Origin of the sequence: Pseudomonas sp. KBW05, from assembly GCF_003852405.1 — a bacterium.
Classification (GTDB): Bacteria; Pseudomonadota; Gammaproteobacteria; order Pseudomonadales; family Pseudomonadaceae; genus Aquipseudomonas.
The window spans coordinates 1-55,046 of the sequence record NZ_QAJM01000009.1; the positions used below are offsets into that span (position 1 = coordinate 1).

At 59.8% G+C, this 55,046-nt stretch carries 58 protein-coding genes, 2 tRNA genes and 1 pseudogene (1 of these 61 running past the window's edge); 32 read left to right on the top strand and 29 right to left on the bottom strand.

From position 1 onward, the window contains the following. Positions 1–44: 44 nt before the first annotated feature. Entirely contained in the window at positions 45–917 is an 873-nt protein-coding gene (locus DBR46_RS08590) for a LysR substrate-binding domain-containing protein (RefSeq protein WP_124525821.1), read from the bottom strand. A 111-nt stretch (positions 918–1,028) separates the two neighbouring features. Between DBR46_RS08590 and DBR46_RS08595 the strand changes: the two genes are divergently transcribed. The 4 genes from DBR46_RS08595 to DBR46_RS08610 all read left to right on the top strand — a co-directional run bounded on the left by DBR46_RS08595 (position 1,029) and on the right by DBR46_RS08610 (position 6,596). Beyond that, positions 1,029–2,654: a 5-guanidino-2-oxopentanoate decarboxylase gene (locus tag DBR46_RS08595; protein ID WP_124525822.1), complete on the top strand. Its 1,626-nt coding sequence runs from the start codon at positions 1,029–1,031 to the stop codon at positions 2,652–2,654. Continuing rightward, positions 2,651–4,081 carry an aldehyde dehydrogenase family protein gene (locus DBR46_RS08600; RefSeq protein WP_124525823.1) on the top strand — a complete coding sequence of 477 codons (1,431 nt, stop codon included), beginning with the start codon at positions 2,651–2,653 and terminating at the stop codon, positions 4,079–4,081. Before DBR46_RS08595 ends, DBR46_RS08600 begins: the two co-directional genes overlap by 4 nt. Positions 4,082–4,335: 254 nt before the next feature. After that, the gene (locus DBR46_RS08605) at positions 4,336–5,523 is read left to right on the top strand and encodes a cyanate transporter (protein WP_124525824.1); all 1,188 of its coding nucleotides are present in this window, start codon (positions 4,336–4,338) and stop codon (positions 5,521–5,523) included. 137 nt (positions 5,524–5,660) lie between these two features. Next, complete coding sequence (locus DBR46_RS08610) at positions 5,661–6,596, top strand: LysR family transcriptional regulator (protein WP_032864824.1); 936 nt, start codon at positions 5,661–5,663, stop codon at positions 6,594–6,596. 117 nt (positions 6,597–6,713) lie between these two features. Here DBR46_RS08610 and DBR46_RS08615 read toward each other — a convergent pair whose 3' ends face one another. Continuing rightward, complete coding sequence (locus DBR46_RS08615; RefSeq protein ID WP_124525825.1) at positions 6,714–7,076, bottom strand: 5-carboxymethyl-2-hydroxymuconate Delta-isomerase; 363 nt, start codon at positions 7,074–7,076, stop codon at positions 6,714–6,716. Between the two features lie 55 nt (positions 7,077–7,131). Further along, positions 7,132–8,055, bottom strand: a complete 924-nt coding sequence (locus tag DBR46_RS08620; RefSeq protein ID WP_124525826.1) for a LysR substrate-binding domain-containing protein — start codon at positions 8,053–8,055, stop codon at positions 7,132–7,134. A gap of 128 nt (positions 8,056–8,183) precedes the next feature. Here DBR46_RS08620 and DBR46_RS08625 point away from each other — a divergent pair, with 128 nt between their 5' ends. Both DBR46_RS08625 and DBR46_RS08630 read left to right on the top strand, forming a co-directional pair. Then, positions 8,184–8,363 carry a hypothetical protein gene (locus DBR46_RS08625; RefSeq protein ID WP_124525827.1) on the top strand — a complete coding sequence of 60 codons (180 nt, stop codon included), beginning with the start codon at positions 8,184–8,186 and terminating at the stop codon, positions 8,361–8,363. Positions 8,364–8,403: 40 nt separating this feature from the next. Continuing rightward, positions 8,404–8,796: a VOC family protein gene (locus tag DBR46_RS08630; RefSeq protein ID WP_124525828.1), complete on the top strand. Its 393-nt coding sequence runs from the start codon at positions 8,404–8,406 to the stop codon at positions 8,794–8,796. 140 nt (positions 8,797–8,936) lie between these two features. On the opposite strand, the gene DBR46_RS30290 is transcribed toward DBR46_RS08630, so the two are convergent. Further along, positions 8,937–9,080, bottom strand: a complete 144-nt coding sequence (locus DBR46_RS30290; RefSeq protein WP_177414022.1) for a hypothetical protein — start codon at positions 9,078–9,080, stop codon at positions 8,937–8,939. 198 nt (positions 9,081–9,278) lie between these two features. Here DBR46_RS30290 and DBR46_RS08635 point away from each other — a divergent pair, with 198 nt between their 5' ends. Continuing rightward, complete coding sequence (locus tag DBR46_RS08635; RefSeq protein ID WP_124525829.1) at positions 9,279–10,583, top strand: MFS transporter; 1,305 nt, start codon at positions 9,279–9,281, stop codon at positions 10,581–10,583. Then, positions 10,583–11,341 (top strand): substrate-binding domain-containing protein, encoded by a 759-nt coding sequence (locus DBR46_RS08640; protein WP_124525830.1) that lies wholly within the window; start codon positions 10,583–10,585, stop codon positions 11,339–11,341. Before DBR46_RS08635 ends, DBR46_RS08640 begins: the two co-directional genes overlap by 1 nt. Here DBR46_RS08640 and DBR46_RS08645 read toward each other — a convergent pair. Next, entirely contained in the window at positions 11,333–12,235 is a 903-nt protein-coding gene (locus tag DBR46_RS08645; protein ID WP_017736319.1) for a LysR family transcriptional regulator, read from the bottom strand. The genes DBR46_RS08640 and DBR46_RS08645 overlap by 9 nt on opposite strands. A gap of 129 nt (positions 12,236–12,364) precedes the next feature. Between DBR46_RS08645 and DBR46_RS08650 the strand changes: the two genes are divergently transcribed. From DBR46_RS08650 to DBR46_RS08675, 4 genes are all read left to right on the top strand, one after another. Further along, complete coding sequence (locus DBR46_RS08650; RefSeq protein WP_256659257.1) at positions 12,365–13,234, top strand: hypothetical protein; 870 nt, start codon at positions 12,365–12,367, stop codon at positions 13,232–13,234. 589 nt (positions 13,235–13,823) lie between these two features. Further along, positions 13,824–15,050 carry an MFS transporter gene (locus tag DBR46_RS08660; protein WP_124525832.1) on the top strand — a complete coding sequence of 409 codons (1,227 nt, stop codon included), beginning with the start codon at positions 13,824–13,826 and terminating at the stop codon, positions 15,048–15,050. Between the two features lie 433 nt (positions 15,051–15,483). Further along, complete coding sequence (locus tag DBR46_RS08670) at positions 15,484–15,723, top strand: type II toxin-antitoxin system RelB/DinJ family antitoxin (RefSeq protein WP_124525834.1); 240 nt, start codon at positions 15,484–15,486, stop codon at positions 15,721–15,723. Further along, complete coding sequence (locus DBR46_RS08675) at positions 15,713–16,000, top strand: type II toxin-antitoxin system RelE/ParE family toxin (protein WP_124525835.1); 288 nt, start codon at positions 15,713–15,715, stop codon at positions 15,998–16,000. The genes DBR46_RS08670 and DBR46_RS08675 overlap by 11 nt, the downstream gene beginning before the upstream one ends. 84 nt (positions 16,001–16,084) lie before the next feature. Here DBR46_RS08675 and DBR46_RS08680 read toward each other — a convergent pair. The 5 genes from DBR46_RS08680 to dapA form a co-directional block, all read right to left on the bottom strand. Next, positions 16,085–16,174 (bottom strand) — tRNA-Ser (locus DBR46_RS08680). A gap of 84 nt (positions 16,175–16,258) precedes the next feature. Next, positions 16,259–16,972: a phosphoribosylaminoimidazolesuccinocarboxamide synthase gene (purC, locus tag DBR46_RS08685; RefSeq protein WP_017736329.1), complete on the bottom strand. Its 714-nt coding sequence runs from the start codon at positions 16,970–16,972 to the stop codon at positions 16,259–16,261. 27 nt (positions 16,973–16,999) lie between these two features. Continuing rightward, on the bottom strand, positions 17,000–17,758 hold the full coding sequence (locus DBR46_RS08690) for an MBL fold metallo-hydrolase (RefSeq protein WP_124525836.1): 759 nt from the start codon (positions 17,756–17,758) through the stop codon (positions 17,000–17,002). 4 nt (positions 17,759–17,762) lie between these two features. Continuing rightward, positions 17,763–18,878, bottom strand: coding sequence for an outer membrane protein assembly factor BamC (gene bamC / locus DBR46_RS08695; RefSeq protein ID WP_124525837.1), 1,116 nt, complete (start codon positions 18,876–18,878; stop codon positions 17,763–17,765). A 17-nt stretch (positions 18,879–18,895) separates the two neighbouring features. Continuing rightward, positions 18,896–19,774 carry a 4-hydroxy-tetrahydrodipicolinate synthase gene (gene dapA, locus DBR46_RS08700; protein WP_124525838.1) on the bottom strand — a complete coding sequence of 293 codons (879 nt, stop codon included), beginning with the start codon at positions 19,772–19,774 and terminating at the stop codon, positions 18,896–18,898. A 273-nt stretch (positions 19,775–20,047) separates the two neighbouring features. On the opposite strand from dapA, the gene DBR46_RS08705 reads away from it, so the two are divergent. Continuing rightward, entirely contained in the window at positions 20,048–20,608 is a 561-nt protein-coding gene (locus DBR46_RS08705) for a glycine cleavage system protein R (protein WP_017137336.1), read from the top strand. Positions 20,609–20,618: 10 nt separating this feature from the next. Further along, a complete protein-coding gene (locus DBR46_RS08710; RefSeq protein WP_124525839.1) occupies positions 20,619–21,092 on the top strand; it encodes a peroxiredoxin in 474 nt (157 codons plus the stop codon). 45 nt (positions 21,093–21,137) lie between these two features. Here the strand turns inward: DBR46_RS08710 and DBR46_RS08715 are convergent, their stop codons facing one another. Then, a complete protein-coding gene (locus DBR46_RS08715) occupies positions 21,138–22,208 on the bottom strand; it encodes an AI-2E family transporter (RefSeq protein ID WP_124525840.1) in 1,071 nt (356 codons plus the stop codon). A 31-nt stretch (positions 22,209–22,239) separates the two neighbouring features. After that, complete coding sequence (locus tag DBR46_RS08720; protein ID WP_064451315.1) at positions 22,240–22,479, bottom strand: sulfurtransferase TusA family protein; 240 nt, start codon at positions 22,477–22,479, stop codon at positions 22,240–22,242. 95 nt (positions 22,480–22,574) lie between these two features. On the opposite strand from DBR46_RS08720, the gene DBR46_RS08725 reads away from it, so the two are divergent. Further along, positions 22,575–24,008 (top strand): M48 family metalloprotease, encoded by a 1,434-nt coding sequence (locus tag DBR46_RS08725; RefSeq protein WP_017736335.1) that lies wholly within the window; start codon positions 22,575–22,577, stop codon positions 24,006–24,008. Positions 24,009–24,075: 67 nt separating this feature from the next. Here DBR46_RS08725 and DBR46_RS08730 read toward each other — a convergent pair whose 3' ends face one another. The 4 genes from DBR46_RS08730 to rpoE all read right to left on the bottom strand — a co-directional run bounded on the left by DBR46_RS08730 (position 24,076) and on the right by rpoE (position 27,927). Continuing rightward, the gene (locus DBR46_RS08730; protein WP_124525841.1) at positions 24,076–25,512 is read right to left on the bottom strand and encodes a DegQ family serine endoprotease; all 1,437 of its coding nucleotides are present in this window, start codon (positions 25,510–25,512) and stop codon (positions 24,076–24,078) included. A 235-nt stretch (positions 25,513–25,747) separates the two neighbouring features. Then, complete coding sequence (locus tag DBR46_RS08735) at positions 25,748–26,710, bottom strand: MucB/RseB C-terminal domain-containing protein (RefSeq protein ID WP_124525842.1); 963 nt, start codon at positions 26,708–26,710, stop codon at positions 25,748–25,750. Between the two features lie 15 nt (positions 26,711–26,725). Then, positions 26,726–27,313 carry a sigma-E factor negative regulatory protein gene (locus DBR46_RS08740; RefSeq protein WP_016975168.1) on the bottom strand — a complete coding sequence of 196 codons (588 nt, stop codon included), beginning with the start codon at positions 27,311–27,313 and terminating at the stop codon, positions 26,726–26,728. Positions 27,314–27,345: 32 nt separating this feature from the next. Next, a complete protein-coding gene (gene rpoE / locus DBR46_RS08745; RefSeq protein WP_003172477.1) occupies positions 27,346–27,927 on the bottom strand; it encodes an RNA polymerase sigma factor RpoE in 582 nt (193 codons plus the stop codon). A 462-nt stretch (positions 27,928–28,389) separates the two neighbouring features. Here rpoE and nadB point away from each other — a divergent pair, with 462 nt between their 5' ends. Further along, a complete protein-coding gene (gene nadB / locus DBR46_RS08750) occupies positions 28,390–29,997 on the top strand; it encodes an L-aspartate oxidase (protein ID WP_124525843.1) in 1,608 nt (535 codons plus the stop codon). 542 nt (positions 29,998–30,539) lie between these two features. Here the strand turns inward: nadB and DBR46_RS08755 are convergent. The 4 genes from DBR46_RS08755 to DBR46_RS08770 all read right to left on the bottom strand — a co-directional run bounded on the left by DBR46_RS08755 (position 30,540) and on the right by DBR46_RS08770 (position 33,163). Next, entirely contained in the window at positions 30,540–31,553 is a 1,014-nt protein-coding gene (locus tag DBR46_RS08755; protein WP_124525844.1) for a hypothetical protein, read from the bottom strand. A 56-nt stretch (positions 31,554–31,609) separates the two neighbouring features. Beyond that, positions 31,610–32,002, bottom strand: coding sequence for a hypothetical protein (locus tag DBR46_RS08760; protein WP_047281081.1), 393 nt, complete (start codon positions 32,000–32,002; stop codon positions 31,610–31,612). A 313-nt stretch (positions 32,003–32,315) separates the two neighbouring features. After that, positions 32,316–32,633 (bottom strand): hypothetical protein, encoded by a 318-nt coding sequence (locus DBR46_RS08765; protein WP_122752626.1) that lies wholly within the window; start codon positions 32,631–32,633, stop codon positions 32,316–32,318. Next, on the bottom strand, positions 32,630–33,163 hold the full coding sequence (locus DBR46_RS08770; RefSeq protein WP_092234267.1) for a KilA-N domain-containing protein: 534 nt from the start codon (positions 33,161–33,163) through the stop codon (positions 32,630–32,632). Before DBR46_RS08770 ends, DBR46_RS08765 begins: the two co-directional genes overlap by 4 nt. Before the next feature lie 1,254 nt (positions 33,164–34,417). On the opposite strand from DBR46_RS08770, the gene DBR46_RS30205 reads away from it, so the two are divergent. Next, positions 34,418–34,561, top strand: coding sequence for a hypothetical protein (locus DBR46_RS30205; RefSeq protein ID WP_158619150.1), 144 nt, complete (start codon positions 34,418–34,420; stop codon positions 34,559–34,561). Here DBR46_RS30205 and DBR46_RS08775 read toward each other — a convergent pair. Both DBR46_RS08775 and DBR46_RS08780 read right to left on the bottom strand, forming a co-directional pair. Beyond that, positions 34,545–34,838 carry a hypothetical protein gene (locus DBR46_RS08775; protein ID WP_124525845.1) on the bottom strand — a complete coding sequence of 98 codons (294 nt, stop codon included), beginning with the start codon at positions 34,836–34,838 and terminating at the stop codon, positions 34,545–34,547. The two genes, DBR46_RS30205 and DBR46_RS08775, sit on opposite strands and share 17 nt — an antisense overlap. 11 nt (positions 34,839–34,849) lie before the next feature. Continuing rightward, positions 34,850–36,298, bottom strand: a complete 1,449-nt coding sequence (locus DBR46_RS08780; RefSeq protein WP_124525846.1) for a tyrosine-type recombinase/integrase — start codon at positions 36,296–36,298, stop codon at positions 34,850–34,852. 43 nt (positions 36,299–36,341) lie between these two features. Here DBR46_RS08780 and DBR46_RS08785 point away from each other — a divergent pair. Next, positions 36,342–36,533: pseudogene (locus DBR46_RS08785) on the top strand (L-aspartate oxidase); the annotation flags it as partial. On the opposite strand, the gene DBR46_RS08790 reads toward DBR46_RS08785, so the two are convergent. Together DBR46_RS08790 and DBR46_RS08795 are read right to left on the bottom strand one after the other, a co-directional pair. After that, positions 36,502–36,948 (bottom strand): protein YgfX, encoded by a 447-nt coding sequence (locus DBR46_RS08790; protein WP_124525847.1) that lies wholly within the window; start codon positions 36,946–36,948, stop codon positions 36,502–36,504. The pseudogene DBR46_RS08785 and the gene DBR46_RS08790 sit on opposite strands and share 32 nt — an antisense overlap. Next, entirely contained in the window at positions 36,932–37,186 is a 255-nt protein-coding gene (locus DBR46_RS08795) for a succinate dehydrogenase assembly factor 2 (RefSeq protein ID WP_017736358.1), read from the bottom strand. Before DBR46_RS08795 ends, DBR46_RS08790 begins: the two co-directional genes overlap by 17 nt. Positions 37,187–37,326: 140 nt before the next feature. On the opposite strand from DBR46_RS08795, the gene DBR46_RS08800 reads away from it, so the two are divergent. Both DBR46_RS08800 and DBR46_RS08805 read left to right on the top strand, forming a co-directional pair. Next, the gene (locus tag DBR46_RS08800; RefSeq protein WP_124525848.1) at positions 37,327–38,268 is read left to right on the top strand and encodes a folate-binding protein YgfZ; all 942 of its coding nucleotides are present in this window, start codon (positions 37,327–37,329) and stop codon (positions 38,266–38,268) included. 36 nt (positions 38,269–38,304) lie between these two features. Continuing rightward, on the top strand, positions 38,305–39,126 hold the full coding sequence (locus DBR46_RS08805) for an HDOD domain-containing protein (RefSeq protein WP_124525849.1): 822 nt from the start codon (positions 38,305–38,307) through the stop codon (positions 39,124–39,126). Here DBR46_RS08805 and DBR46_RS08810 read toward each other — a convergent pair whose 3' ends face one another. Together DBR46_RS08810 and DBR46_RS08815 are read right to left on the bottom strand one after the other, a co-directional pair. Then, a complete protein-coding gene (locus DBR46_RS08810) occupies positions 39,127–40,512 on the bottom strand; it encodes a sensor histidine kinase (protein WP_124525850.1) in 1,386 nt (461 codons plus the stop codon). It lies immediately after the preceding gene. Next, a complete protein-coding gene (locus tag DBR46_RS08815; protein ID WP_017736361.1) occupies positions 40,505–41,176 on the bottom strand; it encodes a response regulator in 672 nt (223 codons plus the stop codon). The genes DBR46_RS08810 and DBR46_RS08815 overlap by 8 nt, the downstream gene beginning before the upstream one ends. A gap of 234 nt (positions 41,177–41,410) precedes the next feature. On the opposite strand from DBR46_RS08815, the gene DBR46_RS08820 reads away from it, so the two are divergent. The 5 genes from DBR46_RS08820 (at position 41,411) to DBR46_RS08840 (ending at position 46,790) form a co-directional block, all read left to right on the top strand. Beyond that, complete coding sequence (locus DBR46_RS08820) at positions 41,411–42,703, top strand: OprD family porin (RefSeq protein WP_124525851.1); 1,293 nt, start codon at positions 41,411–41,413, stop codon at positions 42,701–42,703. 35 nt (positions 42,704–42,738) lie between these two features. Then, positions 42,739–43,722 (top strand): tripartite tricarboxylate transporter substrate binding protein, encoded by a 984-nt coding sequence (locus DBR46_RS08825; RefSeq protein ID WP_124525852.1) that lies wholly within the window; start codon positions 42,739–42,741, stop codon positions 43,720–43,722. A 63-nt stretch (positions 43,723–43,785) separates the two neighbouring features. Then, positions 43,786–44,244 carry a tripartite tricarboxylate transporter TctB family protein gene (locus tag DBR46_RS08830; RefSeq protein WP_124525853.1) on the top strand — a complete coding sequence of 153 codons (459 nt, stop codon included), beginning with the start codon at positions 43,786–43,788 and terminating at the stop codon, positions 44,242–44,244. Position 44,245: 1 nt separating this feature from the next. Continuing rightward, complete coding sequence (locus tag DBR46_RS08835) at positions 44,246–45,760, top strand: tripartite tricarboxylate transporter permease (protein WP_124525854.1); 1,515 nt, start codon at positions 44,246–44,248, stop codon at positions 45,758–45,760. Then, complete coding sequence (locus DBR46_RS08840; protein WP_124525855.1) at positions 45,753–46,790, top strand: AbrB family transcriptional regulator; 1,038 nt, start codon at positions 45,753–45,755, stop codon at positions 46,788–46,790. The genes DBR46_RS08835 and DBR46_RS08840 overlap by 8 nt, the downstream gene beginning before the upstream one ends. A 127-nt stretch (positions 46,791–46,917) precedes the next feature. On the opposite strand, the gene ung is transcribed toward DBR46_RS08840, so the two are convergent. Beyond that, the gene (gene ung / locus DBR46_RS08845) at positions 46,918–47,610 is read right to left on the bottom strand and encodes a uracil-DNA glycosylase (RefSeq protein ID WP_124525856.1); all 693 of its coding nucleotides are present in this window, start codon (positions 47,608–47,610) and stop codon (positions 46,918–46,920) included. A gap of 136 nt (positions 47,611–47,746) precedes the next feature. Here ung and DBR46_RS08850 point away from each other — a divergent pair, with 136 nt between their 5' ends. Then, positions 47,747–48,859: an enoyl-CoA hydratase/isomerase family protein gene (locus DBR46_RS08850; RefSeq protein WP_124525857.1), complete on the top strand. Its 1,113-nt coding sequence runs from the start codon at positions 47,747–47,749 to the stop codon at positions 48,857–48,859. Here the strand turns inward: DBR46_RS08850 and DBR46_RS08855 are convergent. Next, positions 48,856–49,221 (bottom strand): hypothetical protein, encoded by a 366-nt coding sequence (locus DBR46_RS08855; RefSeq protein WP_124525858.1) that lies wholly within the window; start codon positions 49,219–49,221, stop codon positions 48,856–48,858. The genes DBR46_RS08850 and DBR46_RS08855 overlap by 4 nt on opposite strands. Positions 49,222–49,452: 231 nt before the next feature. On the opposite strand from DBR46_RS08855, the gene DBR46_RS08860 reads away from it, so the two are divergent. From DBR46_RS08860 to DBR46_RS08885, 6 genes are all read left to right on the top strand, one after another. Beyond that, positions 49,453–49,665 carry a cysteine-rich CWC family protein gene (locus DBR46_RS08860; RefSeq protein WP_124525859.1) on the top strand — a complete coding sequence of 71 codons (213 nt, stop codon included), beginning with the start codon at positions 49,453–49,455 and terminating at the stop codon, positions 49,663–49,665. Continuing rightward, complete coding sequence (locus DBR46_RS08865) at positions 49,665–50,357, top strand: 16S rRNA pseudouridine(516) synthase (protein WP_124525860.1); 693 nt, start codon at positions 49,665–49,667, stop codon at positions 50,355–50,357. Before DBR46_RS08860 ends, DBR46_RS08865 begins: the two co-directional genes overlap by 1 nt. Positions 50,358–50,663: 306 nt before the next feature. Continuing rightward, a complete protein-coding gene (locus DBR46_RS08870) occupies positions 50,664–51,548 on the top strand; it encodes an alpha/beta fold hydrolase (protein WP_124525861.1) in 885 nt (294 codons plus the stop codon). Between the two features lie 108 nt (positions 51,549–51,656). Continuing rightward, positions 51,657–51,730 (top strand) — tRNA-Gly (locus DBR46_RS08875). 182 nt (positions 51,731–51,912) lie between these two features. Beyond that, positions 51,913–53,172, top strand: coding sequence for an integrase arm-type DNA-binding domain-containing protein (locus tag DBR46_RS08880; protein ID WP_124525862.1), 1,260 nt, complete (start codon positions 51,913–51,915; stop codon positions 53,170–53,172). Between the two features lie 105 nt (positions 53,173–53,277). Continuing rightward, positions 53,278–53,487 (top strand): hypothetical protein, encoded by a 210-nt coding sequence (locus DBR46_RS08885; RefSeq protein ID WP_124525863.1) that lies wholly within the window; start codon positions 53,278–53,280, stop codon positions 53,485–53,487. A 15-nt stretch (positions 53,488–53,502) separates the two neighbouring features. On the opposite strand, the gene DBR46_RS08890 is transcribed toward DBR46_RS08885, so the two are convergent. Further along, positions 53,503–55,046, bottom strand: the 3' portion of a protein-coding gene (locus DBR46_RS08890) for a hypothetical protein (protein ID WP_124525864.1). The gene runs 508 nt beyond the window's last position; the window shows 1,544 of its 2,052 coding nt (coding positions 509–2,052); the start codon falls outside the window, past its right edge; its stop codon occupies positions 53,503–53,505.

The following is a 55,046-nucleotide window of genomic DNA, read 5'->3' on the forward strand; positions in this document are numbered from 1 at the left end:
GCCCGCTCCCACATAAGCCCACTCCCACATTGGGATCTGCGGTGTCAGGACGATTGTGCCTCACTGACCAACCAATCCATTAAAGCCTCAAGCCCCACCGAAGGTTCGATCCCCGGCGGATACACCAGGAAATACCCCATCCCCGTCGGCACCCTCAACTCAAACGGCATCACCAACCGCCCCGCCTTCACATCCTCGCCAATCAGCGCACTGTCGCCTATCGCCACGCCAGAGCCTTGGGACGCCACCGTCATTGCCAAATCCAGGGTTTCAAAATGATGCCCCTGGGCCAGGTTGCTCAGCTGCGTGTTCGCGGCTTTCAGCCACAGCGCCCAATCCCGCTCGTCTCGCGTAGGGTGCAACAGCACCTGTTGCTGCAAAGCCAGCGGGCGCTGCAAGTCGCCCAGCAGCGTGGGCGCGCAGACCGGTGTGAGTTGCTCATCGAATAAATGCCGCGCGTCGGGTGGTTGCTCGGCGATGGGCGCGTAGATCAGCGCCGCATCGAATTGTTCGCGGCGAAAGTCCACGCTGTAAGCCACGGTGGTGGTGAGTTCCACCGGCACGTCCGGGCGTTCTTTTTGCCATTGCATCAGGCGCGGCAGCAGCCAGCGCATCACGCAGGTGGACGCCTTGAGTTGCAGGGTCTGGCGACGGCGGCCGATCTGCTCCACGGCGTCACCGATCAGGCCGAATACCTGCTGCGCGCGCAGCGACCATTCGCGGCCTTCGTCGGTGAGGCTCAAGCCGCGCGCCTGGCGTTGGAACAGCGCGTAACCCAAATGGCTTTCCAGCCCGGCGATCTGCCGGCTCACCGCGCCTTGGGTGATATGCAGTTGCTCGGCGGCGCGGGTGAAGTTGCAGCACTGGGCGGTGACCCAGAATGTGTGCAGCGCGGGCAGCGGTGGCAGGCGTTTCATCGCGGTTCAGCCATGACGTGAGGACATGGCTAGTATGACTTTTTATCGATTGTTGCCGCTACCGGCCAGCCGCTCCAATACCGCCTCGAATCCATAACAAGAGCGACCTCAATGGCGACCTGCGGCGAAGTATTGGTCAACCTCCTCGAAGGCTACGGCGTGGACCAGGTGTTTGGCATCCCCGGCGTGCACACCGTGGAGTTGTATCGCGGCCTGGCCCGCTCGGGCATCCGTCACGTCACCCCGCGCCACGAACAGGGCGCCGGTTTTATGGCCGACGGCTACGCGCGCACCAGCGGCAAGCCCGGTGTGTGTTTCATCATCACCGGCCCAGGTATGACCAATATCACCACGGCCATGGGCCAGGCCTATGCCGACTCGATCCCGATGCTGGTGATTTCCAGCGTGCAATCGCGCAGCCAATTGGGCGGCGGGCGTGGCAAGTTGCATGAGCTGCCGAACCAGGGCGCGATGATGGCCGGTGTCGCCGCGTTCTCCCATACCTTGATGTCAGCAGCGGAGCTGCCCGACGTGTTGGCGCGGGCATTCGCATTGTTCCAGGCCGGGCGGCCACGGCCGGTGCATATCGAGATTCCGCTGGATGTGCTGGTGGAAAACGCCGACGCCCTGCTGGGCAGCGAGCCGGTCAGCGTGGCGCGCGCAGGGGCCGCGCCGGCGGCGGTGAAGCAGATGAGCCAGTTGCTGGCGGCAGCCAAGCGGCCATTGATCCTGGCCGGTGGCGGCGCCATCGATGCGGCGCCCGAGTTGGCCCAGCTTGCAGAAGCGCTGGGCGCGCCGGTCGCGCTGACCATCAACGCCAAAGGCCTGCTGCCTTCAACGCATCCGCTGCTGATCGGCTCGACCCAAACCCTGGTCGCCACCCGCTCCCTGGTGGCCGAAGCGGACGTGGTGCTGGCCATCGGCACCGAGCTGGCCGAGACCGACTATGACGTCACCTTCGCCGGCGGCTTCAAGATCCCCGGCGCCTTGCTACGCATTGATATCGACGCCGACCAGACCGTGCGCAACTACCCGCCGCAGGTGGCGCTGGTGGCCGACGCCCAGATCGCCGCCGAAGCACTGCTACAGGCATTGAACAGTCAGCCACTGGCACCACGCGATGCCAGCTGGGGCGTGCAACGCGTCGCCCAACTGTGGGCCGAACTGGCGCCCACCTGGGACGCCGCCACCCGCGCGCAGACCCTGTTCCTCGACACCGTCCTGCAAGCACTGCCCGGCGCCGTCATCGTCGGCGACTCCACCCAACCGGTATACAGCGCCAACCTCACGCTGAACCTCGACCACCCGCGCCGCTGGTTCAACTCGTCCACCGGCTACGGCACCCTGGGCTACGCGTTGCCCGCCGCCATCGGCGCCTGGCTGGGGCGTGGCGACGGGCAACCGGTGGTGTGCCTGATCGGCGACGGCGGCCTGCAATTCACCCTGCCGGAACTGGCCAGTGCCGTGGAGGCACGCACGCCCATCATCGTGCTGCTGTGGAATAACCAGGGCTACGAAGAGATCAAGAAATACATGGTCAACCGCGCGATCGAACCGGTCGGCGTGGACATCTACACCCCGGACTTTATCGGCGTGGCCAAGGCACTCGGTTGCGCCGCCGAACGCATCCAAGGCATTGAACAGTTGCGCAGCGCCTTGCGCGCTGCGACGGATCGCCAGGGGCCGACGCTGATTGAAATCGACCAGACACTTTGGATGCAGGAGGTTGCGCAATGAACGGTGTATACATCAACGGTGAGTGGCGTGAAGGCAGCCAGGTGTTGGAGGTCATCAACCCGGCCACCGAAGCGCTGCTGGCGCACGTCAGCGTGGGCGATGCTACGGCAGTGACACTGGCGGTGGATGCCGCCAGCGCAGCCTTTGCCGACTGGTCAAAAAGCACCGGCCGTGATCGCGGCGCGCTGTTGCGCAAGATCGCCGAGGGCGTGGGCGCGCAGCGTGAACAGCTGATGCACCTGCAGTCGAGCAACAACGGCAAGCCGCTGTTCGAGGCGGGCATCGATGTGGATGACGTGATCGCCACGTTCGAGTACTACGCCGCAATCGCCGAAGGCCTGGACGCCGGACAAGACCGCCCGGTCGAACTGCCCAGCACTGACTTCAGCGCGCGTCTGCGCCGTGAACCCTGCGGCGTGGTCGGGCTGATCGTGCCGTGGAATTTCCCGATGGTGACCACCGCCTGGAAACTCGCTCCGGCCCTTGCCGCGGGTTGCTGCGTGGTGCTCAAACCCTCGGAAGTCACGCCGCTGGCCGAGCTTCGATTGGCGCAGATCATCGCTGATGCGGGCTTGCCGGCGGGCGTGTTCAACCTGGTGTGCGGCACCGGTTTGGCGGTGGGTGCACCGCTGGCGGCGGACCCTCGGGTGGCGAAGATTTCCTTCACCGGCAGCAACGCGGTGGGCGTGCAGGTGATGCAACGCGCGGCCGAAACCATCAAGGGCGTGAGCCTGGAATTGGGCGGTAAATCGTCGCTGCTGGTACTGGCGGATGCCGACCTCGACCTGGCCGTGGAGCTGGCGTGTGGCGGTGGCTTTTTCAACGCCGGGCAGATCTGTTCGGCGACCAGTCGCGTGCTGGTAGCTGACAATTTGGCCGACGAATTCCTGCGACGCTTGCAGCTGCGCGCTGAAGGCATCCGCGTGGCTGATCCGTTTAGCGACGACGTGGAAATGGGCGCGCTGATCAACCGCGCGCAGTACCAGCGGGTGCTCGGGCATATCCAGCGTGGCATCGAGGATGGCGCGCGGTTGCTGTGTGGCGGTGAGCGTCCTGCGGGGTTGGAGAAAGGCTTTTTCATTCGGCCGACGGTGTTTACCGAGGTGCCGCTCGACAGTGCGCTATGGAACGAAGAGATCTTCGGCCCGGTGTTGTGTGTAAGACGTTTTGCCACTGAAGACGAGGCTATTGCCTTGGCCAACGACAGCGATTTCGGCCTGGTGGCCAGCGTGGTCAGCGCCAATGCCCAAACCGCCGAGCGCGTGGCCAATGCCTTGCAGGCCGGGCTGGTGTGGATCAACGCGCCGCAGGTGATCTTCCCGCAGACGGCGTGGGGCGGCTACAAGCAGAGCAGCATCGGCCGCGAGCTGGGGCCGTGGGGGTTGGCGGCGTTTCAGGAGGTCAAGCATGTGATTCGCGCTAACTGACGCTGAAAATTTCCCTGTGAAATGAGGACAACTGTGGGAGCGGGCTTGCTCGCGAATGCAGTGTGTCAGTCACTAAAGGTGTTGACTGATGCACCGCTTTCGCGAGCAAGCCCGCTCCCACATAAACCAGTCTCCACATTTAGAGAGGTGGTGTGTCGGTCACCCGCAATTTTTAGATAGCGCCTGCGACTTTCTCATTTGCCCCCCTGCCCTGCCCGTGGCCTGATTCGCCCTCGCTCATTCAAGGCAGGCCCATGGAAAACGTTCAGGCAAAACCCACCACCGCCGTTTGGCTGATGATCAGCGTGGTGCTGGTCGCCCTTAACCTGCGTCCGTCGATGGCGGCCGTGGGCCCGTTACTGTCGTCGATTCGCGGCGAGGTGCCGCTGAGTTTCAGCAGCGCCGCGTTACTGACCATGTTGCCGGTGATGGCCATGGGGCTGGCGATGTTTTTCGGCATGGGTGTGGCCAAGCGCCTTGGTGAGCACCGCAGCATTGTGCTGTCGCTGGTGGTGATTGGCTTGGCGACGCTGTCGCGATTGTTTCTGGATTCGGCGCTGGAGTTGATCGTCAGCGCGATTGCCGCCGGGGTCGGAATTGCCTTGATCCAGGCGTTGATGCCGGCGCTGATCAAGTCGCGGTTCAGCGACAACGTTTCACTGTTCATGGGGTTGTACGTCACCGCCATTATGGGCGGCGCGGCGTTGGCGGCGTCGTTCGCGCCGTTCGTGCAGGTGCAGACCGGCAGTTGGCGTATCGGCCTGGCGGTGTGGGCCGTGCTCGCCGGGTTGGCGCTGGTGTTCTGGTACGCCCAGCGCGCGGCATTGCCGCCGTTGGCGCAGGCTGGCTCCACTCAACAGGCGTCGTTTTTCGGCAACCGTCGCGCCTGGCTGCTGGCGATCTTTTTTGGTCTCGGTACGGCGTCCTACACCTGCGTACTCGCCTGGCTGGCGCCGTACTACGTGGAGCAAGGCTGGAGTGAACAGAACGCCGGTTTGTTGCTGGGCTTTTTGACCGCGATGGAAGTGGTCTCAGGCTTGGTCACCCCGGCCATCGCCAACCGGCGCCAGGATAAACGCGGCGTGGTCGCGGTGTTGCTGGTGCTGATTATCCTCGGCTTCTGCGGCCTGATCCTCAGCCCACAACACCTCAGCCTGTTGTGGCCTTGCCTGCTGGGCCTGGGCATTGGCGGCTTGTTCCCGATGAGCCTGATCCTGTCCCTCGACCACCTGGACAACCCGCGCCGCGCCGGTGGCCTGACGGCCTTTGTGCAAGGTATCGGCTACCTGATCGCAGGCTTGTCACCGCTGATTGCAGGGATAATCCGTGACCAGTTGGGCAGCTTCGAATGGGCCTGGTGGTCGCTGACGGCGGTGGTCGTGGTGATGCTGCTGATCGTCACGCGCTTCAATCCCCAGCATTACGCGCGGCATATCCGCTGACGTCGTGTTGCTAACAGTATTTGTCCCACGCCAAACATAGAATCGCCCTACAGAGCTTTCTAATGGCACGGCCGTTCCGTTAAGCTTTTGCGCTGTCTTGTACTGAGTTCGGTACAACGGGTTTACGGACGAAACCGATGTTAAACAGTAACTTGCTCAGAAAGCTCGATATGCAGGACCTGATGGTGTTTATCGCCGTCTACGACCAGAGCAGCGTTACCGACGTGTCCGAAACGTTGTTCGTCAGCCAGTCCACCGTGAGCTACAGCCTGAAGAAACTGCGCACCAGTTTTGAAGATGAGCTGTTTATCAACACGCGGGCGGGCATGCGTCCGACGTACAAGGCCACCAGCATGTATGGCCATGTGCAGAAGATTCTTGAAAGCATCAACCTGTGCCACGCCGGTGGCCAGGCGTTCGACCCGACGCAAAAGGCGGTGACCTTCAATGTGTGCGCGCCGGAATACTTCGAACAGTTGATCCTGCCGCGCCTGCTGAAGACCTTCGACCGCGCCGACCTGCCGGTGATCGTCAATGTGCAGAAGCTGGAGACGGACATCCCCGCCGACGACCTGCGCGAAGGTCGCCTGGACCTGGTGATCTGCTTCGGCCCGAACTTTCACCGCGCCCACAAAGACTTCAAGACGCAGATGCTGCTGGAAGACGACCTGGTGTGTGTGTTCGACAAGCGCTCAGCGCCGAGGGAGCCCGCTTTCAGCCTGCAATCCTTCGTCGAACGGCGCCATGTGTTCCCCACGCCGTGGACCTCCGACACCAACATGATCGACGGCTGGCTGGGGCGCCAAGCCCACAAGCGCCAGGTGATCGCCCGCGCCAACAGCTACGGCGCGGCACTGAAGATGATCACCGGCACCGACTTCATCGTGACCCTGCCGCGCCGCGTGCAAAAACTGCTGGCACCGGCCAGTGTGTTTGGCCATTGCGAAGCGCCCAACGGCTTGCCGGGATTCACCCTGGATATGCAGTGGAATGAAACCAGTGAACAGGACAGTGCCAATACCTGGTTTCGTGAGCAGGTGGTAAAAGTCTGCGCGGACCAAGGCTTGCTGTAACACCCCTGTGGCGAGGGAGCTTGCTCCCGCTGGAGTGCGAAGCGCTCCCAAAATCCTGGGGGCCGCTACGCAGCCCAGCGGGAGCAAGCTCCCTCGCCACAATGAATGGGGTGTGGGTCAGCCGATGGCGACTTTGCTGTAAGTGTCGCGATCCATATCCCGCACTTCGACGCTCAGTTGCACTTGCACGCCTTCCGGCCAGTCGCCCAGATCTTGCAGCACGGCCAGCAGGCTCTCCGACAGTTGCTTCTTGATCTGTGGCGAGCGCCCGCTGAGCAACGCCAGGCGCACCGCGACAAACCCACGCTCGTTCAGGCCGGTGCCGACGCGAAAGCTGTCGATCTTGATTGCACGGCTTTTGATATCGAACTCGGCGCCGAACTGACCGGAGGCCACCAACGCATGGTTCAGGCGCAACAGGGCCTTGTCGGTGTCCAGTTGCATCAGGTTGGCGGTGTATTCCAGGTGCAGGTGTGGCATGGGTGGCTCCGAGACAAACGTAGGAAGATTCCTAGATATATCACGGATAAAACCCTCAGGCTTGAGTTGCCTGCCCCCGGTCACTCATAAACGCTTCCAGCCGTGAGCGCACCCAGCGCTCGGCCGGGTCGGTGTCCACGTGGCTGAGCCAGACCATGGACAAATCCAGGGTCGGCGTCTCGAAAGGAAACGGCTCACAAAACAGGTGGCCCGACACGGCCATGGCCTCGGCGGTGTAGTCCGGCAGGCTGGCGATCAGATCGGTACCGGCCAGCAGTGCCGGCAATGCGCTGTATTGCGGCACCGACAACACCACCTGGCGCTTGCGGCCGATTTCTGCCAGCCACTCATCGGCAAACCCCGACACGTTGGCGGTGTGGGACACCAGCACATGGGGGCGTGAGCAATATTCATCGAGGGTCAGCGGTGTGTCGGACGCGTCGGCACGCAGGATGCGCGGGAGGATATGCCGCAACAGCTTGCGTTTGGCATTCGCCGGCAGGCCACGGGTCTGGGTGATGCCCACGGTGATGTCGCCGGACGCGAGCAGGTCGGGAATGCGCCAGTAGTCCACGTGCTGCACCACGAACACCACGTTCGGCGCTTCCCGGCGCAAGCTGCGCAGCAACGGTGGCAACAGGCCAAACTCAACATCATCGGATAGGCCGATGCGAAAGGTCATGGTGCTGATGGACGGGTCGAAGTCGTGGGTCAGGCTCAAGGCCGACGACAGCGAATCCAGGGCTGGCGACAGGTGCTGGATGATTTCCTCGGCGCGCGCCGTGGGTTCCATGCGGTGGCCGACGCGAATGAACAGCGGGTCGTTGAATAATGTACGCAGGCGGTTGAGGGCCGAACTGATGGTGGGCTGGCCGAGAAACAGCTTTTCGGCAACCCGCGTGACGTTGCGCTCCAGCATCAGTGCTTCGAAGACCACCATCAGGTTGATGTCGGCCTTGCGTAATTCATTGCGATTCATCGGCGCCTGCCCCTTCCCCAAGACAAGCCGCAGTTTAGAAAGCCCGTGGGGCTGCGTCTATGTGCACACTGTTCATCGGCAGGCTTTGGGACTATAAATCAGCTTTCCAGGGTCGCAGGAACACCATCGTGCTGGTTATTCTCGCCTTGGCCATTGTCGTGGCCGGGTTCTGCCTATGGATTGTCCGGTTTGTCGCACACCCCACGGTGAGGACGTTGCTGCGGGTGTTTGTCGGTTTGTGCCTGGCGGCGGCGGTGGCTTTCCTGGTGCTGGCCTCGGGGTTTCCCATTGCGCTGCTGGTCTCGTAATCCAACGTACAGTCATTCTTTGAGCAAGGACCGCTGAATCATGAAATTTGCCTACACCATCATCTACGTGCCCGACGTGGCCGCCTCCCTGGAGTTCTTCGAAAAGGCCTTCGGTTTCAGTCGCCGTTTCCTGCATGAATCGGGGACGTACGGTGAGCTGGAAACCGGTGAGACCACCCTTTCGTTTGCTGCGCATGAATTGGGCGAGATGAATTTCCAGGGTGGGCATGTGCAGGCGCATGCGTCCAAACAACCCTTGGGCATGGAAGTTGGGTTTGTGACTGAAGATGTGCTCGTCGCCCATGCCAACGCCCTTGCGCAGGGTGCGACTGAATTGTCGGCGCCGAGCGCCAAGCCTTGGGGGCAAGTGGTGTCTTATGTGCGCTGCCCGGATGGGACGCTCGTCGAGTTGTGCACGCCGATTTCGGGCTGAGTATTGAACCAATGTGGGAGCGGGCTTGCTCGCGAATGCGGTGGGGCAGATGCAAATTTGCTGACTGACCCACCGCATTCGCGAGCAAGCCCGCTCCCACACAAGCCCGCTCCCACAGTTGATCTTCACCGTCTGACGGATCAGGGCTTGAGCGGCCGCTCCTGATCCCGCTCGGAAAGCTCTGTACCGTCATCTGGATGCTTCCAGGTCTGTGGCTTTTCTTCCTCACGTCGCCGGGGTTGCTCACCCTTTGGCGCTTCCCGTGGTTTCTGTTCGTCAGTCATGTCCACCTCCTGTCCTTAAGAATGGGTCGCACCTTCAAGCATAGAACAGTGTCGGCATTTTCGACGGGGTCGCCAATTGATAGCCAACGCGCATCAATCCATCCAAATTTGTCACTTATCATTTCTAAATGTGTCAGCCACTATTCTAGGTCTTAGGCGAAACAAGCACTTTAAAAAGAACGCTGGAGACACAAAACCATGACTAGCCCTACCAGGCCCGACGCTGCCCGCTCGAAAGTTGGCGCGGTTTTTCGCGTTACTTCGGGCAACTTCCTCGAACAGTTCGACTTCTTCCTGTTCGGTTTCTACGCCACCTACATCGCTGCCGCGTTCTTCCCCGCCGCTAATGAGTTTGCGTCATTAATGATGACCTTCGCCGTGTTCGGCGCGGGCTTCCTGATGCGTCCACTGGGCGCGATCATTTTGGGTGCCTACATCGATGACGTCGGCCGCCGCAAAGGCTTGATCGTGACCCTGTCGATCATGGCCAGCGGTACGCTGCTGATCGTGCTGGTGCCGGGTTATCACACCATTGGCTTGTGGGCACCGTTGCTGGTGCTGCTGGGGCGCTTGCTGCAAGGCTTCTCGGCCGGTGCGGAACTGGGCGGTGTGTCGGTGTACCTGGCAGAAATGGCCACCCCGGGCCGCAAAGGCTTCTACACCAGCTGGCAATCGGGCAGCCAACAGATCTCCATCGTGGTCGCCGCCGCGCTGGGTTATGGCCTGAACGTGTGGATGGAACCTGCCGTGGTCGCCGATTGGGGCTGGCGCATTCCGTTTGCCGTCGGTTGTGTGATCATTCCGTTTATCTTTGTACTGCGACGCAACCTGCAGGAAACCGAAGAGTTCGCCAACCGCAAGCATCGCCCGACCATGCGCGAAGTGCTGGCCACCCTGGTGAAGAACTGGACCGTGGTCATCGGCGGCATGCTCATGGTGGCGATGACCACCACCGCGTTCTACTTGATCACCGTATACGCGCCGACCTTCGGCAAGACCGTGCTGCAACTGAGTACCTCCGACGCGCTGCTGGTGACGTTGCTGGTGGCCGTGTCGAACTTTGTCTGGCTGCCCATCGGCGGCACCCTGAGCGACCGCTTCGGCCGCAAGCCGGTGCTGATCGCCATGACGACGCTGACCGTTCTGACGGCTTATCCAGCACTGTCCTACGTGGTCAACGCGCCCAGCTTCGCCCATATGCTGGAAACCCTGCTGTGGTTCTCCTTCCTCTACGGCATGTACAACGGCGCGATGATCCCGGCGCTTACCGAGATCATGCCGGTGGAAGTGCGCGTGGCGGGCTTCTCCCTGGCCTATAGCCTGGCGACTGCGATCTTCGGCGGGTTCACCCCGGCGATCTCCACCTGGTTCATCCACATCACCGAAGACAAGGCCTCGCCGGCGTACTGGATGATGTTCGCGGCGGCATGCGCCCTGTGTTCGACCCTGGCGCTGTATCGCCGCGCCAACACGCGCGGGCAGGTGATGCAGGAGGCTGCGTAATGAAGCCGCTGCTGAACACCCTGACGGCCCTGGCTCTCGGCGCGTTGGCGCTGACGGCCCAGGCCGAAGAGCTCAAGGTGATGACCTCTGGCGGCTTCACCGCTGCCTATAAACTGCTGGGCCCGCAATACGCCCAGCAGAGTGGCGACACCCTGAACACCATCCTCGGCCCGTCGATGGGCAAGGCGCCGGAAGCGATTCCCAACCGCCTGGCCCGTGGCGAACATGCGGACGTGGTGATCATGGTCGGCTATGCCCTCGATGAGTTGATCAAGCAAGGCAAGGTCGACAAGGCCTCCCGCGTGGAACTGGCGGACTCGCGCATCGGCCTGGTGGTGAAGGCCGGCGCGGCCAAACCGGCAATCAGCACCGATGCCGAGCTTAAGGCCGTGCTGAGCCAGGCCAAGTCCGTGGCGTATTCGGACAGTGCCAGCGGCGTATATGTGGAGAAGGAGTTGTTCCACAAACTCGGCATGCCGGCCAAGGGCAACATGATCGAACGCATCCCGGTGGCCTCCGTGGTGGCCAAGGGGGACTACGAAGTCGGTCTGCAGCAGGTCGCGGAATTGTTACCGGTGCCGGGGGTGACTTACGTCGGCAAAATCCCGGAAGACGTGCAGTCCGTGACGCGTTTTGCGGCGGGTATTCCGGTCAACGCCGAACACCCGGCCGAAGCCAAGGCGCTGCTGCAATTCCTCGCCTCGCCCGCGGCGCAACCGGTGGTGCAAGCCACCGGCCTGGACTCGGTGTCACGCTGACCGAAACGGCATCTCCCGCACCAACCGCTCCAACTCCAGCGCCGCCGGTGGCAATGTCCGCCCGCGGCGCTTGATCAAGCCCACGTTGCGCATCACCTGCGGCTCCACCAGCGGCACACTGACCAGAATCGGGTGTTCGTTCGCCGGCATCGCAATCGATGGCACCATCGCCACCCCCAGCCCCGCCTCCACCAGCCCGATCATGGTGGTCACGTGGTGCGTCTCGCAGATGCTCGGTTTTTTCACCCGCACGCCACGCAGCGCCTGGTCCAGCAGGAAACGGTTGCCGGAGGTCTTGTCCACGGTGATGTAGTCGTGCTCGTAGGCTTCGGCCCAAGGCACACTCTCGCGCCCCGCCAGCGGATGATCGCGGCGACAGGCCAGCACGTAGCGCTCCTGCAACAGCAACTCGAACTCCACTTCGTCGGCCAGGCTGCCGCTGAAACTCACGCCGAAATCCGCCTCGCCACTTTCCACCGCATTGCACACCTCACCGGCACTGGCATCCAGCACCCGCAGGCGAATCTTCGGATACAGCTTGTGGAATTCGGAAATCACGTGGGGCATGAAGTAGTACGCGGTAGACGGCACACAGGCGATGGTGACATTACCCATGCGCGTGGAGGCCACGTTGCTGATGCCCATCAGCGCGATGTCGAGGTCGTCGAGCATGCGCTCCACCTGCGGCAGGAACGCGCGACCGACCATGGTCAGGCTGACTCGCCGCGTGGTGCGCTCGAACAGCTTGACGTCGAGGGCGGACTCCAGCTTTTCGATGCGCCGGCTGAGGGCTGGCTGCGAAATACGGATGGCCTCGGCGGCGCCGCGAAAACTGCCTTTGTCTACCACAGCGCGGAAGGCTTGGAGGTCGTTGAGATCGAAGTTGATGATCACGAGGATGGGCCAGTGAGGTCGATTTGCCGAACATTATCGTACGAATGTAACGGCAACAGGCCTACACGCATTTAAAAAACACCCTCACCTGCGTAGTCTGCATGCCGAATCCAATCGACTGAGCGATCAATGACCACCCCATCCAATAACAAAAACCCATTGCGTTTCTGGCGCCTCGGAGCCTGCCTCGTAGGCGCTCCGGTGATCGCCGCCCTCGGTTTCTTCGCCTGGCAAAGCTTCTACCCCGTAAGTGCCGCGACCGGTTGGAGCGTGCAAGTGGTACACCGCGACGTGGCGAAAGCGGCATCGCTGATGCCGTTGTCGGACGGTTCGCTGGTGGTCAGCCAGGAACTCGACAAGGGCAAGGGCAGCATCGTGCGCATCCACTCCGACGGCTCGCGTGAGGTGGTGGTGGCCAACCTGTCAAAACCCGACGGCATAGTGCCAACCCGTGGCGGTTGGGTGTTCAGCCAGGAGTCAGACGGCTTACCCGTCAGCTTCTACAAGGACGGCGTGGTTACCGAACTGTTCAAGGGTGACAGCGTGCAAGGCTTGTGGGTTGAGGGCGACGACCTCTACGCCATCGAGGATCGCAAGCCGGCCGGTCGCCTGCTGCGTTACCGCTGGAGCGACCAGTCGCTGACCGTGTTGCGCGACCAGGTGCAGGAAGGTGAAGCCATCGTGCGCTGCACGGACGGGCGCCTGCTCTACAACGAGAAGCAAAAGGGCGTGGTGCGCGAGCTGACCGCCGACGGCAGCGACCCGGTGGTGCTGAGCAATTTGAACCAGCCGACCTTCCTGATGTGCGACGAGCGCGGGCTGTGGATCAATGAGGATGCCACGCATCGGGCGCGGTTGTTGCTGATCGATAAGCAGGGGCGCCAGCAGACCATTTTGTCGTTCCTCAAAGCCCCCCAGTCGATTGTGCCGAGCGGGCGCGGGACTTATTTGGTGGCTGAGGGTGGGAGAAGTCGGGTGTTGGAGCTGACGCCGGAGTAGCGTCTATCCCGACGCAGATCACGGCGGCTGACATTGCGACGCTGGCGAACGACAATATTGAGAACGCTAAAACATTCCCCCAAGTCGGTTTGAAATGGAAAAAATTCTAATCGCCTGCGTAATGATCGCCTGCCTGGCCGGCTGTGTCGGTGCGCAACTTTCACTGCCAGATGAAAAACACGAGACTGTTTCAGATCAGCGGGATTCAACCGCGAAAGAAGCTGAACGCGAATGGTGTGGGATGACGCTTTGGGTTGGGTTGCCACTGCCGCTGAAACTTCCCGTCTGCCAGTCACGTCCTCCTCCGTCATACCTTTATGCATGCGGTCCTTTCATGTTCCTGGGACCGATCATGCATAGCTACGAGGGGAATGCCTTATGTGGGAAGTTTCTTTAATCGCCACTGGCGTACAAGAAAACTAACGGTTGCACGGGGCAAGCCCTATGCCAGACGCTTCGCATCGATAGCACTGATGATTACTATCGAAACGAGCGCCTGCTCGATATTCGCAACCGGTTCATATAATCCTCGCCTGACTCCCTCCCCTCGCCTGGCTTCAGGCGACATGCACCTTGGAACCCCAACACCATGCCAAGCGCCAGCCAGGCCTCCAGTGGCCTTCCCGAACATAATCAGCAAAGCGTCAAACAGCAGTGGCTGGCCATTCTCTCGGTAGCCGTGGGCGCCTTCGCCCTGGTCACCAGTGAATTTCTACCGGTAGGCGTGCTCAACGACGTCGCCAGCGACCTCGGCATCAGCGCCGGCCACGCCGGCCTGATGGTGACCCTGCCCGGCATCATGGCCGCCCTCGCCGCGCCTTTGCTGTCGGTGTTTATTGGCACCATGGACCGTCGCTACCTGCTGATCAGCCTGACGCTGATCATGATCATCGCCAACTCGGTCGTGGCCTTCGCCAGCGACTTCAACCTGCTGCTGTTCGGACGCGTGCTGCTGGGCATCAGTATCGGCGGTTTCTGGGCCACGGCGATCGCCCTCAGCGGCCGCCTGGCGCCCAAGGGCGTGGGTGTCGCGAAGGCCACCTCGATCATCATGATGGGCGTGACCCTGGCCACCGTACTGGGCGTGCCCGTCGGCACCTGGCTGAGCGGCCTGATGGGTTGGCGCATGACCTTCCTGGTCACCGCGCTGGTGGGTGTGCCGGTGCTGCTGGCGCAGGTGTTCCTGCTGCCCCGGCTCACCCCGGAAAAGGCCATTCGCGTCAGTGACCTGCCCGCGTTGTTTATCAACCCACAAGCGCGGGTAGGATTGATCGCGGTGTTGCTGATCGGTCTGGCGCACTTTGCCGCCTACACCTACGTTGCGCCGTTCTTCAAACAGAGCGCCGGCTTCGATGGCCCAACGATTGGCTCGCTGCTGCTGCTCTACGGCGTGGCCGGGGTATTGGGCAATATCTTTGCAGGTTTCGCCGCCAACCGCAGCGTGCGCAACACCTTGCTGCTGGTGGCCCTGATGATCGGCACCAGCACCGCCCTGTTCCCCCACTTCGCCACCGGCATGACCGGCGCCGCGATGCTGATCGCGCTCTGGGGCTTTGCCTTCGGCGCCTTCCCGGCGTGCGCCAGCATCTGGATGTTTGTCGTCGCGCCCAAGGACGTCGAACGCGGCATGCCGCTGTTCGTCGCCCTGTTCCAGGTGATTATTGCCTTGGGCTCGTTCTTTGGCGGGCGCATCGTCGACCAGATGGGCAGCGCGGTGCTGCTGAGCCTGGCCACGATGTTGGTGGGCGCGGGCTTTGTGACGGTGCTGGTGTTGGGGCGCAAGGTGAGTAATAGCTTGGTGGCTCAGCCGGCCTGAGCAGAACGTTATCGTCCAAAAAAGCCTGCTGAGCATTGAGCCCAGCAGGCTTTTTCAGTTTTAGGCCGGAGCATCATTTCGGCAATCGCAGTTTCGGCAAATCATTCGTAATGAGCCCTCACACAATGGAACGTGTAAGCCCAAGCGCCTGAACTAGCCTTGAAAAGGTCGCCGACGTGGCGACAGGCTGATAAGGAGCTTATATGCCAACGAAGTATCGTGATGCGGTCACCGGGGAGTACGTGACAGAGGGTGAAGCAAAGAAAAGACCGAGGGAGACGGTAAGGGAGACGGATAAAAAACCTTCGCCAAAGCCGAAGGGTAAGAAGTAGGTTCGCGCGGGAGACGTGGACGCCATATGTCGAATCAGACTTGAAACCCTGACACTCTTGATCCAATGTAATGACAAACGTCATTACATGAGGAGTCTTCCATGGCATCCATAAACATTCGAATCGACGACGACCTGAAAGCTCGCGCCTATCTGGAGCTTGAGAGACTCGGCGTCACGCCTTCCGAACTGATGCGCCAGGCCCTGCAATACGTGGCAGATCGCGGTCAATTGCCTTTCAAGCCGGTCCTCATGACTGAAGACGATGAAGCCTTGATGGCCACCGTGCGGGAACGTTTGGCATCCCCCCAACGAGTAAGGGTTTCGATAGATGACCTATAGCCTTGATTTTGATGCGCGCGCATTGAAGGAATGGCAGAAACTCGGCAACACCATCCGTCAGCAGTTGAAGAAGAAGTTAGTGGAGATACTGAACAATCCACGGATTGAAGCCAATCGCCTGCATGGGCTGCCGGACTGCTACAAGATCAAGCTGCGCAGCAGCGGTTACCGGTTGGTCTATCAAGTCATTGATCAGGAAATCACGGTGGTAGTGGTGGCCGTTGATAAGCGCGAGCGTGATCAGGCTTATCAAAAGGCGGCAGAGCGTTTGAGCTAGTCATGCAATGGGTGGCCAATTACAAAAATCACCAAAACAAAAAAGCCCCGTAGCTTATTCAGCTACGGGGCTTTTTCTATGTAATGGCGGAGAGATAGGGATTCGAACCCTAGGTACCGGTGAAGGTACAACGGATTTCGAATCCGTCCCATTCGGCCACTCTGGCATCTCTCCAACGGCGCGCATCATAACAGTGTGTCTCAGGAAAGCAAAGCTCGAAACGAGATTTTTTTCCGTGCTATCAGATGCTTGCGTCGATTAAAGCGGTACGCCGAGACGATTGGCGACTTCTTCGTAAGCTTCGATGACGTCACCGAGGCCTTGGCGGAAGCGGTCTTTGTCCATCTTCTTCTTGGTGTCCTTGTCCCACAGGCGGCAGCCGTCCGGGCTGAATTCGTCGCCCAGGACGATGGAGCCGTCGTGGAATACGCCGAATTCGAGCTTGAAGTCCACCAACAGCAGGCCGGCGTCGTCGAACAGCTTGTTCAGCACGTCGTTGACCTTGAGGGACAACTCCTTCATGCGCGCCAGTTGCTCAGCGGTGCCCCAGCCGAACGCCACGACGTGGGATTCGTTGATGAACGGGTCGCCCTTGGCGTCGTCCTTCAGGAACAGTTCGAACGTGTAAGGATTGAGCTTGAGGCCCTCTTCCACGCCCAGGCGCTTGACCAGGCTGCCGGCGGCGTAGTTACGCACGACGCATTCGACCGGGATCATGTCGAGCTTCTTCACCAGGCACTCGTTGTCGCCCAGCAGTTTGTCGAATTGGGTCGGAATACCGGCCTCTTCGAGTTTCTGCATGATGAAGGCGTTGAACTTGTTGTTCACCATGCCCTTGCGGTCCAGCTGTTCGATGCGCTTGCCGTCGAACGCCGAGGTGTCGTTGCGAAACAGCAGGATCAGGCGGTTGGCGTCGTCGGTCTTGTACACCGACTTGGCTTTGCCGCGGTAGAGTTCTTCACGTTTTTCCATGATGGGCTCCGCTTTGAGTGAGGTGGGCTAGGCGATGTGTCGCCAGTCGAGCCCTGAATCTTGATCGGCCAGTTGCAGCCAGTCCGGGTCGCACCCGAGGGTGTCGACAAAACATTGCCGGGCAAGCGTCGGCAGGTTGTTCTTGCTGCTCAAGTGGGCCAGGACCAGGTGTTGCAGGTCTTGCCAGCCCAACTCGTACACCAGGTACGCCGCCTGGTGGTTGTTCAAATGTCCCAGTTCGCCGCCCACCCGCTGCTTGAGAAAGCGAGGGTAATGACCACGCGCCAGCAGGTCTCGGCAGTGGTTGGACTCGATCATCAACGCATCGAGGTCGCGGTAACCGTCCAGTACCTTGGAGCAGTAGGAACCCAGGTCGGTGAGCACGCCGAAACGTCGCTCGCCACCACTGAAGACATACTGCGTCGGTTCGTGGGCATCGTGGGCGACGGCAATCACATCGATGCCCAGGGCACCGATTTGCAGCTGCTCACCACCGGCCAGGAAACCTGCGGGCTCTATGGGTTTGCGCATCCCGCGCAAGGTGCCGCGACTGAGGTACACCGGAAGATTGTAGCGCCGAGACAGCAAACCCACGCCATGCACGTGGTCGGCATGTTCGTGGGTCACCAGTATCGCGCTCAGCTGCGCGGGGTGAACCCCCAGGCGCAGCAGGCGTCGCTCGGTTTCTTTTAACGAGAAACCACAATCCACCAGCACATACGTGTCGTCATGTGCGACCAGCGTGCCGTTCCCTTGGCTACCGCTGCCGAGAACGGCAAAACGCATCGGATCAGCCCAGGTTGTCCTGAATCACGCCCAACACTTTGCGCGCTGTTTCAGCTGGCGCAACGGTGTTGATGTTCTTCTCGACGGTGACTTGCACGCTTTCGCCAACCTTGCTCAAACGAACCTGGTAACGCTCGGCACGGGTCTCGATCTCTTCTTTGGTCGGCGCACTGCCAAACAATTTGCTGAAGAAACCTGGCTCTTCATCTTTACGCTCGGCCTTTTCAGCCACGTTGATGTAGTAGAGGCCCAGGCTGCGGTTGATGTCTTCAACACGCCAAGGGCCCTGCTCCAGGGCACGACCAACGCTGGCCCATGCACGGTCCAGGTCTTCGCCGAGGTTCAGCACCACGTTGCCGCTGCCGTCTTCGGTGAGGCTGACACGGCTCGGAGTGTCGTAATCACGTGCCGCGAGAAGGGAAACCGAACCGCCCTTCTCGGAGATACGGCTCATGCTGGCCAGCATCTCGTCGACCAATGCCGAGTCGACACCGGTGTTGACCGAACGGTTGGTGAAATCAACGTTGGCCGTGCTGCCGGCAGGACGCTCGGCGCTGACCACATAGACTTCACTGGTATTACGCTGCACGCCTGGCTCGATGCGCACACGCACACGGGCTTCGCTATCGGCGGCTACACCACCGGCTTGCAGGCGCTTGGCCATGGTGGCGGACAGTTCGCTGCCCTGCTGCCATGCCGTGGTGAATTCACCAGTCTGCGGGCGCTGCTGGTCGATGCGGAAACCGTTGTCCTGGAAGAACTGCACGGCCACCGGCCAGACTTCGGCAGGTGGGCGCTGCGCTACGATCCAGCGCGAATCACCGCTTTTTTGCAGGCTGTAGTCGCTGGCATCCGCCACGGCCGAGATCGGCTGTGGACGTGGCACGACGTACTCACCCTTGGTGGTGTCGTCGGCAACGTTGCGCGGGATCGGCAGCAACGGGTCAAGGCGCTTGGCGACGTTGACGTCCGGCGGCAGTTGCATCGGTTTGGTTGCTTGTGCTTCCAGGTAATCGCTGCCGCGGTCACGGAAGTAGCCTTCCGGGCCCCAGATCCAACCGCAGCCACTGGTGCTGGAGATAATCAAGGCAAGTGCGGAAAGTCCGGCCAATCGCTTCATGCGTAGTGCTTCCTCAATTAAACCAGGACGCCGGACTGGCGCAGGGCCTGTCGCAGCGGTTCGTGACAGGCTTCGCTGAGACGGGTGAGCGGCAGACGGATACCGTCCGGCATCATGCCCATTTCAGTCAGCGCCCATTTCACGGGAATAGGGTTGGATTCGATAAACAGTGTCTTGTTGAGCGGCATCAGCTTCTCGTGGATCGCACGCGCGGTCACGGCGTCACCGGCGATGGCGGCGGCGCACATTTCGCTCATGGCACGCGGGGCCACGTTGGCGGTCACGGAGATGTTGCCCTTGCCGCCCAGCAGGATCAGCTCGACCGCAGTAGCGTCGTCACCGGAATACAGCAGGAAATCGCTGCTCACGCCGGCCAGGATGTCCTTGGCGCGCTGCAGATCGCCGGTGGCTTCCTTGATACCGATGATGTTCGGCACGGTGGACAGGCGGATCACGGTCGCGGCCTGCATGTCGCAAGCGGTGCGGCCCGGCACGTTGTAGAGGATCTGCGGGATATCAACCGCTTCGGCAATGGTGCGGAAGTGTTGGTACAGGCCTTCCTGGGTCGGCTTGTTGTAGTACGGGGTCACCAGCAGGCAGGCATCGGCGCCGGCCTTCTTGGCGTTCTTGGTCAGCTCGATCGCTTCACGCGTCGAGTTGGCGCCCGTACCGGCGATCACGGCAATACGGCCCGCAACGCGCTTGACCACGAATTCGATGACCTGGATGTGTTCTTCCACATCGAGGGTGGCCGACTCACCAGTGGTGCCGACGGCCACAATGGCGTTGGTGCCTTCTTGCAGGTGGAAGTCCACCAGTTTGCCCAGGCTGTCCCAGTCGAGATGACCTTGTGCATCCATGGGTGTGACCAGTGCCACCATACTGCCCGCAATCATGCAACCGCTCCTGCCGGAAAAAGAGAGCCGTAATGGTACTGGCGCCAAGATGCTTGCACAAGCGAAGTACCGCCTGAGGATGCGTTCTGGCGCAACTAAACGACGGGCAATGCCATCATTGGGCCAAAGCCTGCCTTCAAGCGGGGCAAAAACCAGCCGTTCACGCAATGAAAACGCCACCTCCTAGCCCTTGGCTGCGCTTTTCGCTACCCTTCAGCCTTTGATCGATACAGCCCACGCGGTATCGACCGCTCATCGCTTTAGGAAGGCTGCATGTCCACCCCCACAGTTCGCGAACAATTCCTTGTTATCAGTGCCCTCGGCGCCAACCCCATGGAGCTGACCAACGTCCTGTGCCGCGCCAGCCATGAGAACCGCTGCGCCGTCGTGACCTCCCGCCTGACCCGCCACGGCGAGTGCAGTGCACTGGTCCTGCAGATCTCCGGTTCCTGGGACGCCCTGGCGCGCCTGGAAACCGGTCTGCCTGGCCTGGCCAAGAAACACAATTTCACCGTCAACGTGGTGCGCAGCGCCGCCCTGGAAAACCGCCCGCAGGCCCTGCCCTATGTGGCCTATGTCAGCTCGGCCTACCGCTCGGACATCGTCAACGAGCTGTGCCAGTTCTTTATCGACCACAACGTCGAGCTGGAGAACCTGACCTGCGACACCTACCAGGCGCCACAAACCGGCGGCACCATGCTCAACGCCACGTTCACCGTAACCTTGCCGGCCGGCGTGCAGATCAGCTGGTTGCGCGATCAGTTCCTGGACTTCGCCGATGCATTGAACCTCGACGCACTGATCGAGCCTTGGCGCCCACAGAACCCAATGTAAGGAACGCTCCATGCCGGTTGTCATCGACACACCCGTAGCCGATTTCGAAGCCCAGGCCACCAGCGGCCAGACCTTCAGCCTCGCCGCCCTCAAGGGCAAGCAAGTGGTGATCTACTTCTACCCGAAGGACAGCACGCCGGGCTGCACCACCGAAGGCCAGGGTTTCCGCGACCAGTACGCGGCGTTCAAGGCCGCCAACACCGAAGTGTTTGGCGTATCGCGAGACAGCGTGAAGTCCCACGAGAACTTCAAGGCCAAGCAGGAATTCCCCTTCGAGCTGATCAGCGACAAGGACGAGGCGGTTTGCCAGCTGTTTGATGTGATCAAACTGAAGAAACTGTATGGCAAGGAATACCTGGGTGTGGATCGCAGCACATTCCTGATCGACAAGGACGGCGTGCTGCGTCAGGAGTGGCGCGGCGTGAAAGTGCCTGGGCATGTGGATGCCGTCTTGGCGGCAGCCCAGGCGTTGAACAAGGCATAAATTGTGGTGAGGGAGCTTGCTCCCTCACCACAGAAGGCCCTACAGCTACAACAGCGGTGCTACCACTGGCTCTTGCCGAGGCCACGCATCCAGCACCGCCTTGAACAGCGTCGCCAGGGGAATCGCAAAGAACACGCCCCAGAATCCCCACAACCCGCCAAACAACAACACCGCACAGATGATCGCTACCGGATGCAGGTTGACCGCCTCCGAGAACAGCAGCGGCACGAGCACGTTGCCGTCCAGGGTCTGGATAATCCCGTAGACCGCCATCAGGTAGATGAACTGGTCGCTCCAGCCCCACTGGAACAACGCGATCAACGTCACCGGCACCGTCACCACCACGGCGCCGACATAGGGCACCACCACCGACAACCCCACCAGCAAGGCCAGCAGCGCGGCGTAGTTCAGGTCCAGGGCGATGAAGGCGATGTAGGTCACGCCGCCGCAGATGATGATTTCGATGACCTTGCCACGGATGTAGTTGGCGATCTGCCGATTCATTTCCTCTGCCACGCGAGTGATCAACGCCCGTTCGCGCGGCAGGTAGCCACGCACCCAGCGGCCGATCATGGCGCGGTCCTTGAGGAAGAAAAACACCAGGATCGGCACCAGCACCAGGTAGATCATGATGTTGACCAGCAACGGCAGGCTGGACAGGGAAAAGGTCAGCGCCCATTGCCCGAACTTTCCGATCTCGCCGCGCGCCACTTCAATGGCCTGCAACACCTGCTCATCCGACACCAGGTGCGGGTAACGCTCCGGCAACAACAGCAACAACGACTGCCACTTGGCGAGCATGCCGGGCAGTTCGTTGAACAAGGTGATCAGTTGGTGCCACAGCAACGGCAGCACCACCACGATAAACAGCACCAGCAGCCCCATGAACAACGCGAACACCAACCCCACCGCCGCGCCGCCCGGCAAGCGCAAACGCTCCAGGGTGGTGACCAGGCCCTGCATCAGGTAGGCCAGCACCATCCCCGCCAATACCGGCGCCAGCATGCCGCCCAAGGTGAGCACCGCCGTAAAGGCGAGAAACAGCAGGACCGCCAGCACCACCGCTTCTTCATCGGAGAAATAGCGCTGAATCCAGTCTCGTAACACTTTGAACATCAATCAACCTCGGCGTGGTGGGGCTATTTTTTCAGGCCTTGCGCAACCAGTAGCGGTACACACCGGCGGCGTCTTCTTCGTGCAACAGGGTATGACCGGCCAACCTGGCAAACGTCCGGAAATCCCGCTGGGAGCCTGCGTCCGTGGCGATGACCTTGAGCACTGCGCCGCTGGCCAATCGGTTGAGTTCCAGCTTGGCCTTGAGCAAGGGCAACGGGCAATTGAGGCCGCTGGCATCGAGTTCGGCATCGAAGGCTACAGCGTCGGTCATGGTTTTACTCCGGGCATCCGTTTGGGCTGCTTAGAATATCTGGTCCGAAGCTCAGTGTCCGGCTACAGTAAGCTCTTTGTCGAAAGGCTCTGTGCATGACTTTTTTGCGCCCCACCCTGCTGACGCTGGCTTGCCTGCTGGCCTCCCCAGGCTTCGCTGACGACCTGCCGTCACTTGGCGACGCCAGTTCTGCCATTGTCTCGCCTCAACAGGAATACCAGCTGGGCCGTGCGTGGCTGGCCTACCTGCGCGGCCAGGTCTCACAGCTCAATGATCCGCAGCTCAAGGATTACGTCGAAACCAGCGTGTACAAACTGGTGGAGACCAGCCAGGTCAATGACCGGCGCCTGGAGTTCATCCTGATCAACAGCCCGCAGCTCAACGCCTTTGCAGCGCCAGGCGGGATCGTCGGGGTCAACGGCGGCCTGTTCCTCAACGCGCAGACCGAAGGCGAGTACGCCTCGGTACTGGCCCACGAATTGGCGCACTTGTCGCAACGCCATTTCGCACGGGGCGTTGAAGCCCAGCAACGCATGCAGATCCCGATGATGGCCGCCCTGCTCGGCGGCATCATCGCTGCTGCTGCCGGTGCAGGCGACGCCGGCATTGCCGCAATTGCCGGCACCCAGGCTGCCGCCATCCAGGAGCAACGCCGATTCTCGCGCCAGAACGAACAAGAGGCGGACCGCATTGGCATCCTCAACCTGGAAAAAGCCGGCTACGACCCACGCTCCATGCCGTCCATGTTCGAACGTTTGGGGCGCCAATACCGCTTTGACGCCAAGCCGCCGGAATTCCTGCTGACGCACCCGGTGACCGAATCGCGGATCGCCGACACCCGCAACCGCGCCGAGCAAGCCAAACCTGGTGGCAAGGAAGACAGCCTGCGCTATCAATTGATTCGTGCACGGGTGCAGCTGCAATACGAAGACACTTCAGGCCTCGCCGCCAAACGGTTCCAGGCGCAATTGGACGAGAACCCCAAGAACGATGTGGCGCGCTACGGCCTGGCCATTGCGCAGATCAAAGGCTCCCAGTTCAAACAAGCGCGAGAGAACCTGACGGCGCTGCTTGCCAAGGCGCCGAACGACATCACTTACAACCTGGCGCTGATCCAGCTGGAAATCGACAACAACCATCTGCCCGATGCCCAGCAGCGTACCGATCGAATGCTGACCCAGTATCCCGGCAATTACCCGCTGAATCAGATCCGGGTAGACCTGCTGCTCAAGCAAAACCGCACCGCCGAGGCGGAGAAGGCCTTGGACGGCCTGCTTAAATCCCGCCCTGATGATCCCGATGTCTGGTATCAAGTCGCCGAGACGCGCGGCTTGTCCGGCAACATCATTGGCCTGCACCAGGCACGCGCCGAGTATTTCGCGTTGGTGGGCGACTTCCAGCAGGCCATTCAGCAACTGGACTTCGCCAAACGCCGGGCGGGCAGCAACTTCCCGCTGTCGTCACGCATCGACGCGCGCCAGCGTGAGCTGATCGAACAGGAACGCTTGGTGAAAGGGATGATGAGCTAAACCCATCGCCCACAAAAAAGCCCCGCCTTCATTAACCGAAGGCGGGGCTTTTTATTGAGCTAGCGGATTACTCGGCCAGCTTGAAGGTGATGAAGCTGGCACGTCCCTGACGCAACACACGCATCGACACCGAGCGATTCTTCGGCAGCGCCTTGGCGATGTCGGTGAACTGCTTGGTGCTGTCGATCGCCTGATTGTTCAGGTGGGTGATGACGTCACCTGGTTGCAGGCCAATCAGGGACGCAGGACCGTCCTGCACTTCCTTGATCACCACGCCACTCTTGAGGTCGAAGCTCTTTTTCTGCTCATCGGTCAGCTCGACCACGGCAATGCCCAGGCGATTGCTGCTGCGCTCGGCGCCCGACTTGGCGTTGCCCAGGGCATCCAGCGTGGCGCCCTCTTCCGGGATGGCACCGACTGTCAGCTCAACGTTCTGGCGCTTGCCTTCGCGGATCACTTCCAGCTTGGCCTTGCTGCCGGCCTTGAGTGCGCCGACCAGGTGCGGCAGATCCGCCGACATGACGATCGGCTGACCGTTCATGGTCAAGATCACGTCACCCACCTGCAGACCACCTTTGGCCGCTGGGCCGTCGTCCTGGATCTGTGCAACCAGGGCACCCGCCGGTTTGTCGAGACCAAACGACTCAGCCAGATCCTTGTTCACTTCCTGGATCACCACGCCCAACCAGCCACGGCTGACCTTGCCACCGCTTTTCAGCTGATTGGAAACGTCCATGGCCACATCGATCGGGATGGCGAACGACACGCCCATGAAACCACCGGAACGGGTGTAGATCTGTGAGTTGATGCCCACGACTTCGCCGGCCAGGTTGAACAGCGGACCACCGGAGTTGCCCGGGTTGATCGGCACGTCGGTCTGGATGAACGGCACGTAGTTCTCGTTCGGCAAGCTGCGGCCAATGGCGCTGACGATGCCTTGGGTCACAGTGTGGTCAAAGCCGAACGGTGAACCGATGGCGACAACCCACTGCCCGGCTTTCAAGTCCTGGGATTTACCCAGCTTCAGCACTGGCAGGTCTTTGCCTTCGATCTTCAGCAAGGCCACGTCGGAGCGCGGATCCGTGCCCACCAGCTTGGCTTTCAGCTCACTGCGATCCGCCAGGCGTACGAGGATCTCGTCAGCGTCGGCAATCACGTGGTTGTTGGTGAGGATGTAGCCATCCGGCGAGATGATGAAACCCGACCCCAGGGACTGGGCCTCACGCTGGCCACCGCCACCGCGCGGGGAACGCTGTTGCGGCATGCCGCGCTCGAAGAACTCGCGCAGCATCGGCGGCAAGCCTTCCAGGTCTGGCATCTGCTGGTTGGAGACTTTGCGATCCGGCAGTTTCTGCGTGGTACTGATGTTCACCACCGCAGGCGAGGCCTGTTCAACCAATTGGGTGAAGTCAGGCAGCTCGGCCGCTTGCGCAGGCAAGGCCTGGCCCAGCACCAATACCGTGGCGACTATGGATAGATAAGACTTCAAACGTGGTATCGACATACAGCTCCCGTTACGACGAGCAGGGTTGAGCGACAGGGTTCAAGAAACGTCGGAAACTGCGACCGACATTTTTGTTCCGCGAACAAAACAAGGCCAGGGCCGACAAGCCCTGACCTATAAAAAACATGGGGGATTTTTGCAAGTGAAAATGCTGATCCATTCATTTCATGCTCTCGGCAACCGACCCGGCATGGGCTTCACAGTGAAAGCTCAGGATGAACATAGGATTAACAACTCACGGCTGGGCGGTGGTCTTTTTTTCACCGCGCACGGACAGCGCGATACGTTCGGCGGTACCAATGGGGATTTCGCCAACAACCGTCACCATCATCTCACCGTCCACCGTATTCAGGCGGCGCGAGACGGCAACCGTAGGGCCCAGCTGGGTGCGGGTCTCAGTCACGCTTGCGTCGTTTATCGGCTCAAGGAACACCGAGAAACGCGCCAGGCCGTCTTCATACATCAGGCTGTCGACGGTGGCTTTTGTCTGGGTGTCTTTGCGGGCACTGCTGTTGGTCAGTTGAAAACCCGGGGGCAACCATTCCAGATGCCAGTGATCGGTTGACGCGACTTCTGGCGCGTTACCGTTGACTGCGGCAATAGCCTTGCATTCGCTGCTGGGCTGCAAATCGCGATCATCGGGCACGGCCGACGTGTTCAAGCGCGTGAACTGGAAACGCTCCAGCAACTGCCCCTGGTCATTGAGCAACAGGGACTTGAGCGGCAAGGCGGTTTCACGGTCCAGGTGCAGCTCAAAGCCGTAACGGTATTGATCACGCGGCGTGATTGAAACGATCACCGCATGACGACCGGCCACGCGGGATTTACCGATGACGGCCAGTTCATAGAATTCATTGAGTTTTTGCGGATCGAGCGCACGTGATGGTGCATCACGCGAATTACCAAGGCCTGCGACAAGGGCGCCGCTGACACACTGGGTGCGGCCATCCAACCGCACGACTTCCTGGGCAGAGCCATCGAGCTGCAAGAGCCGCTCACGGACCTGACCGTCCTGGACGCGATGCCAGATGTCATGGGTAGAAAAACTGCCGTTACGCTCGTAGACGAACGTACCTTGAAAGCTTTGCTGCTGCTCTGCACGCCCAAGTCGAGTCAGCCAGTCTTGGGCTTCATCGGCGTGGGCGGGGAGTGCAAACCAACTACTGAGCAAAAGCGTAAGGAGCGGTATGGCGCGCATAAAGCTCCTTACGGATTAGCGGTTTTCCAGGCTTGCTGCGCGAGCATAGGGCAGAGCGGTTTCAGTGCCTTTCAGAGCTGATTCCTGAGCGTGTTGGCGCAGGTAGCCTGGAAGACGCTGGTCCTGCCAGCCGGATTGCCCTTGCAGAACACCATTGGCCATCGGGCCGGTGGTGTCAGAGCTTTCCTTGTAGCCGGCCAGTACCGCTGGGCCTTTGACCTGGGGTCCAGCCATCACCGGTTGCTGAGTCTGCTGGGCCAGTTCGGCGCCGGCGATTTCGTCCTGGTTGTACAGGCGAACACCTGCCAATACCGCAACGGTCACCGAGGCTGCGACTGCCAGGCGACCCAGGCTACGCCATGGACCACGAGCAGCTTTTGCCGGAACGGCTTCATCAGCCAGAGCGGCAGAAACGGCCGCAGCAATATCCAGACGAGGGATTAGTAGATCCTTGTGCATCACCGCCCGAGCGACTTGGTAACGAGACCAGGTGTCACGGGTTTCGGCGTCGTCAAATGCGTTGAGCACTCGACGAAGTTCCAGTTCATCCGCTTCGTTATCCATCACTGCGGACAGCGATTCCTGCAGGGCATCACGACTCATGGCGGTTCCTCTCTTGGCTGTCGCCGCTGTCTTTAGTTTTCCTGCAACAACGGTTGCAAGGCTTTATCGATGGCTTCCCGGGCCCGGAAAATCCGTGACCGTACAGTCCCCACCGGACACTGCATGACGCTCGCAATGTCTTCGTAACTCAGACCGTCAAATTCACGTAAAGTTAACGCTGTACGCAAATCTTCTGGCAGTTGCTGAATAGTGCGATGAACGGTGCCTTCGATCTCGTCGCGCAGCAATGCACGCTCCGGCGACTCGAGATCTTTGAGGCCGTGATCACCATCGTAGAATTCAGCATCTTCTGAACTAACATCGCTATCCGGTGGGCGGCGTCCGCGAGACACCAGATAGTTCTTCGCCGTGTTGATGGCGATGCGGTACAGCCACGTATAAAACGCACTGTCACCGCGGAAATTGCCAAGTGCACGGTACGCCTTGATAAAGGCTTCCTGTGCAACGTCCTGCGCTTCATGGGTGTCGTGCACAAACCGCACGATCAACCCGAGAATTTTGTGCTGGTATTTCAGCACTAGCAGATCAAATGCGCGCTTGTCGCCGCGTTGAACGCGCTCGACCAGCTGCTGATCCTCTTCCTGGGTTAGCATGAACACTCCTCGTTGTACTTGAAGGAGGCTTGCATAACTAAACGATCAGGCTTGCAAACATAGACTAGGACTTTTCGCAAAAGTTCTCCCCCTTCAAGCAAGTTTCCGGCATGCACTGATTTGGCACACACGAAAAACGCAGCACGGGCAACGCCGACTGCGCGAATAATCTTGTCGCCGGTTTTCTGACGCGTCCAATGCTCCCGACGGGCCAATAAACTCAACGTTTTCCCAGCTTTCGGGCAACCTGCTATTGAGTCGGGGCTTATGCAAAAAGTTCCCAATTCAATAACCGGCCGATTTACCCACGCCGTGCACCGTAATCTCACATTGCCACGAATGCCCGGCTATTGTGCCGCTCCCCCCCTCTATATACTAGTAGCCCGTGTGACCCTTTGATTCGCCGATCCAGGCGTCCTGTTTGCGCCAGCCCTTTGGATCGCTTTTTGCGGAATCCTTCAAATGAGCCAACAGTTTCAACACGATGTTCTAGTGATCGGTAGCGGCGCGGCCGGCTTGAGCCTGGCGCTGACCCTCCCCGGCCACCTGCGAATTGCCGTACTGAGCAAAGGCAACCTGGCCAACGGCTCGACATTCTGGGCCCAGGGCGGTGTCGCCGCCGTGCTGGACGACACCGACACGGTGCAATCCCACGTCGAAGACACCCTTAACGCCGGCGGCGGCCTGTGCGACGAAGACGCAGTACGCTTCACCGTCGAGCATAGCCGCGAGGCCATCCAATGGCTGATCGACCAGGGCGTGCCGTTCACCCGCGATGAACACGCGGGCAGCGACGACGGCGGTTTCGAGTTCCACCTGACCCGCGAGGGCGGCCACAGCCACCGTCGCATCATCCACGCCGCCGACGCCACCGGCGCCGCGATCTTCACGACCCTGCTCGAACAAGCGCGCCAACGCCCCAACATCGAACTGCTGGAGCAACGCGTCGCCGTCGACCTGATCACCGAAAAACGCCTGGGCCTGGACGGCGAGCGCTGCCTCGGCGCCTACGTGCTCAACCGCGCCAGCGGCGAAGTCGATACCTACGGCGCACGTTTCACCATCCTGGCCTCAGGCGGCGCCGCCAAGGTCTACCTCTATACCAGCAACCCCGACGGCGCCTGCGGCGACGGCATCGCCATGGCCTGGCGCTCGGGCTGCCGGGTGGCCAATCTGGAATTCAATCAGTTCCACCCAACCTGCCTGTATCACCCGCAGGCCAAGAGCTTCCTGATCACCGAAGCCCTGCGCGGCGAAGGCGCCCACCTGAAACTGCCGAACGGCGAGCGTTTCATGCAACGCTTCGATCCCCGCGCCGAACTCGCGCCACGGGACATCGTCGCCCGCGCCATCGACCATGAAATGAAGCGCCTGGGCATCGACTGCGTCTACCTGGACATCAGCCACAAGCCCGAAGCCTTCATCAAGACGCACTTCCCAACCGTCTACGAGCGTTGCCTGACGTTCAACATCGACATCACCAAAGGCCCGATCCCCGTGGTCCCGGCCGCGCACTACACCTGCGGCGGCGTGATGGTCGACCAACACGGCCGTACCGACGTGCCCGGCCTGTATGCCATTGGTGAAACCAGCTTCACCGGCCTGCACGGTGCCAACCGCATGGCCAGCAATTCGCTGCTCGAATGCTTCGTCTACGCCCGCTCGGCGGCGGCGGACATCCTTGAACAACTGCCGCGCATCGCCGTGCCAGACGCCCTGCCCCGCTGGGATGCAAGCCAGGTCACCGATTCGGACGAAGACGTGATCATCGCCCACAACTGGGACGAGTTGCGCCGCTTCATGTGGGACTACGTGGGGATTGTGCGTACCAACAAGCGCCTGCAACGCGCGCAACACCGCGTGCGGCTGCTGCTGGATGAGATCGACGAGTTCTACAGCAACTACCGAGTAAGCAGAGACCTGATTGAACTGAGGAACCTTGCCCAGGTAGCGGAACTGATGATCAGGTCTGCCATGGAACGTAAGGAATCTCGGGGCCTGCACTACACGCTGGACTATCCAGAGATGCTGCCAGAGGCGAAGGATACGATCCTTACACCGACCTTTTGAGGCACGTTAGGAGCCCATAGCGTAGCACCATAGGACCCCGATTTGTAACAGCTTTGGCTCACATTTGTCCCAACGCTGGGGTCCCTATCGCCTGCCCGCAAGGGTCCTTATCGTGCGCCTGAGCGAGCGTGCGAGGGCCTACGGGGGTAAGCGCGCCCAGAGAGTATTAAAGGTGATCGCTCAGCTTTTTCTCTCAAATTCTAAAGGGACCTCAAGGAGTTCCTGTGTGAAATCTGAATAACCTGCGAGCCAATGGCCCACGAGATTTCACACAGGCCCCCTACATGGCTGTCATTACATCGCTTAACAGATCGTGGGTAAGCTCAATGAGACCCTCAGGCACGGCGACCCCGCTGACTATGGCAATCATGGCGACTACCTTCCAGAAGCTGGGAGATTTAACGATAGCCTTGAGGACAGCTAACCGAACATCTTTCGCATGGTCATAGGGCCCTCCTTGAATCAGCCAATTAACGTAATGAAATAACGTATCACTGAAAGAACCCAAGACTCCTCATAGGGAGCCTCAGGACTTCATCCATCTATTCGCCCAGCGTCACACGAGTGACCATTGGGAAATCTACCAGCTCAACTTGGAGCTTCTCGGCTGGGTCGGCTGGGTTTGCCAGCTTGAGTTGCACCTTGGCCTGAGCCATTACATCAGCCACACCAATGATCTCTACGTCCCATGCTGCTGCATTGGCGTTACGGGTCGCATGGATCTGCCACACATCGCCATCACCATCTTGGCGGAAGCTCAAAGAGGCCATGTCTTTAGGAAGCATAAAGATGCCGAGGTCTTCACCAGAATAGAACTGCGTACCACAACCCAATAGCTCCTCTACATCCGACAAACCAGCTCGTTGAGCAGCACGCTCAAGACCAGCGACTTCCTTTGCAGGAATCAGCAACACAAAGTCAGACAGCGAAGTGCCAACGGCTTGGTTGATGTTCATGGTCAGGCCGTCAATGATGTCCTCTGCGCGTTCGCGTGGGTTCTTCGATAAGCCAGTCAGTGCCTTGGTCTCGGTGGATGCAGCACTGGTCAGGATCTTCGCAATGGTCGCCCCACAAGACAGCTCAAAGTCTTTCAACATCTTCTCGGCCATCTGACCCATGCCATTGGCAGTGAAACCAGCAATCATGTGGTGGTCGAAGAACGTTTGACGGAAAGAGAACAGAGCGGCGTGCGGGGTCGCCTCACAGAACAGGAAGTCACCAGCGGCTGCCTCACCCTTCTCAAAGGTCGAGTCATCGTAGATGGATTTACGGGGATCGAACTCAACGCTACGGTCTTGCATCAGCATAATCTGCTGTGTGGTTGGCTCAGTGCCCTTAGGGCGGAACTCACAGGGGATTGCGTCCTCTGCCGCCGCTTCCCAGTCACCGCCGTTAAAGTAGTCGTCAAGGCCCTCTGTAAGGATCTCAACGAACGTCTCAGCGCCAGTTGCGCCGTTGTCCTTTACCTCAGCCGAGGAGTTAAAACGGATGATGCCGCCTTGCTCAGTGATAGCGGTAGACCAGTTGGTGGGCTTGATGTATTCGTTAGTTTTCATGTGGGATCTCCTTGAGTTGTTCGAAGTGATGTTCTTTGTGGCCCGCTTAGCTGTTGTCAGTTACGACGAGCTGCGCGAATGGCCGCACCGTGTGCCCGGATGTCTGCTGCTCGTTTCTCTTTGGCTTCACGAGCCCGAGCCACTTCAAGGCGTGTAGGTGCCTGATAGGAAGCGCATCGGTCTGCGTGGAACTGAGCGTCACGGAGCTGAGCTGCTCGAAGGTCTTCACCTGCTTTGATCTCTTGGCGGGCCAGCGAGGTCTGCTCAGGGAATGCTGAGGTACTGAGACCAGCTTCGATGTACTGGCGCACGATGGCCGTGATCGAACTGTGATTCTTACCAGCAGCAGCGATAAGACCTGCGAGCATTACGCCCTCGGCATAAGCCTTGGTCACGGGTTGGCCTTGAACGGTCAAGGAGTTGTCACTGAGTTGGATGTCGAGCTTCATATTGGGGTTCTCCTTTGAGAGACCCTTAAGCCAAACCTTGCCGCCATGATCGCGTGACCAATGGGGAAAGGAGACCCGCACGGGATCAACAAGGTTTGCTTAAAGGTATTGGATTGAAGGTGGTTTCACAGTCCTGTGGGGTTAACTTGGCGGGGACTGTAGGAGCGCCTCTGTGCTGAATGGCGGACAGCGAGGAGGTTCCGGTGTGGTGCATAGATTGCCCACTACTGACGCTTAGGGCGCATCGTGGGACCTTGAGGAGACCATGGGTGATTGATTCCCGTGGCCGTAGTGAGGTTTTTTACGACAGTTCTCAGGCCAGCATTATCGGCTGACTGCTCATCGGAATGGACAAGTCACAGCGAACAAGCGTCTTCAAACTGAGACCGTCTTCAAGAGCTTCCTTGAGCGCTTCCATACATCGCTGGTTTGTTATGAGGCCAATGTAGGGAAGCGTCACCGAGAGGTCGTAAACGGTGCCCAATTCGGGGTCACGCGAACGGCCTGGAGCATTCACCTTAGAGACCAAGGCGCGGATCGTAATAAGCGATGTCCGGCGTGGCTTGGTGAACACCCTGTTAATCAAGGCGAGCTCAGCGGTTGTCGGAATGGTTTTCTTAAAGTTGCTCATTTAGCGAATCCTCTTAGGCCGTCTCTGGCTGCAAGGGCGGCTGCTTGAGCCTCTGTAAGGTTGCCTTTAGCGATAGCTGAGCGTAGGCCCTGTACGGTGTTACGGTGCCCCAGAGAGCTCCATTGGCACTTATTATTGAATGTCATGCGCTTGAGGATGGATGCACTGTGATCGTTTCCCAAAGAGGCCATCTTGTCAGCAACGATCAAAGCTACTTCTGGTAGCTCAAGGATCGCCTCGAAGGCGTCATAGACAAGATCTTTGAATTCATCCGAGACCCAGCCCGCATATTCAAGGGTTGCGCGTTTGGTCGCCCATGAGCCTGCACCATTGGAGCTGTGCAAATTTTGCATAGCTTCCATTCGTTTAGCCTGCTTGGTCCGCCACTGCGCAGGTCCGTTCTTTACTGGTAACTTTAAGGTTCGCCAGATATCAGTTAGGTCCCACTGCCCTGCATTATTGGCCTTGAATGCTTGACCTTCTATAATGATGACGTGCCCAGCGTGCTTATGTTTGATGTCAGTGATCATTTGTCTATTCCTCTTGTTTGCTTCCTCAGGTTCGCTCCCACAGCCCAGCGCAGAGACCCGACAAAGGTTCTGGACGGTGGCATGAAGAAGCAAACAGGAAGACTCTGCGATTATCTGTGTGATGCCCAGCGATGGGCGTGGTGTGTCTGTAGCCTTAGTGAGGGTTTTTACGACCACTTGCTTCACATGGCCCGAGAGAACCTCTTAAAGTAAACCAAGCACCACTGGTGTAAACGATCACTTGCAGCCCTGCTTAATCTTACTCTCGGCAAGCAGGGGTAATTATTGCCGCAAGACAAATCCCTTCCAAGAGAAACCTATAAGTCCTTTCTTAAAGACAAAAGAATAGATTTATATAAAGATAATTATTAGATAGTTCTCAATGAGTAATCTTTAAGATCTTTAAGTTAAGGTCCCCGTGAACATTGAGCAATACACGGTGGCCCCAATCCCGTGCAAGGCTTCTCAGCGATGCCCTAAAAGGCACCGACTTACGATCAGCAATATCAATGTTCGCTCCTCCCTACTGGAGCCAGACGCTTAGTCTGCTTACCGGGGACGGTTGAGCGTTGGCGTGTCACCCTGTGGGTGATCGCTCTTGGCACTCTGTAGTCTCAGGTCAAATGGTAGGAATCTGAATGTACAGGCAGGATTTATTTCTGTGTGTCTGCCTACCTGTACCCTTAGTGAGGGTTTTTAAATAGTTCTTGACAAGTGACAAGAAGAAATATTTTAGATATGACAACTTTCATGAAATCAGATGTGGCACAATGACATCTTTTGGCAACCTAACCAAGGAGACTCAATGCCTTACACACTCCTCATCCTCAAACTGATGGGTGCCCAATTGGTAATCAACTTCGTAGCAACGCTAATCACCTCAGGCATGCGACCGTCAATCAATGTGGCACGGCGCAAAATCATGCAGGCTCTATGGGCAATCTCTGGGTTTGCATTCATTGGAGCTGTCGTGTGGGACGTTTTCAAGATGTTCAAATAATCCCCATTGCGATTGGGTTTGTGGACTCACCTGCGCTGTAGGGGCCAGTCTTGCGAATGGTCTGTAGGACTTCCTCTGTGACCCACTTTCGGAACGGCTCAGAGGCTGGTGCGCGTCCCCCGTAGGAGCATCTGATAGGCCGCAGCCTCAGTAAAAACTCAGCTCCTTGACTGCACGTTAGGGAGCTTTGGTAAGGTATCTACATTTGGTATAGACCCTAATGTGATAGCTCCAGATGTCCCTGAGTACCCGGCGTGACGGCTGACCTGCTGACTTGGTTTCTTCAAGCCAGCGGCGCGGGCAACCTGAACAGCCACAAACAGCAGTTCATGCTCAGGGTGGCCGACAAGAACGTCCAGTTCGACACCCATAAAGTTGCGCTTAAAAATCCTGCCTAACTTTATAAGTAATTGTCCTCGGGGTTGTTTTAGGAATGTGTTCCATCAGCACCACACATTCACCAACAACATATTTTATTGCTTTGACAGCCTCCCACCCCTGACAGGCCGAGCTATTTATTTTGAATGTTCCGAGCTTGTGCACTCCCCCTTTAGCACCGACATGCAACTTGCTATTTAACTTAAGGTGATAACTGGTCACTTCAACAATTAACGACTTGTCATCGACAAGTATTAGTTCAAGCGTAGGCTTAGACTTAACGGGATTAGTTTCCATACAAGTATCTCTCAATTGTTGTCTGTCAGCTTAAAGGATTTGCTCAACGCCTCAGCCATCCGTTCTACCTGAACGGCGCTGCCAGATCCATACAGATCATAACTAATCGACCCCGACGAATGCCCCAAGATTGCCTCAGCGGTCCCCACAGGCACCTCAGCGGCCTTCAAGGCACCGGCCAGCGAGTGACGTAACGAGTGGAAGGTCTGGGTCCGATCAGTGTTCAGGCTCAAGACATCTCGCAACGCCCCATTAAGCACGTTTGAGAACTGACCAGCGCCTAACGTGAACAGCCGAGAGTCAGAGCTATCGACAAACGCAAGGAACGCTTTTAGGTCAAACCCATAGGCCGCATCGGTCAACGGTATGACACGCAGAGCATTCTTGGTCTTGGCTGTCTTGCCATCGTTCCTATTGATATCGATGACCCAAACGCCCCCAACCTGCTTAACGTCCGCCTTGGTCAACTGCCTGAGTTCTTCAATGCGGGTCCCAGTGATGACCCCAAGGGACAACGCCCAGCGCTGCCATACATCAGCAGATAGGCCGTTAGCGTAGGACATAAGCAACTGGACCTGATCCTGAGAGAACGCCTCACGCGAGCTGTCAGCATCCTTGGATAGCTTCAACCCCTTATCGAAGCTCTTGTCGATGTAGCCATTATGAACAGCCCAATCCATGACAGTTGATAGCCGGGTGAGTAGCTTGTTCACAGTGGAACCTTTGCGGTCCTCAAGGAGTTTTGCCTTGAGTGCCACCATGTCAGCCCGAGTGTGCCCTTTAAGGTCGAGCTCTCCCAGAGCAGCGCTAATAGCAGCACAAGACGACTTAACGTCTCGCATAGTGCTGGCCTGTACGTTGTCCTTTTGCTCCGCCATATAGAGCCCAGAGAGATGCTCGAACGTCAGTGCGTCAGAAGCGTTTACAGATAGGGACAGACAAGGGGCTACAGGCGTGCCACCAGGGATACCTCTGAGTTCCTCAACGATCCCGATCAGCTTACCCGGCCTGCCCTTCAAACGTTCCTGAGCAGCCTCCAGAATGTCCTCAGCTTTGCTCGCGGCCCTTTGTTGATCAACGGTCATTGGCCCTTTAGCTGATGCCTCGCGAAGCGATAGACGTAACTCGTCGTAGATTATTTCGTAGGCCACCAGTGAGTCATCACCATGAGCCATAGTCAGGCACTCCTCAGCGATGTCTGCCAACCGTTCTCTGAGCTCATCCCACGTCGCCTCTGGGTTATCCAAGTGGAAAGCAGCCAGCGTCTTGAGGATGTCCTTGGAGATGGTCATAGCAGTAGCCTTGTCTGTGGTCCTGAGCGATAGCGTGTAGAAGCCCTTAGCGGTTCCTTGAGGGCGAAGGCGAAGGTAATAGCGACCAGACCGGCGATAGTGGTACGGCTTGGCGAGCGCAGTTTGTAACAGGTTTGTCCCACTTTGGGAGCGGCGGTTGACGGTCATCGGCTGAAACCCCTGTATCCATTGGGTTTAGCCTCAAAGGGTCGAGTTCTACAGCAACTATAAAGTCAGCCGCGACCTGATCGAGTTGCGCAACCTGGCCCAAGTGGCGGAACTGATGATTCGCTCCGCCATGGAACGCAAGGAAAGCCGCGGCCTGCATTACACCCTCGACTACCCCGACCTGCTGCCCGAGGCCCGCGACACTATTCTGGTGCCAACCACCTACGGCGACTGAACTTCAAGCGCACCCGCAGGCGTCGATGCAGATCGGCGGCCTGCGAATCGGCAGGCACACAGATCGAGCGCACCCACCACTGCCCCGGCACCCGGTAACGCAGCACCACGATCAACGGCAACGCCAGGCTGTCGGGACGCAACTGCACGCCGTGCCAGCCACGTGCGGCGCTCCACAACTGCCAGCCGCCTTCATCGCGGCGCAGGCCACGAACCGACGAACGGTGGGTCAGCAGCACATGGCGCGGTAAAACCCAGGCAGCATGCGCCAGGCACACCAGCACGCCGAGGCTTGAGTAAGGCAGGTCGAGGGACAACAGCGCACCCAGCGCGAACAGCTGGGCAAGGAGATACGCCGCCAGCAACAGCCGTGAGGCCTGCCAGCGGCATTCAAACGTATTACTTGGGCTGGACACGATCCAGAATCATCCGAACCATGCGCTGCAGCTCCGGGTCTTCAGATTCGGCGCGTTCCATGAACCAGCCGAACATGTCCTGGTCTTCGCATGTCAGCAGCCGGACGTAGAGGTCGCGGTCCACCTTGTCGAGCGTCGCGTAGACCTCTTTGGTGAAAGGCACCAACAACACATCCAACTCCAGCATGCCGCGACGGCTGTGCCAGTAGAGGCGATTGATTTCTACATCTTCGACCATGGAGCGCTCCTCAAATAGGCGGCAAGTATACAGGCCCGGCCGCACCGGAACAGTCGGCTTTGGTCGCCCCATACGGAAACTATCCATTTGCCGGGCGCCCCTCTATGATGCACCCATGACTTTTTGACCTGCGATGACCCATGGCTGACTCCGCTTTCTTCTGCCCCCTGTCCCACGAAGGCGTCCTCGCCGTCCGCGGCGCCGACGCTGCCAAGTTCCTGCAAGGGCAACTGACCTGCAACCTCAATTACCTGAGCGACACCCAGGCCAGCCTCGGCGCGCGCTGCACGCAAAAAGGGCGCATGCAGTCGAGCTTCCGGATCCTGCTGCAAGGTGACGGCGTGTTACTGGCCATGGCCAGCGAACTGCTGGAACCGCAACTGGCCGACCTGAAGAAGTACGCCGTATTCTCCAAATCCAAACTCACCGACGAAAGCGCCGCCTGGGTTCGATTCGGCCTCATCGGTGCGGATCAGGCACTCGCCGCTCTCGGCCTTGAACTGCCCGCCGACACCGACAGCGTTGCACGCACTGAACGCTTGATCGCCATTCGGGTTTCGCCCGACCGCGCCGAACTCTGGGTGCCCGTCGAACAGGCCGATACCGTACGCAGCCAATTGGCGGCACAGCTTAAAGAAACCGATCTGAACGAATGGCTGCTGGGGCAGATCCGCGCCGGCATCGGCCAGGTCATGCCGCAAACCCGCGAGCTGTTCATCCCGCAGATGCTCAACCTGCAGGCCGTCGGTGGCGTCAGCTTCAAGAAAGGCTGCTACACCGGCCAGGAAATCGTCGCGCGCATGCAGTACCTGGGCAAGCTCAAGCGTCGCCTGTATCGCTTGCGCCTTGATGAGGCCGAGATGCCCGAGCCAGGCACCCCACTGTTTTCCCCCAGCCATAACAGTTCGATCGGCGAAGTGGTGATTGCAGCAAAAGCTGACCAGGCGGTTGAACTTTTGGCCGTGTTGCAAGCCGAAGCAGCCGACAGTGGCGATGTGCGCCTCGGCACCCTGGAAGGTCCCGGTTTGCACCTGCTTGACCTGCCTTACACACTCGACCGTGATCGAGAGATCCAGCGTTAGTCGCCGTACCTTTTTGCAACACCCTAGAGATCATGAATGAACAAGCTGGCGGAAAAAGTCCAACAGGCTTTGATTACGGCCATCGATAACGATGACCTGGTTCTGCCGACATTACCGGAAGTGGCGCTGAAAATTCGTCAGGCCGCTGAAGACCCGGAAATCAGCATCAGCCACTTGAGCAAAGTGATCGGGCGCGACACCGCGCTGTCGGCGCGCCTGATCAAAGTGGTCAACAGCCCGTTGTTGCGCGCGACCCAGGAAGTCACCGACCTGCACACCGCCATCACCCGGCTGGGCACCAACTACAGCAGCAACCTGGCCATTGGCCTGGTGATGGAACAGATCTTCCACGCCCGCTCCGAAGCGGTCGAGCAGAAGATGCGCGATGTCTGGCGCCGCAGCCTGGAAGTGGCGGGCGTCAGCTATGCGTTGTGCCGCAGCCACAGCCAGCTCAAGCCGGACCAGGCTGCCCTGGGCGGCCTGGTGCATCAGATTGGCGTGCTGCCGATCCTGACCTATGCCGAAGACCATTACGAACTGCTGTCGGACCCGGTGGCACTCAACCATGTGATCGATAGCATCCACCCGCTGCTCGGCGACAAGCTGCTGCGCGGCTGGGATTTCCCGGAGATGCTGGCCAACCTGCCGGGACAGTACCTGGATATGGAGCGTGACTCCCCTACCCTCGACTACATCGACCTGGTGCAAATCGCCGTGTTGTATTGCTATCGCGGCACTGACCATCCCTTGGCGAATGTCTCGGCCGCCACCCTGCCGGCACTCAAGAAGCTGCGGATCGACCCCTACAGCGAAGCCCTGCGCGCCGAGCTGGATGAAGCACGCTCGATGTTCTACTGATCAGCCGGCGATAAAGCTCACCCGTACCTTCAAGCCCGCCCGCTCGCCATCGTGCAGGCTGATCTGCGCCAGGTGCGCGCGGCAGATCTCGCCGACAATCGCCAGCCCCAGGCCAGACCCCAGGCCCTGCTGGCTGCGTCGGTAGAAGCGCTCGAACACTCGGTCGCGCTCATCCAGCGGGATGCCCGGGCCATCATCTTCCACTTCCAGCACCGCCGGCGCCGTGACCCGCAAGATCACATTGCCACCCGGTGGCGTGTGCGCCAGAGCGTTGTCCACCAGGTTGCTCAACAGCTCGTTCAACAACGTCGGCTCGCCACGCAGCCACACCGGCTCATCGGCTTCCAACGCCAACGCCACGCCACGCGCATGGGCCAAGGGCGCCATGGCCATGCCCAATTCCCGCGCGAGCTGGCTGAGGTCGAGCAACTGCGCACCGCCCTCGGCAATCGCCCGCGCGCCGTTTTCGATACGCGCCAGGGACAACAGTTGATTGGCCAGATGGGTCAGGCGATCGGTACCCTGGGCGGCGCTTTCCAGGGTGCTGCGCCAGGTCGGCGGGTCTTCGGCACGCAGGCCCAGTTCGAGACGGGCCTTCAGCGCGGCCAACGGTGTGCGCAGTTCGTGGGCGGCGTCGGCAATAAACTGCGCCTGGCGCTCGAACTGACCGCGCAGGCGTTCGGTAAAGTGATTGAGGGAACGCACCAGCGGGCCGAGCTCATGCTGCACTTCCACCAGCGGCAACGGCCGCAGGTCGTCGGGTTGGCGCTCTTCCACGGCGGTGCGCAAGCGCTCCAGCGGGCGCAACGCCGCGCTCACGGCGAACCACACCAGCAGCAACGCGCCCACCGCGAGCATGCCCAGGCGCAGCAAAGTGTCGGCCATCAGGCTGCGGGCCATGCTGACGCGCGCTTCATCGGTTTCAGCCACGCGAATTTCCGCCATGCCGTTCATGTTCGGCTCGGAAACCGCCTTGAGCAGGCTCACCACACGCACCGGTTGCCCCTGATACACCGCGTCGTAAAAGCGCGCCAGGGCCGGATAATCGTCGGTGCGCGGCGTACCGGGCGGCGGGCCGGGAAGGTTTTCGTAGCCGGAAATCAGCTTCTGATCAATGTCATTGACCTGGTAATAAATGCGCCCGGCGCTGTCGTAGGCGAAGGTATCCAGCGCCACATAGGGCACGTTGGCGCTGAGGGTGCCGTCGACCTGGGTCAACCCGGCGGCGATGGTCCGCGCCGAGGCGAGCAAGGTGCGGTCGTAGGCAGTGTCCGCCGCCTCGCGCCCGTTCCAATAGGCACTCATACCGCTGGCGAGCATCAACAACACCAGCAATAGCGCCAGATTCCACAGCAGGCGCCAGCGCAGACTGCTGGGTTTATGCATCACGCGCTTCCAGCAAATAGCCGAGGCCACGGAAGGTCACGATGGCGATCGGTTGGCCGTCGAGTTTCTTGCGCAAGCGGTGCACGTAGATTTCGATCGCATCGGGGCTGGCTTCTTCATCCAGGCCGAACACTTGGGACGCCAGTTGCTCTTTACTCATGACCCGCCCCGGACGCGCAATCAGCGCTTCCAGCACTGCTTGCTCGCGGGACGTCAATGTCATCAGCTCGCCACCCACCGTGAAACGGCGAGTGTCGAGGTCGTAGACCAGCACCCCGCACGTCTGCTGGCGCTCGCCGCCCAACACGCTGCGCCGCAGCAGAGCCTTGACCCGGGCCTCCAGCTCAGTCAGCTCGAACGGTTTGGCGAGATAATCGTCCGCACCAAGATTCAGGCCATGCACACGGTCTTTCACGTCACTGCGCGCGGTCAACATCAACACCGGCAGATTTTTCCCACGCGCCCGCAAGCGCGCCAGCACCTCGAAACCGTCCATGCGCGGCAAGCCCACATCCAGGATCGCTGCGGCGTACTCCTCGCTGCTCAAGGCCAGGTCCGCGGCCACCCCATCGTGCAACACATCGACGGTCAAACCCGTGCTCTTGAGCGCCTGGGCGACACTTTCGGCGAGTTGCAGGTGGTCTTCAACCAACAGGACACGCATGGATTTGTACCTCGTTCAGGGGTGGGCGACGCCACGCTTTGGCGGGCAGTTTACAGGCGCCGCCTGCCCTGTGAAGCCCGAAAACATTGAAAGGCCATTGAAAGGTTAGTGAAAGCTTCGCCCTTTAGCATCCAGTCACGGTGGTCTATGCCCACCGAGCTGCCTTCGCGCCGCGCCCGAAAAACGCCTTGAAGCGTTTTCGTCAAAATAAGAACAATAACGGAGTACACCACGATGCTGTCGACACAGCCCCAGGCATTCTCGCCTGTGCGTTTTTCCCGCCTGACCCAGACCGCCCTCGCCAGTGCCGCTGCCCTTGCCGGCTTTTCGCCGCTTAGCCAGGCTGCCTTCTTCGAAGACAGTAGCGGTACCCTGGAAACCCGCAACATGTACTTCAACCGCGACTTCCGCGACGGCACCAGCGCGCAGCAATCCAAGCGCGACGAATGGGCCCAGGGCTTCATGCTCAACCTGCAATCAGGCTACACCGACGGCACCGTCGGCTTTGGCGTGGATGCGCTGGGCATGCTCGGGGTCAAGCTCGACTCCAGCCCCGACCGCACCGGCACCGGCCTGCTGCCGACCCACGATGATGGCCGCGCCGCCAACGAGTACTCCAAGCTGGGCCTGACCGGCAAAGTAAAAATCTCCGCTACTGAACTGAAGATTGGCTCACTGGCCCCCGAACTGCCGATCCTCAAGCCCAACGACGGGCGCATCCTGCCGCAGACCTTCAACGGCGGCCTGATCACCTCCAAGGAATTCAAGAACCTGGTGTTCACCGGTGGCCGCCTGGACAAAGCCAAGGACCGCGACGACAGCAACTACGAAGACATCGCCCTCAACAACAAGAACAGCCGCTTCGTCAGCGGCGCCACCGGCAAGCACTTCAACTTCGGTGGCGTGGACTACAAGTTCGCCGACAAGATCACCGGCAGCTACCACTTCGCCCAACTCGACGACGTGTACCGCCAGCACTTCCTCGGCCTGGTCGCCGCCCGCCCGATGGGCCCCGGCACCTTCGCCACCGACCTGCGCCTGGCGATCAGCGATGACACCGGCAGCGCCCGTGGTGGCAAGATCGACAACAAATCCCTCAACGGCCTGTTCAGCTATGCCCTCAATGGCCATAAGCTCAGCGCCGGCTACCAGCACATGTCCGGCGACAACGCATTTCCGTACGTGGATGGCAGCGACCCGTACCTCGTCAACTTCGTACAGATCAACGACTTTGCCGGCGCCGAAGAACGCTCCTGGCAGGCGCGCTACGACTTCGACTTCGTCAAACTGGGCATCCCCGGCCTGAGCTTCATGAGCCGTTACATCTCGGGTGACAATATCAAGCTCAAGAACGGCGACACCGGCAAAGAGTGGGAACGCAACAGCGAGATCAAGTACGTGGTGCAAAGCGGCACGTTCAAGGATGTGGCCGTGCGCCTGCGCAATGCCACCTACCGCTCCAACTACTCAGCCCGTGATGCGGATGAAATGCGCGTGCTGGTCAGCTACAGCGTCGCCCTTTGGTAAGTAGCCACTCATAACAACAAAGACGGAGATAAAACATGACCCTTTCACTGCGTAAATTGGCCCTCGCCGCCGGCTGCGTACTGTTCGCTGGCCAACTGCTGGCCGCCGAAGAACCCAAGCGCCCGGAATGCATCGCCCCGGCCTCCCCTGGCGGTGGTTTTGACCTGACCTGCAAACTGGCGCAAAGCGCGCTGGTCAACGAGAAGTTGCTGAGCAAGCCGATGCGCGTGACCTACATGCCCGGCGGCGTCGGTGCGGTGGCCTACAACGCCGTGGTCGCCCAGCGCCCTGCGGATGCCGGCACCTTGGTGGCGTGGTCCAGCGGTTCGCTGCTGAACCTGGCCCAGGGCAAATTCGGCCGCTTCGATGAAAGCGCCGTGCGTTGGTTGGCAGCGGTCGGCACCAGCTACGGTGCTATCGCGGTGAAAGCCGACTCGCCCTACAAGACCCTCGACGATCTCGTCAAAGCCCTGAAGAAAGATCCGGGCAGCGTAGTGATCGGTTCCGGCGGCACCGTTGGCAGCCAGGACTGGATGCAAACCGCACTGATCGCCAAGGCCGCCGGGATCAACCCGCGTGAGCTGCGCTACGTGGCGCTTGAAGGCGGCGGCGAAATCGCCACCGCCCTGCTCGGTGGTCACATCCAGGTGGGCAGTACCGACATCTCCGACTCCATGCCACACATCCTCAGCGGTGACATGCGCCTGCTGGCGGTGTTCTCCGAAGAGCGCCTGGACGAGCCGGAAATGAAGAATATTCCTACCGCCAAAGAACAAGGCTACGACATCGTTTGGCCTGTAGTACGTGGCTTCTACCTCGGGCCAAAAGTCAGCGACGCCGACTACGCCTGGTGGAAAGACGCGTTCGACAAACTGCTGGCCTCCGACGAGTTCGCCAAGCTGCGTGACCAGCGCGAGCTGTTCCCGTTCGCCATGACCGGCCCGGAGCTGGACACCTACGTGAAGAAACAGGTGGCTGACTACAAAGTGCTGGCCAAAGAGTTCGGCCTGATCCAGTAACCGCCCCTGCCTGTCACATGGCCACGCCCTCTTCAACCAGGCGGCGTGGCCCAGGAGTTTCACATGCTCTTACAACGCATTTTCGCCAGCATCATGCTGCTGGTCTGTGCCGGTCTCGCGCTGATGGCGTGGCCGTACCAAGCCGCATTTTCCTACGAGCCGGTCGGGCCACGTGCCTACCCGCTGCTGATGCTCGGGCTGATGAGCCTGGGCCTGATCTACATGATCATCCGCCCACAGCCGACCAAACACACCGAAGAAGAACCGGCGCTGGACCGCGAAACCTTGATCAAGATCGGCATCTGCGTCGGCCTGTTGATCGTGTTCGCCGGCACCTTCGAGCCCCTGGGTTTCATCCTCAGCAGCATGCTGATCGGCATCCCCATGGCGCGCCTATATGGCGGCCGCTGGTTGCCGAGCGTGGTGATCGTCAGCCTCATGGCCATCGGCCTGTACCTGCTGTTCGATAAAGCCATGGATGTACCGCTGCCCCTGGGCCTGCTCGACGTTCTGGAGAACTGATATGGATACTTTCAGCTATTTGGGCCAGGGCTTCGGCGTTGCACTGTCCCCTTATAACCTGGTGACCGCGTTGTGCGGCACCTTGATCGGCACCGTGGTCGGCCTGTTACCGGGCCTGGGCCCGATCAACGGCGTGGCGCTGTTGATCCCCATCGCGTTCGCCCTGGGCCTGCCGCCGGAGTCCGCGCTGATCCTGCTGGCGGCCGTGTACCTGGGCTGCGAATACGGCGGCCGGATCAGCTCGATCCTGCTCAACATCCCGGGCGAAGCCTCCACCGTGATGACTACCCTCGACGGTTACCCAATGGCCCGCAAAGGCCTGGCTGGTGTGGCGCTGTCGTTGTCGGCATGGAGTTCGTTCATCGGCGCGTTTATCGCCACCTGCGGCATGGTGTTGTTTGCGCCGTTGCTGGCCAAATGGGCGATTGCCTTCGGCCCTGCGGAATATTTCGTACTGATGGTGTTCGCGATTGTCTGCCTCGGCGGCATGGCCGGTGACAAGCCGTTGAAGACGTTTGTCGCGGCGCTGATCGGACTGTTCCTCTCGGCGGTGGGCATCGACGCCAACAGCGGCGTGTACCGCTTTACTGGCGACAACATCCACCTCACCGACGGCATCCAGTTTGTCGTACTGGTGCTGGGCCTGTTCTCCATCAGCGAGATCCTGTTGCTGCTGGAAAAAACCCACCGTGGCCAGGAAGCGGTGAAAGCTACCGGACGGATGATGTTCAACTTGAAGGAAGCGTCCGCTGTCTTCGTGGTGAATATCCGCTGCGGCCTGCTCGGTTTCATCATGGGCGTGTTGCCGGGTGCCGGCGCCACCTTGGCCTCGGCCGTTGCCTACATGACCGAAAAACGCCTGGCCGGTGCCAGCGGTAAATTCGGCCAGGGCGACATGCGCGGCCTCGCCGCCCCGGAAACCGCGATTGGTGCTTCTGCCTGCGGCGCCCTGGTGCCGATGCTGACCCTCGGCGTACCCGGCTCGGGCACCACGGCGGTGATGATCGGCGCGCTGTCGCTGTACAACATCACCCCCGGCCCGCTGCTGTTCCAACAGCAACCCGACATCGTCTGGGGCCTGATCGCGTCGTTGTTTATCGCCAACATCATGCTGGTGATCCTCAACATCCCGATGATCCGCATCTTCACGCGCATCCTTGCCGTGCCGAACTGGGCGCTGGTGCCAGTGATCGCGATCATCACCGCGATTGGTGTATACGCGGTTCACGCCACCACCTTCGACCTGTTCCTGATGGTCGGCATCGGCATCTTCGGCTACATCCTGCGCAAGCTCGACTTCCCGCTGTCGCCGGTGCTGCTGGGCTTTATCCTCGGTGGCCTGATGGAGCAGAACCTGCGCCGGGCGCTGTCGATTTCCAACGGTGCGCTGGACATCCTCTGGTCGAGCCCGATCACCTTTGGGGTGTGGGTCCTGACCGCGCTGATGCTGGCCTTCCCACTGGTGCGCATCTATCGCAAACGTGCCTTGCAGCGTCGTGCCGTGGCCGATGTCTGAGGTCACCTTTAAACATTGGTGGGGAACACCGCTGGTCGGCCTGGCCGGCGGTTACCTGGCCAGCCTCGTCGGCTGGCCTTTGCCGTACATGGTCGGCTCGTTGCTGGCGATCATCCTGGTGCGTTGCCTCACGCCGTGGCAGTTGGCGGAAATTCCCGGCGGGCGCAAATGCGGCCAATGGGTAGTGGGCATCGGCATCGGCCTGCACTTCACCCCCGTGGTGATCGAGCAAGTGATGAGCCACTTCGGGCTGATCTTCTTTGGCGCGCTGGTCACCAGCCTGTCGAGCGTGGTCGGCGTGTGGCTGATGCGGCGCAGCGGAGAAGACCGCGCCACCGCGTTTTTCTCCAGCATGCCCGGCGGTTCCGGCGAGATGGTCAACCTCGGCGCACGCAATGGCGCGGTGCTCAGCCGTGTCGCGGCGGGGCAGAGTCTGCGGGTGTTGGTGGTGGTGTTGTGTGTGCCGGCGATCTTCAAGTATGTGCTTGAAGGCGGCGCGCCGCAGTTTCATCCGGCGCCGGTGAGTTGGCCTTGGCTGTTGGCGTTGTTTCCACTTGGCGCGTTGGTGGCCTGGGGTTGGCAGCGTTTACGTCAGCCGAATCCGTGGTTGTTCGGACCGTTGCTGGTGAGTGCGACGGCCAGTGTTGTGTGGGATCTGCATATCGGCCTGCCCGATGGCGGCAGCCAGATCGGCCAATGGTTGATCGGCAGCGGTTTGGGCTGCCACTTCAATCGGCAGTTCTTTCGCCGGGCGCCGTCGTTCATGGGCCGCACCTTGATCGGCACTGCGCTGACCATGGCGCTGGCGACGTTGGCGGCGGTGGGGCTGAGCGCGCTGACTCATCTGGACTTGCGCTCGTTGACCCTGGGCATGATGCCCGGCGGGATTGCCGAGATGAGCCTTACGGCAGAGACCCTGCAATTGTCGGTGCCGTTGGTGACGGCGATGCAGGTGATGCGCTTGTTGTTTGTGTTGTTTCTGGCTGAACCACTATTCCGACACTGGAACCGCCAGCCGGAAAAGCTTTAAAAACGTCACACCGTTCAAATGTGGGAGCGGGCTTGCTCGCGAATGCAGTGTGTCAGTCACTGAAAATGTTGACTGATGCACCGCTTTCGCGAGCAAGCCCGCTCCCACATTCGATTGCGGTTAACTGTTATACCGACGGCAACCGCCACTCAATCGCCGTCTCGCCATTCTGCTCAAGAAACTTGTTGGTACGGCTGAAATGCCCGCAACCCAAAAACCCGCGATACGCCGACAACGGTGACGGATGCACCGAGGTCAGCACCAGGTGCTTGGTGGCATCGATCAGCTTCTGCTTGCCTTGGGCATGGGCGCCCCACAGCAAAAATACCAGGTGCGGCTGATGCGCGCTGACCACTTCGATAATCCGATCAGTAAAGAACTGCCAGCCCTTGCCCGCATGGGCGTTGGCGTTGGCGCGTTCCACGGTCATGGTGGTGTTGAGCAGCAACACGCCCTGGTCGGCCCAGCTTTGCAGGCAACCGTGGTTGGGGATGTCGATGTTCAGGTCGCGTTTGAGTTCTTTATAGATATTGAGCAGCGACGGCGGCGTTGGGATGCCCGGTTGCACAGAGAAGCAAAGACCATGGGCCTGGCCGGGGCCGTGGTACGGGTCCTGGCCGAGGATCACCACCTTGACCTTGTCCAGCGGCGTGGAGTTGAGCGCGTTGAAAATCAGCGGGCCGGGCGGATAGATCTCTTTGCCGGCCGCATGTTCATCGCGCAGGAACTCGCGTAACTGGTTCATATATGGTTGCTCGAACTCATCGCGCAGGGCGTGCTTCCAGGTGGGTTCGAGTTTGATACGGTCGCCTTCGGTCATGTTGGAATGGTCTTGTCAAAAAGAATGAGGCGAACCCTAGGAAAGCCGACCCCGCTTGTCAATTGATCTGACACACCACCAGCACTTTCCTACGAAGCGATCATACTCATCCTCTACCTTCCCGAATGAGGTCACGATGAACCTGCACTTCGAAGAGCTGACCGGCAGCGACGGTGCCCGCATCGGTATCGCCAGCCTGGACGCAGAAAAATCCCTCAACGCCCTTTCCTTGCCGATGATCCTGGCCCTGGACGAGCGCCTGGACAGTTGGGCGAAAGACCCGAATATCGTTTGCGTACTGCTGCGCGGCAATGGGCCCAAGGCCTTTTGCGCCGGAGGCGAAGTGCGCAGCCTCGCGATGGAATGCCGTGAGCAACCCGGTGTTGTACCGGCGCTTGCTGCACAATTTTTTGCGGCGGAATATCGCCTCGACTATCGCCTGCATACCTACCCAAAACCGGTGATCTGCTGGGGCCACGGCTACGTGCTCGGTGGAGGCATGGGCCTGTTGCAAAGTGCATCGGTACGCATCGTCACGCCGAGCAGCCGCCTGGCCATGCCCGAGATCAGCATCGGCCTGTACCCGGATGTGGGCGCCAGTTGGTTTTTGTCGCGCCTGCCGGGCAAGCTCGGGTTGTTCCTCGGCCTGACCGGTGCGCATATCAACGGTCGTGATGCCTTGGACCTGGGCCTGGCCGACCGCTTCCTAGGCGATGACCAGCAAGATGAGTTGATCGACGGTTTGCTGCAATTGAACTGGCAGGAACAAACGCCGATGCAGCTCAACAGCCTGCTCAAGGCCCTGGCCCAGGAGGCGCTCAGCCAGCAACCCGAAGCGCAGTGGCTGCCGCGTCGGGCACAGATCGACGAATGGCTGGATGTCGGCGATGTACGCTGCGCCTGGCGCGCCTTGAGCCAGTTGCGCGACCACAACGACCCGCTGTTCAGCCGCGCCGGCAAGACCCTGAGCGAAGGCTGCCAGTTGACCGCGCACCTGGTGTGGGAACAGCTCCAGCGTGGCCGTCAGTTGTCCCTCGCCCAGGTGTTCCAGATGGAATACACCGTGAGCCTGAACTGCTGCCGCCACCCGGAATTTGCCGAAGGGGTACGCGCGCGGCTGATCGACAAGGATCAGCAGCCCCATTGGCATTGGCCGGATGTGAATACGGTGCCCCAAGCGGTGGTGCAGGCGCATTTCCACAAAGCGTGGGAAGGCCGGCACCCCCTGGCGGATTTATCTGAGCGTTAACGGTGCCCGCGATGGCCGCCGTCACCACGCCCGCCTCGGTCGTGACCACCGCGATTGTCCCAACCCTGGTTCGGGTAAGGCCGGTAACCGGGCCGTGGATAATAACGCGGCGCTGGCTGGTAATAACGCGGTGCCGCTTGATAGTAGCGTGGCGCAGAATAGTAGCGCGGAGCAGGATAGTAGCGCGGTGCTGGCGTGTAATAGCTGCGCCCATAGTAGGAAGAACCGCCGCCGTAGTAATACGCTGGCGCCGGGGTGGTGTAGACCTCGGAGCGATAGTAGGTGCCGCCACCGTCGTAATAGGGCACACACGCGGACAAGGTCAGGCCGAGCAAGGCAGTGAGTAGCAGTCGTCGATACATGGCGGCCTCCTGGACCGCGGAAGAGCTCCTCCAGCGACGCTGGGGGGCGGCATTCAGCTTTCACCGAATGACGAAATATCTGACATCAAAAACCGAATCTGGTGCGTTTTTGACACAGCTTGAAACACGTAGATCGGACGACCGGAGGGCCTTGGTTTTCCCGCCCGTTTGGCACCTGACGCGGCGACGCTGTATCGTGCCACCCCACCGAGATCCAGCCTGAACCGAGCCATGACCACGCCAACCCTCTGCCCCGCCTGCGGCGCCCGCAACGACTGCACCCTGGCCGACCCACGCACGGCCGACCAAGCGTGTTGGTGCTACGGCGTCAGCATCGACCCGGCCGTGCTTGAGGCGTTGCCCGATGCGTTGCGCAACCAGGCTTGCCTGTGCCCACGGTGTGCTCAAGTGGACGCGCAATTGCGCGGCGATGAACAGCCGTAATGCGTGTTGATCGGTTCCTCAGCAACCTGCCGCGTTTCAATCGCCAGCAGGTGCGCGTATTGCTGGTTGAACGGCGTGTGACGGTGGATGGCGTGGCGGTCAGCGATCCCCATCACGAGGTGCGCGAATTCAGCCGTGTGTGTGTCGACGATGAGGTGTTGCAGGCCGGCAAACCGGCGCGCTACTTCATGCTGCACAAGCCGCAGGGGTGTGTGAGCGCCACGTCGGACCCACAACACCCGACCGTCCTCGACCTGCTGGATGTGCCGGACAAAGGTGAGCTGCACATCGCCGGCCGTCTGGATTTCAACACCACCGGTCTGATGCTGATCACCAATGACGGCCAGTGGTCGCGGCGCCTGACGCAACCGCAGACCAAACTGCCCAAGGTTTACCTGGTGGAGACCGAGCAAACGATCGGCCCCGAATATGCCGCGACATTTGCCGCCGGCCTGTACTTTGCCTTTGAAGACCTCACCACCCAACCTGCCACCCTGGAGCTGCTGGGGCCAAGGGCGGCGCGATTGGGCATTGTCGAAGGGCGCTACCATCAGGTGAAGCGCATGTTCGGGCATTTCGACAACAAGGTGATCGGCCTGCATCGCGAACGGATGGGGCCTCTGGTGTTGGATGCGAACCTTGCGCCGGGGGAGTATCGGGCACTGACCGACGACGAGATCCGACAGGTCTGACGACCGTTCAGCCGGTGATGGCAAAAAACCAGTTTGGCGCCTTGCGAGGTGGCGCCTGTGCTGCTTGAATCAAACCGTCAGCCGAAATATGACTGGCGAGTCGCCTATAACCTCCAAGAAACACTTTGCCCCCGCCCGCGCTTGATCTACGGGCCTTCCAGGCAAAACCGCCCGCCATAACAACAGCCGTCGACCAGCCGTCATCGGATCGACATGGGCCTCCCTTTTCCAGGCGTATGCCTACCTGTCACAAAGCTCGTGCAGAGTTATCTGCGCGCCCTACCCGCTTGCCAGGAGTCTTACGACATGAGGCCAGAAATCGCTGTGTTGGATATACAGGGTCAGTATCGGGTTTACACGGAGTTCTATCGCGCGGACGCTGCTGCAAAGACCATCATCATGGTCAATGGCTCCATGGCCACCACGGCATCCTTCGCCCAAACCGTGAAAAGCCTGCACCCGCAATTCAATGTGGTTTTGTACGACCAGCCCTACGCTGGCCGTTCCAAAATCCATAACCGCCATGAGCAAATGCTGACGAAGGACATCGAAGGCCAGATCCTCCTGGAACTCATCGACCACTTCGCCGCCGAACACGTGCTGTCGTTCTCCTGGGGCGGCGCCGCCACCCTGGTCGCCCTCGCCCACCGCCCGCGGCGCGTGGAGAAAGCGGTGATCAGCTCGTTCTCACCGGTCATCAACACGCCCATGCGTGACTACCTTGAACGTGGCGTTGACTACCTCGGCAACCTCGACCGCGACCGCGTCGGGCACCTCGTCAACAACACCATCGGCAAACACCTGCCGTCGTTGTTCAAGCGCTTCAACTACAAGCATGTGAGCAGCCTGGCCGAGCACGAATATGGGCAGATGCACTTCCACATCAGCCAAGTGCTCAACAGCGATCGGCTGTGCTACCTCAAGGCGGCCAAGCAGATCGACATTCCGGTGCTGTTCTTGAACGGCGAATGGGACGAATACACCAGCGCCCAGGACGCCAAGCTGTTCGGCCAGCATGTGGCCCACAGCAGCTTCAGCACCATCCAGGCAACGGGGCACTTCCTGGACATGGAGCACAAGGCCGCGTGCCGGGACAGCCGGGAGGCCGTTGTTGGGTTTCTGAAGTCGCAGCGGCCGGTCAGTCGATTGCGTTATCACCAAGGTCAGACTCAACATGCCTTTGCGATCTAATTGTGTGGGAGCTGGCTTGCCTGCTCCCACATAGGCATGTAACCCACACATTTTTGAAGAAAAACTTCAAATCCGGGTGAACATCTGGTACAAAGTCAGCCGCTCTGAGCGGGTATAGTTTAATGGTAGAACAGTAGCTTCCCAAGCTTCCGACGAGGGTTCGATTCCCTCTACCCGCTCCACCTTTTCAATCCCTCGTTATCCCTCCCCCTCCCGAAACGCCCCAATCCCCCGAAAACACTGAACAAACTCAACTCCCCGCTGATCCCTTCTATTCCCATCCATACCCCCATTGCCCTTGATTCCGTGTATGGCGAGATGTATGGTGCCGAACACTTCGAACCAAACCATACAAAAACCAACCATGAAACGATCCGAAATCAAGCGTCGGCCATTGGCTGATACGGTGCTGGCCTCCCTGGAGCCAGAGGAAAAGGAATACCGCGAGAACTATGGAATTGACCGGCTTTATTTCGTGGTCAGCAGCACCGGCCGCAAGCGCTGGGAGCTGCGATTCAAGAAGCCCGACGGCAAGTGGGGCTGGCACGGCCTGGGTTCGTATCCTGATGTCACTGCCAAAAAGGCCAGGGACAAGGCTCAGGAAGCCCAGCGACTGAACGCCGATGGCGTTGATCCCATCACCCACAAGGCAAACATCAAGGCGTCCAGAGATGCAGCCCAGGCGAACACGTTCAAGGCTGCCGCCGATCTGTGGTTGGAAAAGAAGGTCAAGGACGGCCGGGCCGAGAAGACGCTCGCCGGGATCAACGGTGCTCTGACCAACGACATACTCCCCGCCCTGGGCAGTAAGCCGCTGAACAAGATCACACGCGCCGACTGCGCCAACCTCCAGGCGAGTATCGAGAGCCGTGGTGCCCACAACACCGCCGAGAAGGTGCGCGTGTGGGTCAACCAGATATTCGGCCTGGCCATCGCCAGGGGCATGACTGAGAACAACCCGGCCAGCAACCTGATAGACATTGCCGAGAAGGCGCCAGCGGAAACGCAGTACCCACACCTGGTGGAAGCTGAGCTGCCGGAATTTCTGTGTGCCCTTGAGGCGTCGAGTAGCGGCACGATTGTACGCACGGCGTCATGGCTCACCCTGCTGACGGCTTCGCGCCCGGGCATGACGCGCTGGGCGGAATGGAGCGAGGTGGATATAGAGGGTGCATTGTGGACCGTGCCAGCCGTGAAGATGAAGATGCGCCGCGACCACGTCGTGCCGCTCCCCGTCCAGGCGGTCGAGATGATCAAGGACCTCCAGCGGCTTACCGGACGATCCCGCTACCTGTTCCCCTCCAGCGGCGAAAAGGTTCCGGTCATCTCTGATGCATCGATCAACAAGTGCTTCGCGCTGATCGGCTACAAAGGCCGCATGACCGGCCACGGCAGCCGGCACACCTGCGAAACACTGCTGTCCGAATTCGGATGGGACGAGAATTGGCGCGACATGCACCTGGCTCATAAGAAGGCGGGACTCAAGGGCGTCTACGACAAGGCGACGTATCTACCCCAGAGGCGGAAGATGGTGCAGTGGTACGCCGATTACCTCGACGCACTGCGGGAAGGCATGACAGACAGCAAACGGGCCGAGTTCAAAAGCAAGGTGAACGCCGGGTAATCCGGCGCCACCTCCCCTGCGCTACCCCCTCGCCGGCGGGCGTGTAGCATTCCGCCATCCAACAAACTACAGTTCACCCCTATGAAAATTCGCAAGGAGCATGCAATGACCTCTTTCATCACTCGTGTCATCACCGCGCTAAAGAACTCGCCTAAGAAAACCGACGAAGCCATGCGCGCCGAGTTCATGGATGAGCAGGTAAATCGAGACGGCGCGAGCACGATCAATTTCACCCGAGACAAAGACGGCGCCTTTGCAGACGCCGCCATCGAGGCTGATTATCGAAATTGGGTACGGCTCTACATGTCGGTGTAACGATATCTAAACCAACTAACCGATTCGCTCAATCGTCAACCTTGAGTCGTATGTTGCGTGCCCAAAGTTAGCTGTCGTGGCGAAGATGAACCCTACAAACGAAATAGTGTTCGCCGCATTCAGCTCAACTTCGTAATCGAAGTTGAACACCATCACGTTAGAAGAGAACCCAGCAGCCGCCTGAAGCACCACAGCAACGTTGTTAATGCGCAACTCGGCATAGCTGCTGGTAGCGCTGTAGCCAGGCGCCGTAAACACCAGTACGGCCTTGATTCGATACAGCCCCTGCTGTGTAGCGGGAACAGTAAAGACGCCGCTTGGCACGTCGTAAGCGAGATGGTCATCCCGCACCACCGTAGCAAACATGATCGGGGTACCCGTGTTGACCGCAAGCACCTGAAGAGCCCCCACCCTTCTTACGCTGGTATAAATCGGGCCTGGGTTGTTGATGTTCTTGAAGTTGCGCCTAATACCTGCGCCAGTGCAGTCATGGACCCACAGTAGCGCTGGCTGCTTGTCGGCTTCATCCGAAAGAACCATCGGGCCATAATCGCCAGGGCAGTACATGTCGCGTAGAACGTTTTGCCCAACCGCGCCATACACATAAACGCGGCAATCAATGATTCCGTCCGAAATGTTTACGCCTTTCGTGCGCTCAAGAAAGATAGCGCCGCCACCGGTAGTGTTGTTCGCATAGAAGTTGGTGCCCGTGATCGACAGGCCGTTTATCACATCGCTCATGTACAGGTTGTACTGGACGTTGTGATTGATGTTGCCGCCAGCGATACCGCCGTGGGCGTGATTGACGCCGCCAAAGGACTGCAACCCGTCTTTGTCGTTATCAACGATCTGAGGATTCACAATCCGAACGTTGCCAGCAGTGGTTTTCATGCCGAATTCAGAGCACTGCGTAAAGTGCGGATTGGTGATGGTCATGTACTCGGCGCCCGGAAGATCTTCGTACCCCTTGTAGCAACGGTGCCCACCACAGTCGATCATCCGGCCACCCTCGTAGCGCTGAACACCGACGTTCCCGGACATGTAGAAGCCATGGCCCGGCATATCGAAGGCGGTGATCCCATGCACCAAGAACCGTTTGGACGAATTGACCTCAATGCCTTTCTGGGTTCCTACCGCCTTCCCTGTACCCTGAATGACTGCCGGGCCGATAACTCCCGTATCGTGCGACTGGTACATAAAGCACATGGTTCCGCCATAGGTGCCGGGGTAAAGCTTCGACCCGGCAAGCAACCAGATCTGCCCTGGCCCTGGGATGAACTGCCCCTGCACAAGGCAAGTCACGCCGCGCGCGTCGATGATGCCAGGGCCCGAAGCAGACGCGGCCTGAAAGGCTGCAAGGTTGTTTGTAGTCAGATCTTCAACGATTGCACCGTACATGCGGATGTTGCGGCTACGACGCATGGCCAGGGCCAGGCTATTGGGAACGCCTGGTGCGGCCCAGTCAAAACCAATCGCCGCCGCACCGGCAGGACTGGAAAGATACTGAACCGTTTTGACATCGTTATTTGGGTCCAGGTAGGCGATATTTGATGCGCTGT

Bases quoted from the DNA above. Each gene is read 5' to 3' on its own strand.
- DBR46_RS08885 (WP_124525863.1), top strand. From the start codon at position 53,278: ATGACCTCTTTCATCACTCGTGTCATCACCGCGCTAAAGAACTCGCCT.
- bamC (WP_124525837.1), bottom strand. From the start codon at position 18,878: ATGAAGCGATTGGCCGGACTTTCCGCACTTGCCTTGATTATCTCCAGC.
- DBR46_RS08720 (WP_064451315.1), bottom strand. From the start codon at position 22,479: ATGACCGACGCTGTAGCCTTCGATGCCGAACTCGATGCCAGCGGCCTC.
- DBR46_RS08770 (WP_092234267.1), bottom strand. From the start codon at position 33,163: ATGATCACTGACATCAAACATAAGCACGCTGGGCACGTCATCATTATA.
- DBR46_RS08855 (WP_124525858.1), bottom strand. From the start codon at position 49,221: ATGTATCGACGACTGCTACTCACTGCCTTGCTCGGCCTGACCTTGTCC.
- DBR46_RS08760 (WP_047281081.1), bottom strand. From the start codon at position 32,002: ATGAAGCTCGACATCCAACTCAGTGACAACTCCTTGACCGTTCAAGGC.
- ung (WP_124525856.1), bottom strand. From the start codon at position 47,610: ATGACCGAAGGCGACCGTATCAAACTCGAACCCACCTGGAAGCACGCC.
- DBR46_RS08710 (WP_124525839.1), top strand. From the start codon at position 20,619: ATGCCGGTTGTCATCGACACACCCGTAGCCGATTTCGAAGCCCAGGCC.
- DBR46_RS08835 (WP_124525854.1), top strand. From the start codon at position 44,246: ATGGATACTTTCAGCTATTTGGGCCAGGGCTTCGGCGTTGCACTGTCC.
- DBR46_RS08605 (WP_124525824.1), top strand. From the start codon at position 4,336: ATGGAAAACGTTCAGGCAAAACCCACCACCGCCGTTTGGCTGATGATC.
- DBR46_RS08775 (WP_124525845.1), bottom strand. From the start codon at position 34,838: ATGGAAACTAATCCCGTTAAGTCTAAGCCTACGCTTGAACTAATACTT.
- DBR46_RS08865 (WP_124525860.1), top strand. From the start codon at position 49,665: ATGCGTGTTGATCGGTTCCTCAGCAACCTGCCGCGTTTCAATCGCCAG.
- DBR46_RS08590 (WP_124525821.1), bottom strand. From the start codon at position 917: ATGAAACGCCTGCCACCGCTGCCCGCGCTGCACACATTCTGGGTCACC.
- DBR46_RS08725 (WP_017736335.1), top strand. From the start codon at position 22,575: ATGACTTTTTTGCGCCCCACCCTGCTGACGCTGGCTTGCCTGCTGGCC.
- DBR46_RS08830 (WP_124525853.1), top strand. From the start codon at position 43,786: ATGCTCTTACAACGCATTTTCGCCAGCATCATGCTGCTGGTCTGTGCC.
- DBR46_RS08670 (WP_124525834.1), top strand. From the start codon at position 15,484: ATGGCATCCATAAACATTCGAATCGACGACGACCTGAAAGCTCGCGCC.
- DBR46_RS08730 (WP_124525841.1), bottom strand. From the start codon at position 25,512: ATGTCGATACCACGTTTGAAGTCTTATCTATCCATAGTCGCCACGGTA.
- DBR46_RS08870 (WP_124525861.1), top strand. From the start codon at position 50,664: ATGAGGCCAGAAATCGCTGTGTTGGATATACAGGGTCAGTATCGGGTT.
- DBR46_RS08630 (WP_124525828.1), top strand. From the start codon at position 8,404: ATGAAATTTGCCTACACCATCATCTACGTGCCCGACGTGGCCGCCTCC.
- DBR46_RS08660 (WP_124525832.1), top strand. From the start codon at position 13,824: ATGCCAAGCGCCAGCCAGGCCTCCAGTGGCCTTCCCGAACATAATCAG.
- DBR46_RS08820 (WP_124525851.1), top strand. From the start codon at position 41,411: ATGCTGTCGACACAGCCCCAGGCATTCTCGCCTGTGCGTTTTTCCCGC.
- rpoE (WP_003172477.1), bottom strand. From the start codon at position 27,927: ATGCTAACCCAGGAAGAGGATCAGCAGCTGGTCGAGCGCGTTCAACGC.
- DBR46_RS08810 (WP_124525850.1), bottom strand. From the start codon at position 40,512: ATGCATAAACCCAGCAGTCTGCGCTGGCGCCTGCTGTGGAATCTGGCG.
- DBR46_RS08755 (WP_124525844.1), bottom strand. From the start codon at position 31,553: ATGAAAACTAACGAATACATCAAGCCCACCAACTGGTCTACCGCTATC.
- DBR46_RS30290 (WP_177414022.1), bottom strand. From the start codon at position 9,080: ATGACTGACGAACAGAAACCACGGGAAGCGCCAAAGGGTGAGCAACCC.
- DBR46_RS08735 (WP_124525842.1), bottom strand. From the start codon at position 26,710: ATGCGCGCCATACCGCTCCTTACGCTTTTGCTCAGTAGTTGGTTTGCA.
- DBR46_RS08840 (WP_124525855.1), top strand. From the start codon at position 45,753: ATGTCTGAGGTCACCTTTAAACATTGGTGGGGAACACCGCTGGTCGGC.
- DBR46_RS08740 (WP_016975168.1), bottom strand. From the start codon at position 27,313: ATGAGTCGTGATGCCCTGCAGGAATCGCTGTCCGCAGTGATGGATAAC.
- DBR46_RS08690 (WP_124525836.1), bottom strand. From the start codon at position 17,758: ATGCGTTTTGCCGTTCTCGGCAGCGGTAGCCAAGGGAACGGCACGCTG.
- purC (WP_017736329.1), bottom strand. From the start codon at position 16,972: ATGGAAAAACGTGAAGAACTCTACCGCGGCAAAGCCAAGTCGGTGTAC.
- DBR46_RS08805 (WP_124525849.1), top strand. From the start codon at position 38,305: ATGAACAAGCTGGCGGAAAAAGTCCAACAGGCTTTGATTACGGCCATC.
- dapA (WP_124525838.1), bottom strand. From the start codon at position 19,774: ATGATTGCGGGCAGTATGGTGGCACTGGTCACACCCATGGATGCACAA.
- DBR46_RS08850 (WP_124525857.1), top strand. From the start codon at position 47,747: ATGAACCTGCACTTCGAAGAGCTGACCGGCAGCGACGGTGCCCGCATC.
- DBR46_RS08595 (WP_124525822.1), top strand. From the start codon at position 1,029: ATGGCGACCTGCGGCGAAGTATTGGTCAACCTCCTCGAAGGCTACGGC.
- DBR46_RS08800 (WP_124525848.1), top strand. From the start codon at position 37,327: ATGGCTGACTCCGCTTTCTTCTGCCCCCTGTCCCACGAAGGCGTCCTC.
- DBR46_RS08715 (WP_124525840.1), bottom strand. From the start codon at position 22,208: ATGTTCAAAGTGTTACGAGACTGGATTCAGCGCTATTTCTCCGATGAA.
- DBR46_RS08615 (WP_124525825.1), bottom strand. From the start codon at position 7,076: ATGCCACACCTGCACCTGGAATACACCGCCAACCTGATGCAACTGGAC.
- DBR46_RS08860 (WP_124525859.1), top strand. From the start codon at position 49,453: ATGACCACGCCAACCCTCTGCCCCGCCTGCGGCGCCCGCAACGACTGC.
- DBR46_RS08620 (WP_124525826.1), bottom strand. From the start codon at position 8,055: ATGAATCGCAATGAATTACGCAAGGCCGACATCAACCTGATGGTGGTC.
- DBR46_RS08635 (WP_124525829.1), top strand. From the start codon at position 9,279: ATGACTAGCCCTACCAGGCCCGACGCTGCCCGCTCGAAAGTTGGCGCG.
- DBR46_RS08675 (WP_124525835.1), top strand. From the start codon at position 15,713: ATGACCTATAGCCTTGATTTTGATGCGCGCGCATTGAAGGAATGGCAG.
- nadB (WP_124525843.1), top strand. From the start codon at position 28,390: ATGAGCCAACAGTTTCAACACGATGTTCTAGTGATCGGTAGCGGCGCG.
- DBR46_RS08650 (WP_256659257.1), top strand. From the start codon at position 12,365: ATGACCACCCCATCCAATAACAAAAACCCATTGCGTTTCTGGCGCCTC.
- DBR46_RS08765 (WP_122752626.1), bottom strand. From the start codon at position 32,633: ATGAGCAACTTTAAGAAAACCATTCCGACAACCGCTGAGCTCGCCTTG.
- DBR46_RS08795 (WP_017736358.1), bottom strand. From the start codon at position 37,186: ATGGTCGAAGATGTAGAAATCAATCGCCTCTACTGGCACAGCCGTCGC.
- DBR46_RS08640 (WP_124525830.1), top strand. From the start codon at position 10,583: ATGAAGCCGCTGCTGAACACCCTGACGGCCCTGGCTCTCGGCGCGTTG.
- DBR46_RS08705 (WP_017137336.1), top strand. From the start codon at position 20,048: ATGTCCACCCCCACAGTTCGCGAACAATTCCTTGTTATCAGTGCCCTC.
- DBR46_RS08780 (WP_124525846.1), bottom strand. From the start codon at position 36,298: ATGACCGTCAACCGCCGCTCCCAAAGTGGGACAAACCTGTTACAAACT.
- DBR46_RS08880 (WP_124525862.1), top strand. From the start codon at position 51,913: ATGAAACGATCCGAAATCAAGCGTCGGCCATTGGCTGATACGGTGCTG.
- DBR46_RS08600 (WP_124525823.1), top strand. From the start codon at position 2,651: ATGAACGGTGTATACATCAACGGTGAGTGGCGTGAAGGCAGCCAGGTG.
- DBR46_RS08610 (WP_032864824.1), top strand. From the start codon at position 5,661: ATGTTAAACAGTAACTTGCTCAGAAAGCTCGATATGCAGGACCTGATG.
- DBR46_RS08825 (WP_124525852.1), top strand. From the start codon at position 42,739: ATGACCCTTTCACTGCGTAAATTGGCCCTCGCCGCCGGCTGCGTACTG.
- DBR46_RS08815 (WP_017736361.1), bottom strand. From the start codon at position 41,176: ATGCGTGTCCTGTTGGTTGAAGACCACCTGCAACTCGCCGAAAGTGTC.